Source organism: Mesorhizobium sp. M0960, from assembly GCF_040319055.1.
Classification (GTDB): domain Bacteria; phylum Pseudomonadota; class Alphaproteobacteria; order Rhizobiales; family Rhizobiaceae; genus Mesorhizobium.
Map to the genome: position 1 here is coordinate 1 of NZ_JAMYNN010000005.1, position 56,517 is coordinate 56,517.

53 protein-coding genes and 5 pseudogenes (1 of these 58 only partly in view) are annotated in these 56,517 nt (G+C 60.8%); 33 read left to right on the forward strand and 25 right to left on the reverse strand.

What is annotated here, in order from left to right:
* The 3 genes and pseudogenes from NKH63_RS12380 to NKH63_RS12390 form a co-directional block, all read right to left on the reverse strand.
* A pseudogene (locus tag NKH63_RS12380) lies at window positions 1-266 on the reverse strand (integrase); the annotation flags it as partial.
* Window positions 263-649 carry a type II toxin-antitoxin system VapC family toxin gene (locus NKH63_RS12385; RefSeq protein WP_352917924.1) on the reverse strand — a complete coding sequence of 129 codons (387 nt, stop codon included), beginning with the start codon at window positions 647-649 and terminating at the stop codon, window positions 263-265. The pseudogene NKH63_RS12380 and the gene NKH63_RS12385, both read right to left, overlap by 4 nt.
* The gene (locus NKH63_RS12390; RefSeq protein ID WP_031195575.1) at window positions 649-906 is read right to left on the reverse strand and encodes a type II toxin-antitoxin system VapB family antitoxin; all 258 of its coding nucleotides are present in this window, start codon (window positions 904-906) and stop codon (window positions 649-651) included. Before NKH63_RS12390 ends, NKH63_RS12385 begins: the two co-directional genes overlap by 1 nt.
* Before the next feature lie 169 nt (window positions 907-1,075).
* On the opposite strand from NKH63_RS12390, the gene NKH63_RS12395 reads away from it, so the two are divergent.
* Window positions 1,076-2,029, forward strand: a complete 954-nt coding sequence (locus NKH63_RS12395) for a DUF1403 family protein (protein ID WP_352911304.1) — start codon at window positions 1,076-1,078, stop codon at window positions 2,027-2,029.
* 2 nt (window positions 2,030-2,031) lie between these two features.
* Complete coding sequence (gene scpB / locus NKH63_RS12400) at window positions 2,032-2,751, forward strand: SMC-Scp complex subunit ScpB (protein WP_352917925.1); 720 nt, start codon at window positions 2,032-2,034, stop codon at window positions 2,749-2,751.
* A 67-nt stretch (window positions 2,752-2,818) separates the two neighbouring features.
* Here scpB and NKH63_RS12405 read toward each other — a convergent pair.
* Window positions 2,819-3,016, reverse strand: a pseudogene (locus tag NKH63_RS12405) (hypothetical protein); the annotation flags it as partial.
* Here NKH63_RS12405 and NKH63_RS12410 point away from each other — a divergent pair.
* Window positions 2,984-3,103, forward strand: a complete 120-nt coding sequence (locus tag NKH63_RS12410) for a topoisomerase DNA-binding C4 zinc finger domain-containing protein (RefSeq protein ID WP_352917951.1) — start codon at window positions 2,984-2,986, stop codon at window positions 3,101-3,103. The pseudogene NKH63_RS12405 and the gene NKH63_RS12410 sit on opposite strands and share 33 nt — an antisense overlap.
* An 18-nt stretch (window positions 3,104-3,121) precedes the next feature.
* On the opposite strand, the gene NKH63_RS12415 is transcribed toward NKH63_RS12410, so the two are convergent.
* The 5 genes and pseudogenes from NKH63_RS12415 to NKH63_RS12440 form a co-directional block, all read right to left on the reverse strand.
* Window positions 3,122-4,861 carry a phospholipase D-like domain-containing protein gene (locus NKH63_RS12415; RefSeq protein ID WP_352917926.1) on the reverse strand — a complete coding sequence of 580 codons (1,740 nt, stop codon included), beginning with the start codon at window positions 4,859-4,861 and terminating at the stop codon, window positions 3,122-3,124.
* Window positions 4,858-8,147 (reverse strand): annotated as a pseudogene (locus NKH63_RS31335) (DEAD/DEAH box helicase). Before NKH63_RS31335 ends, NKH63_RS12415 begins: the two are co-directional and overlap by 4 nt.
* 219 nt (window positions 8,148-8,366) lie before the next feature.
* Window positions 8,367-9,287 carry a hypothetical protein gene (locus tag NKH63_RS12430; RefSeq protein ID WP_352911310.1) on the reverse strand — a complete coding sequence of 307 codons (921 nt, stop codon included), beginning with the start codon at window positions 9,285-9,287 and terminating at the stop codon, window positions 8,367-8,369.
* A gap of 423 nt (window positions 9,288-9,710) precedes the next feature.
* Entirely contained in the window at window positions 9,711-13,004 is a 3,294-nt protein-coding gene (locus tag NKH63_RS12435) for an NERD domain-containing protein (RefSeq protein ID WP_352917928.1), read from the reverse strand.
* Window positions 13,005-13,077: 73 nt separating this feature from the next.
* Window positions 13,078-14,133, reverse strand: a complete 1,056-nt coding sequence (locus NKH63_RS12440; protein ID WP_352911316.1) for a hypothetical protein — start codon at window positions 14,131-14,133, stop codon at window positions 13,078-13,080.
* A gap of 265 nt (window positions 14,134-14,398) precedes the next feature.
* On the opposite strand from NKH63_RS12440, the gene NKH63_RS12445 reads away from it, so the two are divergent.
* Window positions 14,399-15,568 (forward strand): hypothetical protein, encoded by a 1,170-nt coding sequence (locus tag NKH63_RS12445; RefSeq protein WP_352911319.1) that lies wholly within the window; start codon window positions 14,399-14,401, stop codon window positions 15,566-15,568.
* Between the two features lie 49 nt (window positions 15,569-15,617).
* A complete protein-coding gene (locus NKH63_RS12450) occupies window positions 15,618-16,112 on the forward strand; it encodes a hypothetical protein (RefSeq protein ID WP_352911322.1) in 495 nt (164 codons plus the stop codon).
* A 152-nt stretch (window positions 16,113-16,264) separates the two neighbouring features.
* Here NKH63_RS12450 and NKH63_RS12455 read toward each other — a convergent pair whose 3' ends face one another.
* Complete coding sequence (locus NKH63_RS12455) at window positions 16,265-17,542, reverse strand: type II toxin-antitoxin system HipA family toxin (RefSeq protein ID WP_352911325.1); 1,278 nt, start codon at window positions 17,540-17,542, stop codon at window positions 16,265-16,267.
* The gene (locus tag NKH63_RS12460) at window positions 17,542-17,793 is read right to left on the reverse strand and encodes a helix-turn-helix domain-containing protein (RefSeq protein WP_352911328.1); all 252 of its coding nucleotides are present in this window, start codon (window positions 17,791-17,793) and stop codon (window positions 17,542-17,544) included. Before NKH63_RS12460 ends, NKH63_RS12455 begins: the two co-directional genes overlap by 1 nt.
* A 128-nt stretch (window positions 17,794-17,921) precedes the next feature.
* Between NKH63_RS12460 and NKH63_RS12465 the strand changes: the two genes are divergently transcribed.
* From NKH63_RS12465 to NKH63_RS12475, 3 genes are all read left to right on the forward strand, one after another.
* A complete protein-coding gene (locus NKH63_RS12465; protein ID WP_352917929.1) occupies window positions 17,922-18,203 on the forward strand; it encodes a hypothetical protein in 282 nt (93 codons plus the stop codon).
* Between the two features lie 10 nt (window positions 18,204-18,213).
* Window positions 18,214-18,663, forward strand: a complete 450-nt coding sequence (locus NKH63_RS12470) for a DUF2971 domain-containing protein (protein WP_352911332.1) — start codon at window positions 18,214-18,216, stop codon at window positions 18,661-18,663.
* Between the two features lie 84 nt (window positions 18,664-18,747).
* Window positions 18,748-19,608, forward strand: coding sequence for a hypothetical protein (locus NKH63_RS12475; RefSeq protein ID WP_352917930.1), 861 nt, complete (start codon window positions 18,748-18,750; stop codon window positions 19,606-19,608).
* Here the strand turns inward: NKH63_RS12475 and NKH63_RS12480 are convergent.
* Entirely contained in the window at window positions 19,584-20,858 is a 1,275-nt protein-coding gene (locus NKH63_RS12480; RefSeq protein ID WP_352917931.1) for a DUF4238 domain-containing protein, read from the reverse strand. The two genes, NKH63_RS12475 and NKH63_RS12480, sit on opposite strands and share 25 nt — an antisense overlap.
* Window positions 20,859-21,171: 313 nt before the next feature.
* Between NKH63_RS12480 and NKH63_RS12485 the strand changes: the two are divergent.
* Together NKH63_RS12485 and NKH63_RS12490 are read left to right on the forward strand one after the other, a co-directional pair.
* Window positions 21,172-21,273, forward strand: a pseudogene (locus tag NKH63_RS12485) (damage-inducible protein); the annotation flags it as partial.
* Window positions 21,263-21,490, forward strand: coding sequence for a peptidoglycan-binding protein (locus NKH63_RS12490; protein WP_352911341.1), 228 nt, complete (start codon window positions 21,263-21,265; stop codon window positions 21,488-21,490). The pseudogene NKH63_RS12485 and the gene NKH63_RS12490, both read left to right, overlap by 11 nt.
* On the opposite strand, the gene NKH63_RS12495 is transcribed toward NKH63_RS12490, so the two are convergent.
* Window positions 21,444-23,078: a PIN domain-containing protein gene (locus NKH63_RS12495; RefSeq protein WP_352917932.1), complete on the reverse strand. Its 1,635-nt coding sequence runs from the start codon at window positions 23,076-23,078 to the stop codon at window positions 21,444-21,446. The genes NKH63_RS12490 and NKH63_RS12495 overlap by 47 nt on opposite strands.
* Window positions 23,079-23,280: 202 nt before the next feature.
* On the opposite strand from NKH63_RS12495, the gene NKH63_RS12500 reads away from it, so the two are divergent.
* Window positions 23,281-23,697: a hypothetical protein gene (locus NKH63_RS12500; protein WP_352917955.1), complete on the forward strand. Its 417-nt coding sequence runs from the start codon at window positions 23,281-23,283 to the stop codon at window positions 23,695-23,697.
* Here the strand turns inward: NKH63_RS12500 and NKH63_RS12505 are convergent.
* Window positions 23,643-23,894, reverse strand: a complete 252-nt coding sequence (locus tag NKH63_RS12505; protein WP_352911349.1) for a DUF6074 family protein — start codon at window positions 23,892-23,894, stop codon at window positions 23,643-23,645. The two genes, NKH63_RS12500 and NKH63_RS12505, sit on opposite strands and share 55 nt — an antisense overlap.
* Window positions 23,895-23,969: 75 nt before the next feature.
* Between NKH63_RS12505 and NKH63_RS12510 the strand changes: the two are divergent.
* The 8 genes and pseudogenes from NKH63_RS12510 to NKH63_RS12550 all read left to right on the forward strand — a co-directional run.
* A pseudogene (locus NKH63_RS12510) lies at window positions 23,970-24,167 on the forward strand (transposase); the annotation flags it as partial.
* Between the two features lie 643 nt (window positions 24,168-24,810).
* A complete protein-coding gene (locus NKH63_RS12515; RefSeq protein ID WP_352911352.1) occupies window positions 24,811-25,077 on the forward strand; it encodes a hypothetical protein in 267 nt (88 codons plus the stop codon).
* Window positions 25,078-25,317: 240 nt separating this feature from the next.
* Window positions 25,318-25,512, forward strand: coding sequence for a hypothetical protein (locus tag NKH63_RS12520; protein ID WP_352917933.1), 195 nt, complete (start codon window positions 25,318-25,320; stop codon window positions 25,510-25,512).
* A 140-nt stretch (window positions 25,513-25,652) separates the two neighbouring features.
* Window positions 25,653-25,880 carry a hypothetical protein gene (locus NKH63_RS12525; RefSeq protein ID WP_352457911.1) on the forward strand — a complete coding sequence of 76 codons (228 nt, stop codon included), beginning with the start codon at window positions 25,653-25,655 and terminating at the stop codon, window positions 25,878-25,880.
* A 274-nt stretch (window positions 25,881-26,154) separates the two neighbouring features.
* Entirely contained in the window at window positions 26,155-26,373 is a 219-nt protein-coding gene (locus NKH63_RS12530; protein ID WP_352911358.1) for a hypothetical protein, read from the forward strand.
* A gap of 184 nt (window positions 26,374-26,557) precedes the next feature.
* Window positions 26,558-26,800, forward strand: a complete 243-nt coding sequence (locus NKH63_RS12535; protein WP_352911361.1) for a DUF982 domain-containing protein — start codon at window positions 26,558-26,560, stop codon at window positions 26,798-26,800.
* A 483-nt stretch (window positions 26,801-27,283) separates the two neighbouring features.
* On the forward strand, window positions 27,284-27,529 hold the full coding sequence (locus NKH63_RS12545) for a DUF982 domain-containing protein (RefSeq protein WP_352911367.1): 246 nt from the start codon (window positions 27,284-27,286) through the stop codon (window positions 27,527-27,529).
* A gap of 736 nt (window positions 27,530-28,265) precedes the next feature.
* A complete protein-coding gene (locus NKH63_RS12550; RefSeq protein ID WP_352917953.1) occupies window positions 28,266-29,927 on the forward strand; it encodes a DNA polymerase/3'-5' exonuclease PolX in 1,662 nt (553 codons plus the stop codon).
* Between the two features lie 21 nt (window positions 29,928-29,948).
* Here NKH63_RS12550 and NKH63_RS12555 read toward each other — a convergent pair whose 3' ends face one another.
* The 3 genes from NKH63_RS12555 to NKH63_RS12565 form a co-directional block, all read right to left on the reverse strand.
* Window positions 29,949-30,587: a hypothetical protein gene (locus NKH63_RS12555; RefSeq protein WP_352917935.1), complete on the reverse strand. Its 639-nt coding sequence runs from the start codon at window positions 30,585-30,587 to the stop codon at window positions 29,949-29,951.
* 524 nt (window positions 30,588-31,111) lie between these two features.
* Window positions 31,112-31,357: a hypothetical protein gene (locus NKH63_RS12560; protein ID WP_352479079.1), complete on the reverse strand. Its 246-nt coding sequence runs from the start codon at window positions 31,355-31,357 to the stop codon at window positions 31,112-31,114.
* An 83-nt stretch (window positions 31,358-31,440) separates the two neighbouring features.
* Window positions 31,441-31,695 carry a helix-turn-helix domain-containing protein gene (locus NKH63_RS12565; RefSeq protein ID WP_352917936.1) on the reverse strand — a complete coding sequence of 85 codons (255 nt, stop codon included), beginning with the start codon at window positions 31,693-31,695 and terminating at the stop codon, window positions 31,441-31,443.
* Window positions 31,696-32,378: 683 nt separating this feature from the next.
* On the opposite strand from NKH63_RS12565, the gene NKH63_RS12570 reads away from it, so the two are divergent.
* On the forward strand, window positions 32,379-32,564 hold the full coding sequence (locus NKH63_RS12570) for a hypothetical protein (RefSeq protein WP_352594724.1): 186 nt from the start codon (window positions 32,379-32,381) through the stop codon (window positions 32,562-32,564).
* A 43-nt stretch (window positions 32,565-32,607) separates the two neighbouring features.
* Here NKH63_RS12570 and NKH63_RS12575 read toward each other — a convergent pair whose 3' ends face one another.
* The 3 genes from NKH63_RS12575 to NKH63_RS12585 form a co-directional block, all read right to left on the reverse strand.
* Window positions 32,608-32,820 carry a hypothetical protein gene (locus NKH63_RS12575; RefSeq protein WP_352594726.1) on the reverse strand — a complete coding sequence of 71 codons (213 nt, stop codon included), beginning with the start codon at window positions 32,818-32,820 and terminating at the stop codon, window positions 32,608-32,610.
* Between the two features lie 598 nt (window positions 32,821-33,418).
* Complete coding sequence (locus NKH63_RS12580) at window positions 33,419-33,772, reverse strand: hypothetical protein (protein WP_352594728.1); 354 nt, start codon at window positions 33,770-33,772, stop codon at window positions 33,419-33,421.
* 952 nt (window positions 33,773-34,724) lie between these two features.
* Window positions 34,725-34,943: a KTSC domain-containing protein gene (locus NKH63_RS12585; RefSeq protein WP_352910898.1), complete on the reverse strand. Its 219-nt coding sequence runs from the start codon at window positions 34,941-34,943 to the stop codon at window positions 34,725-34,727.
* Between the two features lie 271 nt (window positions 34,944-35,214).
* On the opposite strand from NKH63_RS12585, the gene NKH63_RS12590 reads away from it, so the two are divergent.
* From NKH63_RS12590 to NKH63_RS12655, 13 genes are all read left to right on the forward strand, one after another.
* Entirely contained in the window at window positions 35,215-35,448 is a 234-nt protein-coding gene (locus NKH63_RS12590) for a hypothetical protein (protein WP_352467844.1), read from the forward strand.
* 972 nt (window positions 35,449-36,420) lie between these two features.
* Window positions 36,421-38,448 carry a conjugal transfer protein TraG gene (locus NKH63_RS12600; RefSeq protein ID WP_352610158.1) on the forward strand — a complete coding sequence of 676 codons (2,028 nt, stop codon included), beginning with the start codon at window positions 36,421-36,423 and terminating at the stop codon, window positions 38,446-38,448.
* A 120-nt stretch (window positions 38,449-38,568) separates the two neighbouring features.
* On the forward strand, window positions 38,569-38,982 hold the full coding sequence (locus tag NKH63_RS12605) for a CopG family transcriptional regulator (RefSeq protein WP_352910894.1): 414 nt from the start codon (window positions 38,569-38,571) through the stop codon (window positions 38,980-38,982).
* Window positions 38,979-39,947, forward strand: a complete 969-nt coding sequence (gene trbB, locus NKH63_RS12610; protein ID WP_352720257.1) for a P-type conjugative transfer ATPase TrbB — start codon at window positions 38,979-38,981, stop codon at window positions 39,945-39,947. Before NKH63_RS12605 ends, trbB begins: the two co-directional genes overlap by 4 nt.
* 10 nt (window positions 39,948-39,957) lie before the next feature.
* Window positions 39,958-40,266: a TrbC/VirB2 family type IV secretion system protein gene (locus NKH63_RS12615; protein WP_352528997.1), complete on the forward strand. Its 309-nt coding sequence runs from the start codon at window positions 39,958-39,960 to the stop codon at window positions 40,264-40,266.
* Window positions 40,266-40,538, forward strand: a complete 273-nt coding sequence (locus NKH63_RS12620) for a VirB3 family type IV secretion system protein (RefSeq protein ID WP_352746273.1) — start codon at window positions 40,266-40,268, stop codon at window positions 40,536-40,538. The genes NKH63_RS12615 and NKH63_RS12620 overlap by 1 nt, the downstream gene beginning before the upstream one ends.
* Window positions 40,532-42,982, forward strand: coding sequence for a conjugal transfer protein TrbE (gene trbE, locus NKH63_RS12625; RefSeq protein ID WP_352917937.1), 2,451 nt, complete (start codon window positions 40,532-40,534; stop codon window positions 42,980-42,982). The genes NKH63_RS12620 and trbE overlap by 7 nt, the downstream gene beginning before the upstream one ends.
* Window positions 42,979-43,704, forward strand: coding sequence for a P-type conjugative transfer protein TrbJ (gene trbJ, locus NKH63_RS12630; protein ID WP_023718720.1), 726 nt, complete (start codon window positions 42,979-42,981; stop codon window positions 43,702-43,704). Before trbE ends, trbJ begins: the two co-directional genes overlap by 4 nt.
* A gap of 36 nt (window positions 43,705-43,740) precedes the next feature.
* Entirely contained in the window at window positions 43,741-45,063 is a 1,323-nt protein-coding gene (trbL, locus tag NKH63_RS12635; protein WP_352910887.1) for a P-type conjugative transfer protein TrbL, read from the forward strand.
* Entirely contained in the window at window positions 45,064-45,795 is a 732-nt protein-coding gene (trbF, locus tag NKH63_RS12640) for a conjugal transfer protein TrbF (protein ID WP_352910885.1), read from the forward strand. It abuts the gene before it with no gap.
* Window positions 45,785-46,813: a P-type conjugative transfer protein TrbG gene (gene trbG, locus NKH63_RS12645; RefSeq protein WP_352528987.1), complete on the forward strand. Its 1,029-nt coding sequence runs from the start codon at window positions 45,785-45,787 to the stop codon at window positions 46,811-46,813. The genes trbF and trbG overlap by 11 nt, the downstream gene beginning before the upstream one ends.
* A gap of 10 nt (window positions 46,814-46,823) precedes the next feature.
* Window positions 46,824-48,041: a TraB/TrbI/VirB10 family type IV secretion system protein gene (locus NKH63_RS12650; protein ID WP_352718533.1), complete on the forward strand. Its 1,218-nt coding sequence runs from the start codon at window positions 46,824-46,826 to the stop codon at window positions 48,039-48,041.
* An 11-nt stretch (window positions 48,042-48,052) separates the two neighbouring features.
* A complete protein-coding gene (locus NKH63_RS12655; protein WP_352517831.1) occupies window positions 48,053-48,325 on the forward strand; it encodes a DUF2274 domain-containing protein in 273 nt (90 codons plus the stop codon).
* A gap of 245 nt (window positions 48,326-48,570) precedes the next feature.
* On the opposite strand, the gene NKH63_RS12660 is transcribed toward NKH63_RS12655, so the two are convergent.
* The 5 genes from NKH63_RS12660 to NKH63_RS12680 all read right to left on the reverse strand — a co-directional run.
* The gene (locus tag NKH63_RS12660) at window positions 48,571-49,458 is read right to left on the reverse strand and encodes a hypothetical protein (protein ID WP_352810630.1); all 888 of its coding nucleotides are present in this window, start codon (window positions 49,456-49,458) and stop codon (window positions 48,571-48,573) included.
* A 9-nt stretch (window positions 49,459-49,467) separates the two neighbouring features.
* Window positions 49,468-51,711, reverse strand: a complete 2,244-nt coding sequence (locus NKH63_RS12665; protein WP_352885399.1) for a S8 family peptidase — start codon at window positions 51,709-51,711, stop codon at window positions 49,468-49,470.
* A 223-nt stretch (window positions 51,712-51,934) separates the two neighbouring features.
* Window positions 51,935-52,936 (reverse strand): AAA family ATPase, encoded by a 1,002-nt coding sequence (locus tag NKH63_RS12670; protein ID WP_352885400.1) that lies wholly within the window; start codon window positions 52,934-52,936, stop codon window positions 51,935-51,937.
* 734 nt (window positions 52,937-53,670) lie between these two features.
* A complete protein-coding gene (locus NKH63_RS12675) occupies window positions 53,671-55,149 on the reverse strand; it encodes a protein adenylyltransferase SelO (RefSeq protein ID WP_352914166.1) in 1,479 nt (492 codons plus the stop codon).
* A 482-nt stretch (window positions 55,150-55,631) separates the two neighbouring features.
* Window positions 55,632-56,517, reverse strand: partial view of a PAN domain-containing protein gene (locus NKH63_RS12680; RefSeq protein ID WP_023680065.1) — the 3' portion only. 317 nt of this gene lie beyond the right edge of the window; the window shows 886 of its 1,203 coding nt (coding positions 318-1,203); the start codon falls outside the window, past its right edge — the gene reads right to left on this strand; its stop codon occupies window positions 55,632-55,634.

Here is a 56,517-nt window from a genome sequence, read left to right on the forward strand (position 1 = left end):
CTTGGCGCCGGCACCAGCTCGAAAAATGCTTCCAGTCGGCTGCGTAGGCGCGGCGCGTGTTGGCCGAACTCGCCGCCTCGATATAGTCGCGCGCGCGGCCGGCGAGCGCCTCAATGCGCAGGCAGGCTGGGATTGGCGATGGCTGGAAGGGGAGGGGGCGAGCCGTAGTCGGCATCGTCCATCTCCATGACGACGTCGACGATGTCGGGCATGTCGTCATCGCCGGAAGCAGCCGATGATCTTGGAGCGTCGTCAGTCAAGCTCATGCCGCTTCGATATCCGTTTGGGAGAAGTCGTTGCCGACGAAAAGCAGCGGTTCGTCCGCACGCTTTGCCAAAGCATAGGACAGGCAATCGGCAAAATTCAGCGCCGCCGGGTGGTGGCCTTTGCCGTAGGTCAGCCAACCCTGGGTCGCCAGATCAACCAATTCGGAGTCGACAGGAATGATGTCGGCCTCGATTTTGCGCAGCCAAAGATCGATCTCGGCCAATACGTGTTCGCCGCGCCTGCTGACCAGCACCATGCGTGCCTCGAGCACGCAGGTTGCCGGGACCAGACGGATTGGGTCCAAGATCAGCGCTCGTTCCAGCCTTGCTGCCTCAGGCTCGCTCCGAAGGATCGCTACAACGGCTGAGGTATCGATCACCATCAGTTCGGGATTCCATGCTCGTCATACCCGATGATCTCCTCGTCGCTGCGACTATCCAGTTCAGGCAATCGTGCCACTCTTTCTCGGATGGCGCGCAATTCTGCCAGCAGACGCTCCTGAGCGGTCTCTCCAAAGCCCAAGCGATGCAAGCGCTCGCTCAGGGCCTGATGAATGGCTGCCGTCTTGCTGATGCCCTGGCGGCGTGCGAGTTCGTCGGCGAGAGCCACGGTGGCCGGATTTTTGATGTTCAGGGACACGAAAGACTCCAAAATTCTACCTTTCTGGCGTATTCTACCATGGCTCCGAAGGCTCGTAAACAACGAACGATAATGCAATATTATCGTTCGTTTTGTCGCCACGACAGGCTGTGCGTTTTAACGCGAAATTGATGGCGAAAAGCGCACGGCCACTTTACCCTCCAAAATCATGATTCGCCTTGATCCCGCGACTGCCAGCCGCGCCGCGCCGCCGACCGTGCCGGCCTGGGCACTCACGCCCGCCCGCGACGTCAGCGACACAGACGCCGCCTTCCGGGCCGGCGCCGCCTTGGGCGCGCTCGACACGCTCGCCCGCGCGCAAGCCAGCTGGGCCGGGGCCTGGCGGCAGCGGCTGGCGCTTCGCTGTGCCGCCGCCGGCATGCGGCTCGCCGGCCGCTCAGAAGACGAGGCCGCCCTGCGTGACGCCTGGTACCTGCGCCCGGCCGGCGCCGATCCCGGCCCCGCCGGCGCCATCTATAGCGCCTGGCGGCAGCTTTCCGCGCAGCCGCCCATCGCCAGCGCCGATCGGCTGGCCAAAACCCTCGACCAGCTTGGTCTTCACTGGAACGGTCCCGCGCTCGCCAACCTCTGCACGGAGATCGAAAACCTGGCGGGGTTGCAGCGGCCGGCGCCGTTCGCCGCCGCGGCGATCGCCGCCCACGTCGTCGCCATGCGGCCCGATGCCGAGCTCTTCGCCTGGTGGCTCGCCGACCTGGTGCTGGCGCAAAACCTGCGCTGGCCGCGGTCGCTGCCGCTGCTGATCGCCCAGGCCTTTGGTCCGGCTTTTCGCCCCGACGCCGGCGGCAAGCGCATTCGGCCGGGGGACAAAGATTTTGAGCGCGCGGTTTGCGTCGCGCTCGTTGCGGCCGCCGCGGACGCCTGCCGGTTGGCCGCCGAGTTGTCGCGGCGCGCGGAGCGGCTCATCGCCGTCGCACCGAAGCTCAGGGCAAAGGGGGCGAGCGAGGTGATCCAAAAACTGCTCGACGACGACGCCGTTTCGGGCTCGCTGACGACCAAGAACCTGTCCCGCTTTGCGGCGCGGCGCCTGTTCGACCGGCTGCAACAATTGGATGCCGTCCGCGAGCTCTCCGGCCGTACCACCTTTCGGCTGTTTGGGTTGTAGCGATGAGCGAAGCGTCTGCCCGCCGGAAGCCAAACGGTCAGCCGGATTTGCTGGATACCGAGCTGGAGCATCTTCCGGCAGAACTGCGCTGGCGCGAGTGGATGGGCCGCGTCGAAGCGGTGATCTTTGCGGCAAATGAACCGGTGACACGTAGTGTGCTCGCGCGGGTGGTGGGAAAAAACTGCAATATCGAGCTGATCATCGACGACATCCGCGCCGAGCTCGCCGGCCGCCCCTATGAGCTGGTCGCGATCGCCGGCGGCTGGCAGCACCGGACCAAGAAGATTTTTGGCGACGCCATCCGCGCCGCCTTCGGCACGGCAGCGGGCGAGGGGGCAAAAGAACTGTCGCAATCCGACGCGCTGGTTTTGATGTGCATCGCCTATTTCCAGCCGATCACGCGTGGCGAGCTTTCTTCCTTCTTCGGCAAGGAGGTGTCGCGCGACCTGATCGGCATTCTGCGCGCGCAGGATCTGATCGCCTCGGGGCCGCGCTCGCCGCAGCCGGGGGCGCCCTACACCTACGTAACGACCAAAAATTTTCTGTCGCAGTTCGGGCTCGACACGCTGCGCCACCTGCCGGATTTCGAGGCGCTCGAGGACGCCGGGCTGCTGTCGAAGGAAAAGCTACTGGCGGGAGACATTTCGGTGGGGCTTGTTGGGGAGAGGGGCGGCGAAGAGGAAGAAGCCTACGGCGATAGTGTTGAGGACCAGGTATTTTGATCGGGCGTTGCCGAGTCATGCCCTCAGCTGAACGATTGGCCGGAAAGACCACCAGGTTGGTGCCGCCTGCGTGGCGCAGCGACGGAAACAGGATGCCCCGAAGTTCGGCCGTGATAGCCAAATCCGCAAGCTTCCACGATGGGGAACGCCCGGGGAACCATCCCGATACATCCGAGAGCTCTCCGAGATCGCCGGTGACAACCTCCGCTTCGAGACTGTCGCCGGCGACCTTCTGCGCCAGTGTCCGGCGTGTCGGGCCGGTCACTTGGTCGAGCGGACCGGAATCGCCAATCGCCGTTTTCTGGGCTGCAGCCAGTTCCCCAACTGCGAAGATACGGCACGCCTGAAATAACGGATCGCCGCGGCCATCTCATTCGAGTTCGCGCTCGAAGTTGTCGAGCAACGACGTCGCCAGGCTTGGCCCCTCCAGATAGAGACCGATTTCATCGAGCGGGTTGTCCTCGAGTCCAGACTGGGACCCCCAGTTCAGACTGCTGACGACGACATGGTCGGTGTCCCAGGCCAGAAACTTCGCATGCAGCTGCGGTTCCGGCACGCCTGTGAGGTCGACTATGCCATGGAGCCGTTCCCGATGCTTTGTCACGTGGCTGCGCTTCACCGGGCCGGTCCGGCGCGAATAGTAGATGCGAACGCCGCTAAGTCGCCGGCCAGCGACCTCGGCGGGATCGAACAGCGCCGGCACCATGTTCGCGCCGACCTTGTTGGTACAACAGACGAAGCGCTGTCGCGCATCGTGGGCCGCAGCGCGCAGCAGGCGCTCGTGGTCAGCGGCATACAGGATCGTCAGCGTCGCTGCAGGCGCTTGCGCCTCTTCAGAGGTGGACAGCATGTTTCGCTGGCGGCGCAGCTCGGATGCCATGAACTGTAGTGTCTCCACGGATCGGCTGGCACTTGAGAGCCTGGAGACAATCTCGCGGAGCAGATCCAGACCTTCTGCGGCCGCGTTGGGCTCTCTGAGCTCGGCGGAGACTTCAACGGCCGAGAACGGAGAGTGGAGCCAATTGCACGATCCCATCAGCATCACCGCGCCGTCGTGGCCGTCGTCGGCAACGAGGAACTTGGCATGACTCTCGACAGGATCCCTCTGCACCAGGAGATATCCTCTGGTTTGCCGTGCAGCGGATAGGCGCAGATAGAGTTCCTGCATGGCTGCGGCATGCTTGGCGCGATCGAGCGACGTGCCGAAGAATAGATGGCATCTCACGCCGCGCTTGCACGCATCCTCGAGAGCTCGCACAATGCGTTCCCGACGATCCATGCCCTTTTCATCGGACTGAGAAGCCACGAACGTGGACAGGACGAATACGTTGGATTTGGCGGCACCGACAATCTGCTCGAAGCGTTGCAAGTGCTGCTCGGCCCCGACGACGAGGTCGCTGGCACTGAACCGGGTCTCTATGGATACGGAACGCTCGGGCGGCGGTGTCGTGGTCTTTGGTAAGACGCCGGTCTTGACCGTTGCTTTGAGGGCCTCGACGAGTTGGTCGCTCGCGCCTTGCGGAAAGACGCCAGCTCCGATCTCATCGAGATCGAGCACAAGGAATTTCGCCTCCAGGAACGAGCTGTTGGCCTGCACGCCGCGCAGCCATTCACCAGACCTCAGCATGCCGACCATGAACTCGTTGACGCGTTGCATCATCGAATAGTGGGTCTCTGGTGGCTCCCCTTCCGGAAACCGGATGATTGCGCCTTTGGCGGGAAGCTTGGTGACGGGGATCGTGTCGACGTCCCTCGTCCTGAAGACGGACAGTCCGACCTTCTCGTAGACGACACTGATGCCGATCTCACGATCGACCGAGCGTTCAGGAAGGGCGCGCCCGGTGCGGATGAAGTCATGACCAATACTGCTGGTGACGAGGACGGGGTGCGGCGAGAGTCGGACTTCGACAAGTCCGAACTGCATGAGCCGGGCCACAGTGGAGCCGACCACCTGTCGGGGAATCTTGAGCGCCTCTGACACGTGATTGATCGTGCCCGGGCTTCGGTCGAGTGATAGCAGGATCATTTCCTCAACCGGGCTCCAGCCCCAGGTCCGCTGGACGATGCCGGGTGCGCGATAGTGCCACGCCGGGATGTAGATGTTGTTCATGGAATCGGCCTCCCCTGCTCATCCACGGGGATGATGGAGGCGCCTTTCCCAACCGACGGAAAGTCGGCTTCGGACAAGCGGGTTACTTCGTCGAGCATGGTCCGCAGAAAGCCGAGTTCGTCATTGACCGCGTCGGGGTCGATCCCCTCAACCGCATTGCGGATGAACTGCCGGCTGGTGGCGAGAACGAGCTTGTGCTTGGCGCGGCTGAGCAACACGTTCAGGCGTTGCGGATTCTTGATGAAGCCAAGGGCTCTGGTGCCCACAAGGACGTTGTTGCGCACGAGGCTCGCCACGACGACATCGGCCTCGCCGCCCTGGAAACTGTCGCTGGTGTAGACGAACTTTCCATCACCTCGAGGGCTGATAAAGCCAAACAGGGTGCCCGAGGATGTGTCGATGTGAGGCTTGAGCAGTCGTTCGAGGTGATTGACCTGCGCCAGGTACGGAGACAGCACCACGAGCGTTGGCACCGGCTTGCCCTCGCGGATGATGGGGCGCAGCTTCTTCATGGCGGCTAGAACGGCCGTCGCCTCGACCTCGTTTCGATACGAGCGTTTCGCCGGTTGCTCGAAGGCCCGCCGCTTGACGACGCTCAACGAGGGCAGGTCCAAAATGACGATGGGAGAAGCCGGAAATCCGTCGACGCACTCGACGGCCGGTTGGCGAGCCTTCACCCGATCTGAGGACACCAGCGATCGCTTGTAGAAGGTGTTGGAAACGAGCTCGCAGATAACCGGGTGCATACGGCTCTGCTCACGCAGCGTGTTGGCGATCGTGCTCGGGCGCCCGGTGTCCCGAAACCTCATCTCTTCACGCGCGGCAATCGACTTGAAGGGTTCTTCAAGTCGTGACGCTATAGCGAGAACGTCGCTGAGCAGAAACTGATCTGCCTTCAACGCCTCGAGCGCCAACTCCACCTCGCTCGGCAGATCGGAGATCGCGGCGAGCTTCTCCTTGGCATCACGCAGGAGCTCACCGGCCCGGCTCGCGTCGTAGAATTTCTGGCGATCCGCCGCATCGAAGGGCGAGAGCTGATTGTGATCGCCGATGATCACCCGACGGTTTCCCAAGAGCAGAGCACCGATCAATTCGGCACCGTTGGCCCGCGCCGCCTCCTCGATGAAGACCCAGTCAAACTGCTCGCCGTCGGCGATCATCTCCTCAAGAATATGCGACGACGTGGTTGCAAGCGTCACATCCGAGGAGCGCAGCATCAGATTATCGGTGTCGCGGAGAGCGCGGTCGGCGCTCGATTGCTCGGACGTATCGACGGGTTTGAGGGCCTGGATGATCTGGTTGAGCTGGTTCGTCATGATCGCGGCGCTGGCCGGATCCGGCTTCGACACGGAGCGCAGCAGGAACTGCGATCTCCGCCTCAGCGTGCTCTCTTTCTCGCTGGAGCGCGACCGCTCGACGCGAACGACGATGGTTGAGGACGCGGGCAGAAATTTGCGGAGTTCGTCCTCCATGTGGACGAGCGTCTCGTGGTTCTGGGATGATACGAGGATTCGAGCGTCGGGCGTTTCATGCAGAATGCTCGTCACCAGGTGCGAGATCAAAAAGGTCTTGCCCACCCCAGGCGGCCCGACAACGACATTGATGGATCTGCCTTCGACGATGGACTGCCATGCCTCGACCTTGGATTCTTCCATGTCGACGTCGGCTGGCGGCGAGCCGGGTGCCGCGATGTCGCGCAGCACGTCATCCATTCGAACCTGCGCGGGATCGTCCAAAGCCCTCAGAAGCTCGACGTTGGACCTGGCGGCGACGATGTTCTGCAGCCGTCGTCGGATGGCACGTTCGGTGCCGGTGTCCTTGCGGGGGCGCAGGAAAAGCCGTTGCCGGGCCTGGATCGCGAGGTTGGTGCCGAATGCGAACGCTATCTTCCCGTTGATCAGGCCGCTGCCTTCATAGGTGAGTTCCGGCACGCGCTCCCGGCCCATCGCCAGACGCGCCGTTTGTGAAAGCGTCCAGTTTGCCTTTCCGTCGTCATACTTCAGCTCGCGCCTGAGGGCCTCAGCAGCCGGGCGCAGCCCTATTGTTTCACGCTGCGCATCCCGCCCTGCGTCATCGGCGGGCATCAGCCAGACGACGTTGGTCTCGGCATTGGCTGTTGGAAGCACATGGACCGGATAGAGGCGAAACTGTTCCCTTAGCAGGGTAAAGGCCTCGAGGAGGATGAGAGCAAACCATATTGGAACGTCGCTCGTCCCGTCGGCGGCCGGATGGGTTCAAGGAGGTCCCGCCAGCGCTTGGCGCCTGGCCCGAGGTTTTGGACCCGCTCTTCCGAGCTCGCTCGATTTCGGGAGAGATGCAATTGATGGACGATGTCGACAGCGCCGTGCATCCATTCGTTTGGGCGACGCTGATGTGCCGCTACGATCATCCCGACAGAGTCGCTCATGACACGAACATGATAGACCGCGAGGTCTGTCATGACGCGAACGGTGTCCTGGTCGGCCGGGACAAGGCGGACGCCGGCCGACAACAGATTGTCGGCAACAAACTGCATGATCGCAGCGCCATCCGCTGCGGGTATCGTGCCCGAAGAGAGGGCCGGCAAATCGCTCTGAACCACGTCCCGGGAAGGATAAAGAACGAGTTCGCCCTCCGAGCTGGAGCCAACCCTGTGGAGCTCGGTGACGACATTTCTCAATTCGTCGAGGACGACCGCACCGTCGAACAGTTGAAACTGCGGGGGACTGGCCAGCCGTTCCAGCATTCGACGCTCGACGGAAAGAAGCGCGGGCGGGTTGTCACCATCGAGGCCGAGCAGCGTGCCGGCGACCGCAGCCAAGTCCATCCAGTCTTGTCGGAAGGAGATGACAGCAGACGCGCGAAGCAGATGCCCGGGCTCTTTGAGATCGCCGTCCGCAATGTGGACGCATGCCTCGACGCCACCGAGCCGATAGTCGGCACTATCGTCTCGCTGCGAGAATATCGAATGCAAGCTGACGCCGCCGTGCACGATGCCGGCGTCGTGACACAGCGCAAGCGCCTCTGCCACGCGGACCATATTCCGCCAGAAGACCCCACGACTTGCGCTCGTAAGGTAGCGCCCTTCCCTCGTCCTCCGGCGCTGTGATGCTCCGGAAATCGGACTTCCGGGGTCTACCATAACGATAGCCAGCTCATACTGGTCTTCTGCAGTTTCGAGAACCTCGACCAGGACGTCTCTCGCGCGACGGGAGGAAAGCACACGCCGGATGCGCCTCAGGCCACGCCCGACAATTACCCGGAGATCATCGTCGAGCGCAGTGCCCGTCTTCTTGAACAAGCGCAACAGATATGGCTCGCCGTCTGCCACGCCCACAGCAGGGCGCAGGTGAGAGTCCCACCCGCCCGTCAACCGGGAAAACGAGTCTTCTGCGAATGTGAAACGTGCATCTAACGGCGGATTAGTCTTCTTTTTGACTGCAGCCATATAGTCCCAGCCCATCAATACTTACCGCTTAGCAGATTCGAGTGCGCCTTGCCGTGCGAAATGGCAACAAACTGGGGATCACGCCAAAACACGATCGTTGAGGTCGGCGTAGGGTGGCAGCGCCTCCGCATCGCGTCGAGCGGCATAGAGGCGGGCAACACCGTCCTGCAAGGACTCGACGTGGGGCTCGAACAGGTGAGGCATGATGTCGGTCAGCATCGGCAACTCGAAAATGCGATGGCGCTGAAGGTAGCCGACGGCACTGTTGCGAGCGGGACCGGAGGCCCATATGGCGGTTCCAGGACTGCCGAAGTGGTTTTCTTCCGCGATGTCCTTAATCCATAGCCAGGGAGCAAGGCGCTCCGTTCCATCGTCCGATATGCGCCACATCGGTAGGTAGTCGCGCGAGAACAGGACTTCCGATTCGTCCGTCAGCTGCCAGACCCCGTAGGGCAACCAAATCCGCGAGGGCACGAAGTCCGGGAGCGGGGAGCGCGGAGTGGCCACCTCGAAGTCGGCCCGCGTACCAAATCCGGTGTCGAAGAGCAGATAGGTGGGACGGCCGGGATAGCGAAGATAGGCCGGGGCGCCTGAGCCATAGGCCTTGTCTCTCACGACGGTTCCGGGTTTGCCGCGGCCCGGTGTCCCGAAAACACGTCGCCTCCAGATCGATGCGCGCAGGACCATGTGCTCATCGATCGACCACGGCGTCGCTCGGAGCAGGCGCGCTCTCGAAACGGCATATTGGACATGGCCGTCCGGAAGGCCAAGGGCATCAGCCAACTCGAGAATCGTGAGAAGCGCGGCCTGGAGACCTGGACCATCTGGAGCAGCGAGACCGTTCGGGTGACTCGTGATCGAAAGCTCGTGCCAGTCTCGATAGCCCAGAGCCTGCGCCAGTGCCTCGTGCACCGCTGCCAGTTTCAGCTCGGTCGAACCTCGAGCGAGATGTTTTGCGGCCTGTTTCGGCCGAATGAGATCGGGAAAATGGATTCGCATGGAACCGCTCCGGCGGTGCTGCAATGGCGCGTCCACTTGGCCCGTGCACCTTGGAGAGAGGTTCATACGGGGTGATCGTTCATTCCTGCCCGCAGGCTTCGCCAATGTGGACGGCATGGCCGGATCAGCCATGCTCCAGCATATGCGATTCGAATCTATCCGCAAGCTACGCCGGTGGCGCGGGCAGCCAATCGCCCAAGCCCTTCGTCGGCAGGATCGGCGCGCTGAGGTCCAGGATTACGCCATGCAACCGGACGAGTCCGTCGATCCGCGTTCTATTGTCTTCGGAGAGCTGGCTAGGAACTCGACCAGATCTAGGCCAGCCCATCTTGGCGAGGGTAAGCGCGCCGCCCCAATCGATGAGGCAGGTACTGCGCATTGCCACGGCCTTTGTGGATGCAGCGGTGAATCCGCGAATCTGGGCTATCGGTTGATGGCCGTTGCGGATGTCTCGATTGCACGGATGACCTCTATGGCCTTTTGCGAAAACGGGTGATCTGCAGTTACACGCCGGAGCCTACCGAGATCGTTGCGGTCGCCGTGCTTCGCAATCACGCCAAAGGCGAAATGCAGGTCCCGATCACGAAAGCCGACCCGATGATACGATGTCGGGGGGACGCCCTCATCAACCAACTTCCGGCTGACCGCGAGCAGGTCGGCCGGAAACACATCGACCAGGTTGAGGGCGGGATAGTTGGGCGGTCGCTCCGCCACGTGACTTGCCGCCAGCGACTCGTTGATCTCTGCAAGGCAACCGATGACGCGTTGCGGACGGAGTGCGTGCAATTGCTCCCACGCCGCGCGAGCCTGTTCCCGGTCGGCGTCGCGCCCGGACTCGGCAGCATAGACCAGCGTTCTGATGAGTACCATGCACTGTTGCGCATCGTTCTCGGCCTCCACAACCGGGAGCGGCCCAGCGTGTCGTGCGAGGAAGCGAACCGCCAGCACGAACGCAGCCATCTCGTCCTGGCTCATCGGGTTGGTCTGGGACGGAAGTCGCGCCAGGTTCGAGAACAACGGAGCGTCTGATGCCTCTTCGTATTCCGCGATCCTTTGCGCCAAGTATCTCACGCTCATGGAATCGCCGATCCCATCAGCCTGAAAGGCCCGCCGATACAGCAGACGCTGAGTCTCCTCCGGCAACGCGTAGACTTCCTCGGCATAAATCCAATCAAACGGGTGATCGAACATCCGCGTGTAGACGCTGAGAGCCTGCTCGCGGATGTCGTCGCTGTCCGCTTCCCCGATCACCGCCACGACCTCCTCACGAATTGCAGCTCGCTGCCCTTCGCCCTCGTCGTCAAGCGCTCCCAGTATCTTGAGGGCATCGATCACGCTCGAATTCAACGCCCAGTTCCAGGCGTGAATCTCGAGGGAGTTGATCGCCTCGATAAGGCCAGCCCTCGCCGTCTCCTCGGCGTCCCGCACGAACCCGACGATGTGCAGCAGTTCCAGCCGGACATGATAGGGCTCGTATCTCCACCGCGTGCGCAATACCTCGGTCAGCTCAAGCGTGAATCGCGTGACATCCTCTTTGCCAAACAGCTCATGGCGTTGCTTGAGAACGAACAGGAGCTCGCCCGAGGTCAAGCCGACAAGAGACCGCATCGCGATCCTCGGTGGCCGATTGCCGATGATATGCGTGAACCTCGTTGCGTCAGCCTGCGTCGCGGCGAGCGTGAAGTTGTGTCGCGGCCCGAAGCCATAATAGGCCAGTGCGAAAGCTTCACTGCGCAAGGCGACGTTGCCCTCACGAGCCGCCTCGGCAAGCTGTGATCGTTCCTCCAGCAGTTTTGCATCCATCGCTCGGCACAAAACCAGGTATTCCTCGATGCCCGTGCCCTTGGCCGCGCGAACGCCCAAGGCCTGATAGCGGGCTCGACTCGTCGGCGGAGACTCGATGTGCCCTTCCCATTCGAGGCGCTTGAAAGCCTCACCATTCGTCAGGACCAGCTTGGACTGCGCGATCTCGGCGAGAAGACTAGCGTGGCTGGCCTCGAGAATAGCCCAGGCGGTCGCTGTCGCCACGCTACCAAGTTCACCGTCGGCGGCATCGGCAATGATGTCTGCGTCCGTGATTTCGTCCAGCACCGCACGGCCAGCCGGCTCCGTGCCGAGAGCGGCGATGATGTCGCGGGCCAGTGGACGAAAGAGCGGCGTGCCCAACTGGACGCCAAGTTTCGAGGGATCCGTCTGCGCCAGCCTGACCAGTTCTTGAGCGGCGTACGTGCTCTGAAAGATTTCGTGACTGAAGGACACGCTGCCGCCTCGAGTTTCCAGAACGCCGGCCCGCAGAATTGCCTCGCAATCGTCGAACGTCAGGTGCTGTGCCAGCATGAACTCATCGAAGGCAGTTTCCGATAGGGAATAGGCCATTTCGTCGGTGAGGCGCGCCGCGAGCCGTCGAAGGCCCAGCGAACCCGAACGCGCATGTGGACCCAGTCGCGTGCGGATGAATTGGTCGACGAGTTCAAGGCGCGTAACGTTTGACCGCAGCTCGTTGCCGATTTCACCTACGATGCGCGCCTCAAACCCGCTCCGCACGCCGCGCAGCACGTCCTTTGCCGCCGAGGTCAAGACTCCATGTCCCTGTTCGGCGATGCGTGCCTTCAAGGTCTCTGACGGCTTCCCGACGCTGACGCTGCTCAGGCCAGCCAGACCTTCTGGACGGGACTCCTGGCTCGTCACAACCACCCGCGCCTCATACCGCCTTGCGAGAGCCCTGAGTCCACGCAGCGCTTGTCGCGCATTGTCGGCCGATAGCTCGTTCAAGCCGTCAAAGATCAGGACGACCGGTATCCCCAATTGCGTGGCCCGGCGCAGGAATCGCGGATCGTAGGAATCAACAAGCAGCGAAATCTCGCGCTGAACCGCCTCGGCCCACGAGCCCGAAAACAGCTTCGCCGAAACGAAGAGGCAGATGGCGCCCGTCGCTGTCAGTTGGAGGCCCAGCCACTTTGCCATCAGGCTCTTGCCGCACCCGGATGGTCCCCACAAGAAGCTGCCAGCCTGCTCATTGGTGGATGCGATGAGAGCCTCTGCCTGCTCGTCATCTTCCGGGATCCATAGATCGGCATCGGGCTGGTATTCCGCAGCGAACGCCCGCCGATATCGTTCCGCCCACTCGCTAAACGCCCAGGAACTTTCGGCAGCCAGCGCGACGTCCACGGACGTAGCGGTCAATTTCAAGGATCGCGCAAAGTCCTGCCAAGCCGCGAGTGACCACGGGCTGCCTCCCGTCGCTCCTAACGCAGCTAGGACTTCGTCAGTAGACCCGATCCGAACCTTGAAGTCGCCCGAAGTGACGGTCGACCCCGCAGGGAGCTCGCCGGTCATCGCGACGAACCCATCCGGGTAGAAATCGCCGATGGGCGCCGCCTGAGCCATGGCATCACGCAGACGGTTCTTGGCGTCGAGCGCCTGCTGATAGGGGTTGCGGAACGATGCCCACTCCCCGGACGGCGACAGCCGCTCCCACGCGCCATTGATCTCGCCTCGAACCGGAAGCTTGGTGGCTTTTGCTTCGACGAGGGCGACGGCATTCTCCGTCGCCACGACGAAGTCGATCTGTCGACCTTTGAGCTGAAAATTGCACAGGACGACGGCCGCCGTCGCACCTCGCGCCAGATGGTCAACGAGGGCGCGCAGGAAGACACGTTCCGAGTCGTGTTCCAGCGGTCCCCCGCAGAAGATCGTCAGTTGGCGTGTCTGGTTCATGATGTGGATTCTACAGCTTCACTGCTGAAAAGCACTCCTCGATGCAGGTCATCATGACCGCACCGACCGAATGCTATCGGCTGTCCATGGCGACGTCTTCGAGGTGCTGGTGCCACCCGTGCATGTCCTCGATGGGTTCGGCCATGATTTCTTCCAACTGGTCAATCTCCTTCCTGATCTGGTCAAACATCTCCAGTGCGGTCAGGGCCGTCCGTTTGGCGCCAATCGAGTTGGCTCGTTTTCTCCAGCTCTCGAACGGCAACTGCGGGTATCTGGGCTTCCAGCTAGGCAGCAGGCGCGCATTGAGATCGACTAACACTTTCGTCCCTCGCGCCATTCCGAGCGCGTCCACATCGAGTGGCTTGGGCGGGAGGCCCTTCGCCTTCAGCGCCTTGTCGCCATCGCGGCGAAAACGAACGATTGCGGCGATCGTGTCAGCTTCTAGCTGGATCGTCCGCAGCGTATCGACAGGGTCGTCTATTCCTGAGCGTCCCTTGGCGATTATGCCGAAAGCCGCCTCCGCCTGGTCGACGCGAAACAACAAATGCGCGCTCAACGCTCGCTCGACCGGCATTGGCGGTTGCGGACAAGCCGCGACCAGCCGATCGCGTAGTCCGGTCATATCGACCCTGGCTCTGCGGTACTTCGTCGTTACCAACTCAGGCAAAAGTCGACGTGCCGCATCGCTGACGACTTCAGGTTCCCAGCGCAGATGACGCTGCGCACTCAGGAGCGGCTCGAGCAGCCCAGCAGCCAGGCGGAAATAGAGGTGCGCAAGCTGCCCGATGATCGGATCGTCGCGGAGCCCGACATGATAGAGTTGGTTCCGGTACTCGTGCAGGATTGCCATCGCCCGGACCTGATCGGGCGGGATGTGACCGAGCTCTTTTAGAAATTGGGTCTTCCTGTCGAAGGCGCGGCCACGTGCGTCGCTGCGCTGTTCCGGCGTGAGCCTGCGGGAATTCCTGTGCCTATCCTCGAACAATAGGTCAGCGCATTTTTGATGGCACATCAGCTCAAGGCCATTGTCGACGAGGATGAGTGCGATCCGCCCATTGAGGGGGTGATCAATCGCCAGTTCAGCAAGTGCGCGGTCCAGTTGTTCTGCAATGGGAACGATTGATCGCACGGATCTTCTCCTAATGCGCGCAGCAGCCGTGACATTACAGCTCGCCGCACCTTACATTATTTGACCCACCGCATTCGGACAGCTTCCGATAGTCAAAGGAGTTCGCGTCCTGAACAACCCGCTCCCCTTTGAGCTAGTGTCCGCGGTCGACGCTCTGTGGCGCCACGAAGGTCCGGTGGCTGGCAATCTATATGCGTCCCCCGCCTTTGTGAGGCTTGGGGAAACCTGCCAGGGGCTGTATCAATCAGCGGGATCGAAGGACGCCGTGAACGTCGCCCTCAGCCAAGCCCTCTACGGTCTCGGATTTCGCTGGAGCGACGACGAACCCGCCCGCTTTGCTGTCTCCCCGGCTACCGCAGCGGCCCGCCTTGACCAAGCCTTCAGGCAGACGGAAGCGCATCTGGTACATCTCTGTCCGCTTGATCTCGGCGACGATGTCCCCGAACTGCGTTTTGGACCCAATGCCATTCGAAACTTCACAGCAGAGGAGCTGGACGATCTCCTCGACCCCGATGGGTTGTCGCAAAAACGGCCCGGCTGGCGTTTCGACAGCCAGCGCTTCAGCCGGTTTGCCTGGCTCGTCGTCGAAGAAACCGTGGTCCTCCCCGGAAAATCTGGCGGCCGCGTTCTCCCCGGACTGTTCGCCGATCTGCGACAGGATTTCGGGCGGATCGAACCGCACAAAAGGCACTTCCCCGCTCCGGTCGAAGCTGCGCTCTTCGCGCTACTGACCGCCCCCTGGGAGGAGGTCACCAGCTATTCCGACTTGGATTGGCGCCCCTTTCGCGTGCCATGGGTCCATACGCTGTCAGACGACCTGTTTGCGCGCCGATCGACGCCGCCCGATGCCGACACATTGTCGTGGGAGCCGGACTTCTACGAAGATGAGGACGGCGCCATGGTGGAGATTGAACGGCCTACGCGGTTGCCCCTGACCGACGCTGCGATACCCCAAACAGCCTATCTGGATGATGCAGCCTGGACTGAACTCCTGGAGGCTCGACGTTCCCCGCTATTTCATCGCCCGATCGACCACTTCGCGATCCAGGCCTTCGCGAGCGATGGGATCGACGAGTTTCTTGCGCATGTCACGGTGATCGAGGCCGCATTGGGACAGCCGATCGACCATGACCCGAGGAAGCGCCCGAAAATTAACAGACAACGGCGCCAGGGCGCGACGGCCCGGGTCGCATGGCGCCTGGCGGCGCTCCTGGACGATGCCTCTGCCGGCGAGCGATACCTCGCGCTCTTCAAGGAGAGAAGCGACTTCCTCCATGGCCAGGCGATGCAGGACATACCAAGCCAAGTGCGACTGGACGCTCGACGGCTTGCGCGTGGATGCGTGTGTGCCTTAATCGGCGCGGCAACCTCACCGTCGCCTCCAGAAAACCAGGATGCCTTTCTGCAGTGCGGTTCGTCGCAGGCTTCGGGCTAGAACGGCGCATGACGGCTTCGACACGCGCATATTCGATTGGAGGTTCGGTGTGACAGAAGATGTCGATTTGGCCAATGTTGGCGCAGCATCCGAAAGGTTCTTTCGGCTCTACCAGACGCATTGCGTCTCACCGAGCCGCGACACACTGTTTTCGCTCCTGGAGGCGGCACACAGTCTCAATGACCGACTGAAGGTTGGAGCTGCTGCCGATTTCTTCGACGTCCAGGAATTTGCGGCGCTCAAGTGCCTCCGCAACTACTTCCACCATCAACAGGAACTGCGGCACGTCGTCAGACTCATTCCGATCGGCGGCTATCCGATAACGACAGATCTGATGACGTTGTGCCTCGTCCCACGCGACAACGTCGTCGCGGCGATAGAGACGACAAAGCGGTATCAGGAGGAGACTCGGCAGGCCTGCCAACAGATGTTCCATTGGTATGGTCCGGTCGTGAACATCAACCCCGCTCTGTTCAACTTTGTCGTCGCTGCCTATGAGCGCCTGAGGGATCGAGGCGTGCCCCCTGGCGGGGGAAGCCGTTGAGGATTTCGAGGCCAGCTATGACTATGAAGAAGAGAACAACCTTCCACATTTTGTCGATGGAAGGCTAGCTACATCGGCCGGCAGCATCGACGCGCTCCTGACGGACATTATGAAATCCACGCCGAGCAGCGGCGCTGCTGGAAATCTTTGAGCTATGCGCTCCAGGCGCGCACTGCGGTGCAGCGCTGAACGATGTCCTCGACTGCAGGCGCCAGCAGCTTGCTGTCGGCCTCGGTCCCTTTCACTTCCGCGAGCAACTTCTCGGCTGCCGGGATCAGGCGCTCGGCCATATCGAGCAATTGCCGAAGTACGTAGCGGGGGCGGAAGTCGGTATCCTTGGCGAAGGCTTCCCAGTTTTCCGGCGTCAGCGTGAGCGGATCACGATTGCCACCGACGAACATCGCCAGCCGCGGACGCTGCTCCTTGTAGAAGGACCGGAAAGCAGCGGCGTTGTTGACATCATAGAGCTGACTGAGCTCGATGCGATCGAGCCGATAGACCAGTGAGTAGTTCTTGGCGTGGGCGTCCGGGTTGCCAACCAGGAACTGGAAGATCGCGCGATCAAGAAGTTGCGTGCGAGCCGTGACGACGTCGCTGACCTTCTTCATCAGCTCGAAGCATTCCTGCCAGCCCGGCCCGCCATCCTTTTCGTACTTCTGCCGCGGAAAGCGCCCGAGCGCCTGGCAGAAATCCTCCTGATGCAAACGGCGGAAAACCTCTTGCCCGTTCACGCCGACACGGTCGTATCGCCGGATGACCATGTAGGGCGTGTCCTTGACCACGCGGATGGTCGAGAACGGCACCGGAATGCCGACGGCCGCAGCCAGGCGCAGGCAGAAATGCTCGACGCGGATCGAGTCCGGCAGACCGTCGATGTCGACCTTTAGAATGTGAGTGCTAGGGGTGTGCCCTCTCGGCAGCGCGATCCTGCGATCGACGACGCCGACCCCAGCCTTGTGATGGACCCCGGCAAGTGACAGCCGCAGCTCTCCGTCGGCATCGATGAACAGCGGCCGCCGCGGCAAGGCCTCGATGTATTCGGCAAGCCGATCATCGTCCAGCACGTCCCACTTCGTCTCGACATTCTCGTCGGCGATCACCTCATCCTCAAGCGGCATAACGGTGACCGCGCCCGGGCAATCACGGCCGAGCTGGTAGAGCAGCGCGTAATCATCGGTGGCATCGACCTGCAGATAGCGCGCCAGAGCCTCGCGCGTCTGTTGGGAATCCGGCAGCAGCCCATCGAAGAACGGGCCGGCGTGGTCATGGTCGTAGGGATCTGGCGAGAGAGGGAGCGCTAAAGAAAGCGGATGATGCGGCAATTGCGTGCGCTCGAGCCAGCCCTGCTCGTAGCGAAAGGACAAGGCGCCATCCCTGGCAACATCGAGGACACCAACAGGAAGACCGTAGAGTCGGATGGATGCGGGCATCAGAATTCGGATCCTGCGTCTGACGGGTCGCTGGCCGAGATTGTCGCCGGCGAGAACGCGATCGTCACGCCCAGCAACACCAGCACCTTGAGTACGATCGACATTGGCGGATCGACGCGGCCACGCTCGAAATCACTGATCCATTTTTGCGAGGTCGCCGTAAGATCCGCGAGCTGGCTTTGGGTAAGCCCACGCCGCTTGCGCTCCTCCCGCAGAAAGTGACGAACGTCGTCGACACCCCGAATGTGCATGTTTGACATCCTATGACCGTTCAGTGATAAGACGGTTCGTAGGGGAAAAATATCACCGACTGGTGAAGTTTCAAGGCAAGGCACAGAAAAATAACCGTTCGGTAATAAACGTCGGGCGTTGCGAGAACATGGGCGGCATCGTGCGGACGGTTGGCGACATTGCTGTCGAGGGCAACGAGACGCTCTGGAACTACTTTCGTTTCGAGCGCTTCCTTTCAACGCTCGCGGAGAGCCGGCTCTATTTCGCATCGGCAAACCAGTTCATCGATCCGTTCGAAGGCGCCGTCGCCGTCCAGTTGAACGTGCCGCCGCCTGATCCGCGCTACGCCGAAATGGAGAGTGTGGAGCGCGCCTTCTTCCAACTCAAACGGTTGACCAAGATAAGCTGCCTGGCACCGTGCCGCCTATGAGAGCGATGCGATGTGGAAGCTCTACGCCGGAGAGCACAAGGGCATCGCCATCTGCACGACGCCCGATCGCATGAGCGCCGCCTTCAAACCCTTTCGGCTCAAACCTGAATATGGCGTCGAGGATCTGTGGGGTGGTCCGGTTCAATATGTCGACCTGACCCAGGTTCGGATGCGCGGCGTCGCCATGCTCGACCGGTTCTTCTTCAAGCACAGGGCCTTTGAATGGGAGCGGGAATATCGGCTTGCAATCTCCGTTAGGATGGCCGAGGAATTTGGCGTCCGGGTTCCCGAACACGGCATCCTCGTCGACGTCGATCTTCCCACTCTGATCGAACGCATCGTGCTCGGCTCAACCACAACCGAAGCCGAGCGCGCCACCGTCGCTCAACATGTGGCAGCCGCCGGGCTAAGCGATCGCCTTGAGCTTTCCACCCTTCTCGGCCAACCCCGCTATATCTGAGACCCAGCAAGCAGGCACCAGAGCAAGGCGAGGCCCACCAGAATGATATCGTACTCGGACACCGCACTCACGATCTCGGAACCGTTGCAGACCAACGCGATCGTCTGGATCCACTCGCTACCGGAACGTGAGATGGGTCCCACCCGGCGCATCCTCGAAGATCTTGAGGGCCTCGCCTCCGCCGGCGGTTTCCCCGTCTTCGCGTATGCTGTTCGAGATCGCGCCGAACTGAGCGATCTCTTCAGGCAGTTGATGACGGAGGCCGAGCAGGGATTGAGGCCGGTGCTCCATGCCGATGCTCACGGAACAGTCGCCGAGGGGCTCCTGCTTGCGCCCAGCGGAGAACGCGTCGGCTGGGGCGAGATTATTGAAGATCTCCGGACCCTCAATGTTGCGACGGCCAACAATCTCACCTGCATCTTTGCTCTGTGCTTCGGCCTGCATCTCTACAAGCAGGTGAGCCTGAGGCAGCCCGTGCCGTCCTATCTTTTCTGCGCGCCGCCCGCGGAAATCAGCGTCGGCTTCCTCGAGGCACAAACACTGGCTTTCTATCGGGAGATGAACCGCACCTCGAACGTCACGGCCGCATTTGAGGCAACGCTGGGCGGGGTCATGGAGTCGTTTCACTGCCAGGGTTTGTTCCTGCAATCGCTGTTGCGGTACATCCGAACCTACTGCATTGGGGGCATGCGACAGGATCGCCTGGAGCGCATGGTCACGGCCGTCCTGCAACGCGACGGCATCGTAAACCCGTCCAGCGCGCAACTGAAACAGGTCCGGCGCAGGATACGCGAATCCGTGCAACCAGGTCAGAAGCTGATCGATGTGTTCGCGCCGTCGTTCCTGATCGGCCGCGCCCCGGCCTTCAGCTACGCCGACCTCGACCGGATTCTCAAGCGCTCTGTCGCCACCGGGCGATCTCAACGGCGCTCGGCGTCGAGCTGAACGCTGAGCGATCTCAGGCTGGGATCGCGATGGACAACGCGAAACCAGCCGGACGATGGTTCGCCAAAGCGCTCGACCATCACTTGGCCCATCCCACACCTCATCTGCCGATCGACATAGAGTTCGACCCGCAACATTCCCTTGTCGGCAGCGACTTGGGCAAGCAGATCGACCTGCCTGGTTCGTGCCGTCAGGCCTTCACCCGCCTCGTCGATCTCTTCAATCGCCACCACGCAGTGATCGAGGGGACCGAAGACGACGAGGTGGGTCCCCGCGGGCATGCCCGATCGCGCCGGGGGCGCGTGCCCCATCTTTCCCAGTTCGGTATGCGCCTCGACGCTCCGCAGGTCCTCGTCCTGCTGCAGAATCTCGCGTGCGAAGTCGAACGCGTCGGTATCGGCATAAAGGTAGCCGGCGCTTTGCGAGACCTGGAGACCATTGAGGTAGCGTACCATGTCGCCATCGATGGCGATCGCCTCACCGGACCGCAGACCATCCCGATAGCGGATCATTCTTGCCTTGCGTTCAGGCTCAAGATCCGCGCTCGCCGCCAGTTCGTAACGCTGGGCAATCGTCGCGCAATGCAACGCAAGCGTCAGGCCAGGTGAAACCGGCAGCATCACCATGACACCCGGCGAAGTGAGCCCGACATCTCCGTAGGGGAAGGCGTTGATGCGGCTGACCGGATGGTCCGAGATGATGAAGCGATGCTCGCCGTCGCTCCCATAGAGGGCGGGATGAAGACGAAGCAGCGCGACGGTGTGACCTTCCCGTTCAAGGAACGCCTTGACGGCACCAAGCCTCACTGCCGTGTCAGAGGGCATGGCCATGTGCGGATCGGCATCCGGGTCATAGCCGACCTGGCGCGTCATCTCCCGCAATTGGCCCGCCAGATGCTTTGGTCCCGTTCGGCTTAAATGAGTCCGTAGCATCTGGGTCGCGAAGAAATCGGCCAGTGCAATACGATCGTCCGCCGTCATCCACGCCAGCGAGCGTCGCGAGAGGATTTCGGCGACGAGGCGGGCGGAGCGGGCATCGACCTCCTGAAAGAGGTCCTCGAAGTTCCATCTCGTGTCCCCCAGGATCACCGTATTGAAGTCGTTCTCGGAGCCAGCGTTGGCAATCGACGTCAGAAAGGACCGGTCGGACCGCTTGGCGAAAACGTAGATGGAGCGCCGTTCTGGATCGGCGGCAAAGTGCCGAAGTTGGGCCTGAGGAACGAAGTGATGCTTTTTCGATGGTCGACTCATCGTTTCCTGCCGTGATGCGGCCCCTCAGCACAGTTGATGGTGCGGAAGCAGTCCGAAGCGCATCATAGCAGCAAACTTCGTTTGCATCCGATGACCGGCAATGGCTCACCGCGTCGCGATTGACGGGCAGCCGCATTCCCATCGAGTAGAACAAATAAGGAACATATCAGCCCGAAATCCATTGGGAAGACTGTTTGAGAGTGATTTATCCATGGGTCAGCCGGCCGCCAGCCCTGCCATCGCTGCGCTTCGCGAGCGAATCGCACGCCTCGAAGGCGGGCCGGCGCGCCATCGCGCGGTGCTTCCGTTCGGCGTTCCCGGTATCGACTTGCCGGTCCCCGGCATCGGCCGTGCTCGCTGGCAGCTCGAACTCATCCGGGTGAGAGCGGGAGAAAGCGCCGATTTTGAAGTGGAACCAAGAGGTCCAATTCGCCTTGCTTGCGTTCGGCTACTACAGCGGCGAGATAGACGGCGAAATGAATCCCGACCTGAGGGCCGGACTGCAGAATATGCAGGCGGACTACTCTCTGAAGGTAACCGGGACGATTACGCCCGAGACGCTAACTGCGCTCAGGATCGAGCACGCTAGTTGCAGATCTCGACCATGGCGCTCGCCACATCCGATACGCTAAACGAATCCAAAGTCCGACTGACAATCAGCCTTGCTTGTTCGGGCTTTGCCAGGTTCTCGGCATGCACCGTGCATTCGACAATGCCGCGGGCTTCTCCTGTCTTTGTGAACAACACCTCAAATTCGAAAACCTGTTCGCTAGCCTGGTGACGCCAAAGGTCGCACGTCAAGGCACCCTTCTTCACGATGCCGGTCGTCGGCCAGTCCTCATAGTAGAAGGATTCCGGGTCATGCGGATCTGGAATGTAGGTTCGTAAGGGCCGATACGAAACTGTCTCGGGTGATGCCTGACCGAAAAACGCGTCGGGACTGAAGGTGCGAAACACATCATGCTGCAGCAGACGGGCTGCTGCACTCACCGCGGAAGTATCCAAGCGCCCAAGCATTTTGGACATCTCTGCGATGTGTCGGGGGTTGTCGCCTAGTGCTCCAGAAGCCATCAGTTTCGAGATGTCGAGTCCCTGCGTCACCTTCGGTTTCGGTTCGGCAGGTGGCGATATACGCGTAACCTGCTTTTGAAATGACGGAGGTTTGGGTGGTAGCGGAAACTGTGTGGTGGGGGGTGTCGGCGGCAATCGCAAAGGCGCACCAGTCGCGGAATCCTCGTCGTCGTCTGTCCGGATACGCCGGAGTGCCAGCGAACCTTTCGCCTCGAACTCGAGGCGAACCTGCGATGCAGGGCGGGTGCCGTTGTTCGATATCGGCCAGCGCACCATAACGGGCGGCTCGATCTCGTCGCGGCCGTGATGGAGCTGCGACAGGATCGCGTGGCACCGTTCAATCCATTGCGGGTAAAGCACGTCGCGATATTTGCTAATATCGTCTTCGGCAGGGGAAGAGTACTCGATCTTCGTCACCTCGCCCGAAGCATCGGTCGTGCTCGACGGAGAGGGCGGCGTGAAGTCTGTTACGAGCGCATGCTTAAGTTTGAGTGCCGCGAGAAATCCCCCAATTTCCATTTGCGTGAGCGGGGTCGCGACCTTTCTAGTCGCGGCTATCGTGTTCGAACCGTCCGCGCTTTCGCAGGTGCCGATCGAAATCCTCGGCTCCTGCGCCCGATAGGCTTCTATTTCCCTTTTGAGCTCTTTGATCCTTTTGGCATCGTCCGTTGCCAGCGGAGGGCGTCGCCAGCTTTCGTCGATCATAAAGTACGGGATAGCTAGGCCATCAGCGGTCATGGCTGGTCCGGCATCTTCGGTGAACAATATTACGCGGTGTTCTGGGGACCGCGCGTTCAGCGTGGACACGATGCCGATGAGTCTCTCGTCGGTTTTCGTGTAATCGAGATGTTCCTCCAGCGCGGGATCCGGTTTCACGCTGGGCATGCGGCGCAACACGACCTTTGGCGAGGATGTCCGGATTTCGGATTCCAGTACCGAAAACTTCAGCATTTGGCGGACGCGCCGAAATATTTCGAGCGCGCGATCGCGCGTGCGGCTATTGGCATTCTTGTGCTTGTCGATCTCATCCAGGACGGGCTTCGCCAAGAGGATGACAATCGGATCGTAGCCGAGCTCTTGCCACGGCAGCTGGTCGAGTGGCTTGCACTCGAAGAAAAGGTTGGTGTCCGCAACCAGATGGATTTCCATTCCCGCCCCCTCGTCTGCCGGCTCGGATATTTGCTCTCCTTCAGGCAAATTCAAGCACTTTTGCCAATGGCCAACCAAAGCTTGGTATGTTGCCGTACGAAGAGCGGACGCGTCCTTCGCTTCCGTCACTCACGCCTGGCGCATGGGTTGCGTGTCAATTTGAAAGTTTGACCGGCTGCTATCCTCCCCGTTCCAGCCAATCATGACGCCGAAACCACATAAGCCGCCACTGGATGTTCGCTTTTTGTGCCTCAAAAGTCGCATAAATGGCAGACTGGAACTCAACGGCGGCTCATTGGTTTTGCGGGTTCAGCTCGTGGAAAAGGTCCGTCGGCCTTCCATGAATGCGGGTTTCCGCATCGCCTACCTCGATTTGGTCGATGAACGCCGGACAGGCGAGGCGGAACCGTATCTCGCCCGAGAGCACATTCGCGCGCATGATTTCGACGAACGCGGCTATCTTTTCATCCGCAGTGAGAAACCTGCGTTTGACGGATGCAGTGGTGCTACGCTTGTGGAGCCCCGGGGCGTCTCTATGCGGCAATCCCTCATCGTGAGCCGATGCTATTGTGCAAGTTTCGCAGCACTGCGGGTGGCGATATCGCCCAAGACAGCATGAAGAAGCGTTCCAACTTCCTGTTCGGCGACCCCGGGTGCAATTCCTGATTCGGACAGTTGAACGAGAATTGCCTTGGCGGTGTTGCGCCAGAAGGCGTTCGCGTCTTCCCCGTTCTTGGATTCCAGGACCCGGGCGATCCCTTCGACCAACTTCCGCCGCCGATGCAGCGGAAACGCGCTTATCTTTGAATCACACATCGATCACCTCACCCCTTCAGTCGCGCGAATAAGCATTGGCGGGTGAGAAAATTTGGTTAACAGCGCTTTTGGACAATGGTCAGCAATGGAATAAAGCGTCTACCCAACAAGCCAAGAGGTGTACCGCGTGTTGATGATCGGCGCGTGCTGAACGGCATCTTCTGGGTGCTGCGCTCCGGTGCTCCATGGCGCGACCTGCCTCAGCGCTATGGCCCGCGCACCACCTGTTGCAACCGCTTCGTCCGATGGGGAAAAGCAGGTGTGTGGCTGCGCAGTAACGAGTCTACGGCCTAAGGTTTGCGGAGCCTCACGCCGGCGCGGCTGCCGTTCTCCGGGATGAACTCGACGCCGGCGGCCTAGAGGGCGACGCGCAAGGCAGCAACGGTTCGCTCTTGTGTGGGGCCCTGTCGGGCCGCGACATCTACTTAATGTCTACTCTAGACAGTAGCCGCGACCATAACTTTTGATAACAGGTCAGGGTCGCGGGATGCCGAGCCGCTTGAAATACCGAGTTACGTCCGGGTGCTCGCGATCGTCCTGCCTCAACCGTGCAAGCGCGTCATCATCGCCGGCGAGCGCCATAGCCAAACCGGGAGCGCTTATTCTCCACGGAGCACCGGGCATTGTCTGGTTGTGAAGACGGTGCTTGATCACCAGCCGCCTGAGTGTGTCTTCGCTTACGTTGTAGTCGTGCCTGAACAGATCAATGGCCTCTGGACCGTGATCGCCTCTGCCCGTGGGATGTAGAGCGGCCGAAGCCGTTCGCCTGTTTCTGGCGCTGTTTTGACAGGAAGCGCATTGGTCATTCGGCTCATCGCGCTTTTCTGCGGCCCGCCGTTTCGCCCGACATCAGGGAACGATATCTCCCCCCATGTATTAGAAACCCATGGACACTATGGAACCCCACGGCCACGGGATGGCGGCCGATCTTTTGACATCGGAAGTTGCCAATGCCAGGCAGCGCATCCACCGGACCGAGCTCGCGCTTCAACGCACTGAAGAAATGCTGGCCGAAAATCTCGCGCTGTGCAGCAGGATACGAACTGCGGTCGAGTCCGCAGACCGCTTGGTGAAGATCGATCCCCCCAGCTTTGAAGGACGTCGCGCGGTTGAACTGGGCCGGCGTTTCATTCGCCTTGCGGCACCCTGCCGCAAGAGCCTGCCCGTTGGCATCACAGCGTGAGCAAACATTGGACAGAAGCATTTCAACGTTCACGATGTGCAACGCCGACGCTAGATAGACACGAATTTCAGTTCAAAGAGCGAGGTTAATGCTGCGGCAAACGAAGGGGGCACGGGGGGGTCTTCGCGCGAGCCAGTTATCCGATCTCCCGCTCAGAAATTTCTACCAAATATTCCGACCTCCTGATGGAACCCATTCGTTGCGGGCGAGTTGCGGCTGATTGGGACGGACTTCCCGAACATGACAACCAGCAACAAAGCAGACCATCAGTCTGTCTCCGAAGCGTTTCGGAAACTGATCCGTTCCGAAGGCTATCGTTATCACGTACAAACGTTCTTAAATCTGGGGGTCGAACCAGAACTGCCGCCAACCCTTCAGTCATTACTTGCGGCTATTGATCGGGCCAAACAGGGGCCGACGGAAGAAGGTCCCTAGCCGGCTGGCTGAGCGTCAGGCTCGCTTCGTGGCTTGTTCCCCTGATTCCCACTCAGAAGCTATCAAACATTCTTCTTGATTTTTCCCGACAGAGGATCATGAATGTTCCCTTGGCTTCTCGCTGAGGTGGGAGGCCTTGTATGAACGTTTGGACGAACTGCCGACCCGACAAGGTGACTGCCAAACACCTTGTTCACGAGCTGATCCTACAAGCCCGTCGCGGCCAAATCATCTCCGTCAAAGAGACTATCGCAGCGGTGCGCCGAGACGGGCCACATCTGGCGGAAACTGACTGCGAGCTGGTGGAGTTTATTGTCAATGTTGCCCCAGCCTTTGGCCTGTTCGTCGGGTTCGATCTTCGCGAATAGCCTCATGGCAACCCGTTGGTTCTCGCCTGCGGTGTACGTCAGGACAGACCGACCTAGGATTGTGGGAGAAAGGCGGCTCGAGGCGCGTCAATAGGATCGAGGAGGAGCATGAGGGTCTTCGCGAGCCGGTGTCCGATCCCCACCACAGAAATTCTACAAACATTCCTGACTGTCGCGGCCCAGCGCCGTACCAATTTGTACAATTCGTACATGGCCTTGATGCCGCTCAGGTAGGGAGTAGAGTACCCTTCGGCGTGTTCCTGGGGAGGGCTGGATGAGCGTCGCGCGAAGGGTCGGTCCGTTTCTAGAACAAGCAATTACTGTACTCCTCAACAGGGCGGACCGTCGCGATACGGTCTCGATCAAAGCGGCACTACGCGAAGCTCGCGAGACTGCGCCTAATTTGGTGGCCTCCGACGAAGAACTAACCGAGGCAATCGTCGAGGCAGCAACTGCCATGGGCCTCTGCGTGGCTTTCGACGCCCGGGAGTAGCTGTCAGCCAACTTCAGTCACTGTGGCATCGCAACGGAAGCGCGCAGTCCTGCGTCATTTTCAATAGTCAGAGGTAATCCGCAATCACCGTCGCAAGCTGCTAAATCTGCCTGTAGAACGGAAGCTCCCGGCTGAGCAAAGGTATTTGCTGGAGAAACTTGATCGGGCCGACAAAGAGTGACGTATGGCTCTCCACTGGTTCAACCCTCCGGTCCCGGTCAAGACCGAGCGTCCCGGGATCATCCACAATGTCAACAACGCCGAGACAGCCGGCGAGGAGCTGATGAAGTGGACCAAGCGTGGCCCTTGGTGGGACCTCGCGGTGCGTGTTTGCATGGCCGTGATTTTCGACGAGATGGAACCTGAGGAGGCTCGCAAGGCGTTCCTGGCTGCTGCAAAAGAGGAGGGGACATTACTCCCGCAATGAGAACTAGCTAAATTGGATGCGGTATAAGGTTCTAGGTGTCTATTACCAACACCGCCTTCGCGAAAGGAGCCCGCCGCCGGTGAGGGAGAGGCGACGGACCCCCCTACACGGCTGCAGATCACGAAGAATCCCGCTGCCACCTCTAAACCCGCGAGGGCCTACATCGTTCCGTTAGCTGCGGCTAAAGCGGGGTTGGTCGGCGGGCTCTTGCCGCTCTAAGTTCCCCCTTATGGGTCCTCTCTGGTTCTCTCCCCCGGTCTACGTGAAGACGAAACGTCCGGGCATTCGCAATGGGGTCAGCCACCTCAAGGGAGCCGCCGAGGAACTCATGGCGTGGGACACAAAGGGCCCCGAGGTGGACCAAGGCGGTCCAATCCTGCGTCGACGCGTTCGAGGGCAGGATGTCCCCCATGAGGTCCGTGAAGCCTTTGAGGCGGCTGCCAGGGAGGCCAACGTGTATCTCTCCCCTGAGTAGGAGGTATCATGGCGCCCATCTGGTTCGTCCCTCCGGTGTTCGTGAAGACTGAAACCGGTGTCAGGCATGGCTGCAACAATGCGAAGGAAGCCCTTGAGCAGCTCAACATGTGGACCCGGCGAGGGCCTCTCTGGCACAAGGCGGTGATCCTCTGCATGTCAGCCTTGGAGGGCGATTCGATTGACCCGCACATAATACGAAAGGCCTTTGAGGCTGCCGCTAAGGAGGCCAACGTGTATCTCTCCCCTGAGTAGGAGGTGTCGTGGTAACCGATTGGTTCTCCCCTCCGGTGTACGTCAAGACCGACCGACCTGGGGTCACCTACGAGTGCAACAACGTCGAGGGTGCCGCCGAGGAACTCATGAAGTGGACCAAGATGGGACCTAAGTGGAGGAAGGCTGTGCAACTGTGCGCCGACAGGAGGTCCGTCAGGCTTTCGAGGCTGCTGCCAAGGAGGAAGGGGTGCTCCGTGAGTAGCAGGCCGGTGCCCATGGCTATGTTGGGACGGACCGCTAGGCTGTCCGAATGCTGACCAAGTCCGCGCTGCTCGAAATAGACCCGGATACGAGAGCATTCACTCTGGCCGGCGCATTTATGGGCCATTTTGCACTTCTTGAAACTGGCATCGGAGCTTGCTCTGGGCGAGGTACTTGGCGTCTATGGGGCACGTCGAGGTAAGGGGACCGGAACCGGAATGTCAGGCATCTAAAGCCGATGGCAGAAACCGGATACGGATGTCGAAAAGGCCGACCGCCTCGTGTTCGACCTCGACCCGGTGAAGGCCTCGATTTTGAGGCCGTCCGCGCCGCTGCCTTTCAGTTCCGCGCTATCCTTGAATCGCTGGGGCGGGGTCGCGCTGACCAATCCTTGCCCGATCTGTAGCGGCCGACGCGGGAAGAAGGCAGTAAAGCCGGGATTTAAAGGGCAACGCGGCGCTCATGGCCTTGCCTGATTGGAACCTGCGGAGATCGGCCTCGTTTGGCTGAAGCAATGGCAAAAATCGATCCGAGGACCGTCGCCAGTCTTTTGAAGGAATACGCACAACGGGCGTCTTTGCGCGGCGATAATCCCTATCGCACAAAGGCATACTTGCGCGCGGCAGAAAGTCTGACGGCGCTGTCGCAGCCGCTTGATCGGATCATCGCCGCCGGCGCCCTCACCAAGATCCCGGGGATCGGTGATGCGATCGCAGACATCGTGACCAAGCTTTACCAAACCGGCACGCACCCGAGCCTTGAAAAGCTGCGCGAGGATGTTCCAGCGGGCGTGATGGAGCTGTTTGCCATACCCGGGCTTCGTCCCGATAAGATACTGAAGCTTCATCAGGCGCTCGGCGTGAACTCGCTGGCGGAGCTCGAGGCCGCTGCAAGAGAAGACCGCATCCGCCCAGTCAAAGGCCTCGGCGCCGCGCTTCAGACAAAGCTGCTGCAGAACCTGGCCATCGTGCGAAGCGGCGAAACGCAACTTCACCTGCACAAGGCCGCCGCTCTTCTCCACCATGCGGTCATATCGGTAAAGCAACAGCATCCAGAGTTTTCGCGCGTGGAAATTGCAGGTGACTTCCGACGCGGTTGCGAGCTTGTTTCCGACTTCGCCCTGGTAGCGCAGGCCAGAAAGTCGACTGGAATCGAGGATACGACCCTCAGGCTTGTTGTCACGGACAGGAAGCACTTTGGCGCGAGCCTGCTCGAAGCAACCGGTTCGGCAGACCACCTTAAGCAACTGAAGACGTTCGCGGCCGTCAAGGGATTCACCCTAAACGCGGACGGGCTTCATCGCGGGAGAAAGCTGATCGCGTCAGTGACAGAAGAAGAAATCTACCAAGCTCTAGACCTGCAGTTTATCGAGCCTGAATTGCGCGAAGGCAGGGACGAGATTGAGCGAGCGGCAAAGCAGAAGCTGCCCGACCTCATTCGGGATGAAGATCTGCATGGCATCCTGCATTCTCACACGACCGCATCCGATGGCACCGAAACGCTTGAGGCAATGGCTGAAGCCACGCGCAACCGCGGTTTCGAATACTATGGTGTCGCCGATCATTCGCAGTCCGCTCACTATGCAGGCGGCCTTTCGTTGCAGGAGATTGCTGAACAGCACCGCGAAGCTGACCGGCTGAACAAGGCGTACAATGGAAAATTTCGCATACTGAAGGGCATCGAGGCGGACATCCTGGCGGATGGCTCGCTCGATTACCCGAATGATATCTTGGAGCAGTTCGATTTCGTCGTCGCGAGCGTGCACAGCCGCTTCAAGTTGCCCAAGAAGGAACAGACGGAGCGTATCATTGAGGCGATCGGAAATCCTCGGACGACAATCATCGGGCACATGACCGGACGCCAGCTGTTGCGCCGGCCCGGTTATGATCTCGACGTCGACAAAGTCCTCAAAGCGTGTGCGAAACACGGCGTCGCTGTCGAAATCAACGCACATCCGTGGCGACTCGACCTCGACTGGCGCTGGCATCAAAAGGCACTCGATCAGGGCTGCATCTTCAGCATCAATCCGGACGCTCATTCGATCCGCGAGCTCGACCACATGCATTGGGGTGTCGAGATGGCGCGCAAGGGCGGTGTCCCTGCGAAGCGGGTCCTGAACGCGATGCGTTTGGCGGCCCTCCTTGCGCATCTCGCACGGCGCAGGCAAACGTCCTAACCTGCTTGTGCGCCCGGCCTATCAGTGCAGGAGTCCGTCCTTCTCAAAATCTTCCCAGCCGCGCAAACTGGAGTGCGCGTTCTCATCGTGGCAATAGCCACCTGAAGCTGCAGTTCCGCGACCGCTTCTTTGAGCACGTTTCATAGCGGCCTTCCCCGCGGCTCGCCGCCTATTCTCTGCAGCTGTCGCTGCGTCCTGTTCACGCCAGACCGTAACCAAGTCGCGGTCAAGCACATCCTCCACGTGCTGCGGGTCGAACACGTGAAAGGTGATGTTCCTTGCCCGCCCGCGGAGTTTCACCGTTTTCGTCCCGGCGCTCTGCAAGCGACCATCTTTCAGCCAGCGGTGCCGTTCGGCCGTCGAGATCGTCAGAATGTCCTCGATTTCACGGGGGATTACGGGCAGGTCTTCGATATTCTGCAGTGCTTTGGATACGATCCCGAATACCACCTGCACATCGTTCTCGGCGCCCTCAGACAGGCGCACGGTAAGCACGCGGGACTCGATATGGAGCAGTTTCCTGAACTCCGTTGGAAGGCGGGCGCGTATTTCGAGAAAAATACCCCTCGCTCTGACGGACGATCCAAGCGTTGCAGCCGGGGTTAAAGGCCACTCTCCAATCAGCTTCGCTGTTGCACTGCTTTTTCGGCGCGTGAACATGCCCCTTTATATAGGTCACCGATTGTCGGCAGCGATGAGCCGATCGCAAAGCCAACATGAGTTCTAATCCGCCAGCGGTCTGAACCGCGATGCCCTAAAGGCGCAACCACGATTGTTAGCGGGGGCGCTTGCAACCCCGGCTAGCAGGAAGCGGCCGAGTTGATCTCGAAGTGCGATATCAGGCGCGTTGCCGCCTGGCGGCTGTACGTGGGCCACAACCTGACCGCCCGTGATTGGGAGCCACATGGCTAAAGCGGCTGTTCCGCTATTGAGCCTCGACATGCGTTTTCGGGACCCACCCCGTCGGATTCAATCGCGAATCCCGCATCGATCGCGCTTCGCGCAATGAGATCGCCAAGTTGCCAGTCCGTGAGTTCGCAAAAGGGAAGCATTCTCCTCACGGTGTGGCTAACCTCGGATATCGAAATGCTCGGGCTGCCGATGTTGTCGATCAGGTGGCGGACAATCGCTTGGCGAACGTCCGATAAGGTAGGCGTCTGCGCGAGCGCAGGCATCACCCGGCCCTATGAATGGAGCCGTGGTTCTGCGGCCACGGCTGTTTTTAAGTCGAACGCGACTGGCACACCGTGAATAATGGATGCTGCCGCCAAGAGCTCCTCCAGCTCGCGGTCGGTGGCCCTGCATGCGGGCATGAGTGTTCGGATGGCGCGGATTGCCTGTGCTATCGAAAGGAAGTGGGCCTTGCCTCTGGAGAGAACATAGGCTTCGGCGGCTCTTTCAACCGTGACTGTGTCAAAAGTGGTGGTCATCGAGAATTCCTCCCTGAACCCTGACCCACACGATTTACGGCACGAATTCGGTAGCTTGCAAGGGTTTGTCTGATTTAGGACAGTTAGGCGGAGGCTAGGCCGAAGTGACTTTGCTCCTCCTCCCCGTAAGCACCATGCGTGAGTCGTATCATTCCAACGCGGTCGATAATCGTGATCTCGCCGCGCTTGGCGTGAACCAGCCCCCGATATTCAAGCATTTGGAGGGCCGTGGTAACGCCGGGGCGCTGGGCACCAAGCATTGTCGCCAGGAATTCATGCGTCAGGTAGATCTTATTTCCTTCGACGCGGTCTTGGACCATCAGCAACCAGCGGGCCAAGCGCTCCTCGATTTTGGAGTGGCCGTTGACCAGTGCCGTCCGGGACGACTGGATGAGGAACGCGTGGGCATAGCGAAGCAGCGACTCTCATCGTGGCGACCACCGACGCGATGCCCATCTCTGGAAAATAGACACGCTCGATCGGATGATATGCGACCTCCAGCTGGTCCTTGATGCCCAGTTCGACGTGATGCAGTGACGGCCTCAAAAGCGCGAAATCCTCCGAGGAGAGGGTTTTCAATACATGGTTGCGAAGAAGGGATTGGGGCATGGCTCTCTCTCCCATGCGGGCAAGAGCACGTACCTCTTACTGTCGGCTGCGTCCGACGCGCTGGCGGCCGATGTGGGAAGCATAGGCTTCAAATGTGCGGTTGGCAAAGAGTCCGTGCCTGGCGAAAGGCTCGGGGAATGTCGGCTTGAGTCCCGTAGGTGGTGGGCGCTTCTTATGACTTATGAGGCCGGTCACGAATGTCCGGAACCGGCCTAAGCAGATCGGCAGGTTTCGAGCATCGAGTTGGCAAAAGCAGTCGTTCAGCTCACGTGATGAGTTTCGGGCGCCGTCGCCTTGCGCTTACCGACATTGTGCTTCACCCGTTCCGGCCCTCTTCTTAAGCGCAGTAACTTTGAAACAAATCCTGCCGGCAGGCGTTCCAGCATGGCGGGCGGCGTTGCCGGAGGACCCAATGCCCGACGAATACAATGACATCGTCATCCCCCAAGACCACGATGCATCGCCACTTCGGGAGGAGGAGTATTTTGTCCTCTGCCCGGGGTGCGGCCAAGCGTTCGACATCAGGTGTATGGCAGAGGCGCTTCATCACAACGAGCTAGGCCACGAGCCATACGACCTCGACCGTAGTCGGCAGTGATCGACGACCGTCGATGAGCGTTTGGAGATGTCCCTTCAGGCCTCTATACGAGCCGGGTCGAGACGAGCACCGAGGGTAAGCTCTCGCTCATCTGGCCGGTCACGTTGCCGACCGATCGGCCTGACGAATCCCTGTCGCGAGGGCGGATCTTCGCCGGCACGCTATGTCTTGACGATACCTTGCGGGCTTTCAGCAACGACTTGATGCCGTTGTGGTCGTCGTCGATGCGGCCGCGGCCGACCGAAAGCTTCGACAACGTATGCACCGCATGCGACAGTTGTTGTTCATCCAGGGCGACGGCGCCTACTCCACCGCAACCATGTCGCCCAGTTCTGTCACGACGCTCCGAAGCAGACCTGCTCCCGGCATCGGGTGCCGGGACCAACATGTGATCTCCATAATGCGTAAGAGCCGGAGGCCCATCGCCGAAGACAAGGCGCTCATTGCAGAGAAAGGTTAACGATCGATCGGATGCCCGCGTGCCTTCACGCGCAATGTTGCTGGGCGCCTCCTTCGACAGCGCGCACATGCGATACGTCCTGGCCGCGCGCGCCGCCTGTTGCCGAGAGCGACGATCGCGAATGCGCGAACGGCTGGACGGCAGGTGAAGCGGGGTCGCGATAGGCGCACATCGGACTTGCTTCACCGGTAGTCCGAAGACGCCAGCGACACTATCTGACCGAAAGCAAACAGAAGCTAGGCGTGCCCCACTGAAAGCACAAGCAAGCGCAAACGTTCCTGGACTGATGCTCGGCTGGCGGCAACTTGCTCGCCAGCCGAGTTTATCTTAGCCGGTGGTCGGGGGAGACCAGCCAGCCACACGCTGGTGATTCCAACCCGAGCCGATGTGCCAATCAGCAACCTTCGTCGGTCTTTTTCACCTGGCCTGGCGCGGCGGTTTTGGCTGTCGTGTCCTGCTGACCTGGCGCCGCCTGCTGAGCGCTGCCAGTCTGCTGGCCGGGCGCGCAGTCTCTGGCCGAGTTCGCATTTGTGGTGCCGCTGGTCGTGGTCGTGTCGGTGCCTTGATCGCCGGACATGTTGGTGCCGCTGCTCGTCGTGCCGGTGCCCTGATCCGTCGTGCTGGGCATGGTTGTCGTGGTCGAGGTGCCGCTCGTCGAGGTTCCGCTCGAAGTTCCGCTGGTCGTCTGGGCAAAGGAAAGCCCGGCCGACACCGCCAGTACGGCCGAAGCCAAAAGGATGCGTTTCATGTTCTTTCTCGCGGTGTGCGCTGGCAAATCCAACAGGCAGATAGAAAGAGTGTTCCCCCAAGAAGCTCAACTTTTGTCACTCTGGTCGTAGGCCAGCCTTAAAGTGGCGGACGTATATTAGAATCCTCTTGAAGAAGACGCTGCCCGCACCAGAATCCGTGGCATGGCTCGGGGAATAGACATTGGTGACCAGGTGGCCATTACGGCCAGGGTTCGAAGGCGGATAACAGAGGACCGCGTAAGCGTGTCGATCCCAGGCTACGACTTCCCACATTCCATCATCGACCACACCAAGGTGAACCGAGGGCCAGCAAATCGACCTGAAAGGCGAGGTCACGCGCATCGACGAGGACACCGTGACGATCGACCTCGGGCCGCTGGTCACGGTCGACCGTGACAAGGTCCGGTAGAAATATCGGCCGCCAAACCGACGAAAGGCACTTGTCGTTGCCCCGGATTAGAACCGACAACATCGCGACGGGCTATGAGGGCAGGCCGCATGACGGGCCGGTAGAGGACGAGTCGAAGCACTTGGTCTACTGCCCAGTCTGCGGCCAAACGTTCGACGCGCGCGATCTTGGACAGGTCTTCCACCACGCTGAGTCCCAGCACGAGCCGCTTCCGGTCGAGCAATAGTCCAGCTAGTTGAGCTCCGGCGGCAGACCGACGTTGAGACCCTTCAGCGCGCCACCGCGTACGTTGGATGAGAAAAGGGTGCTGCGTGCACCGCGCCTTCCCCGCGCGCCGATGTTCCACCTGGACCGCAAAAAAGTCCCGCCGCACTGCCAGAACGGCGGGACCGATCAAACGCTTTGCACCAGGCGGGGGGATGCCGGGGGGTTGGGCTTGCCAGGTGAGCGCGGACCGTAACCAACCCTAAGCGCCACAGCGGCAACGCGTCCACCAACCGCCGGTTGGAGCGATAGGACGATTGAGCGGTCGGCAGGTCAGGTCATCCCGGGTCGCTATCGCTCGCAACCAGACGATAGCGGAAATTGTTGCGGATGTGGTCGTTGAAGTAGCGGCCCTTGGCGAACGCGGCCCGGAACGCGGCAAAGGTTTCCGGCGGTACCCCCTCAAACTCGTACCGCTTGTCGCTGGCCACAAACCAGACAGAGAGGATTCTTCTGTCAGGATCGTATTCCGTTTTGCGTATCGAAGTAGATGGCATGAGCACCACAGCCCGAGGCCCGCGCCTTGCGGGGAGCGCGGGCCGATCGGAATACCGATCTGCAGCAATACCTGGAGGGGGAGGATTCGCTGCGTGCACCGAACTTTCGCGGCGATCCCGTGTTCCATCGAGATACACAAAAAGCTGGCTGCACCTTTCGGCATCACGCGGACGTTGGATTTCTGAGAAAGCGCGAGCGTCAATACTAACTTCTGGTGATGGAATTTTCCCGTGAGATAGGCACGCTCCACGGCGAAAGGAGTGCCCCGCCATGACCGTCCTCGCCTACAACCTTGCCAATGACATCAAAGGATTATGGAGGGTCGTCTTCGTGCCGGACGAACTGCATTTGTATGTGGAATTCAGCCAGCCAGACGCCGACACAAACCCGGCTGATTGGATGAGCGTTGATGATTTCCTTGCATGGCGGCCGAAAGGCGCACTCCACGAGCGAGCGCGCGACAGCTTGGTTTCGCTCATTTGCAAGGCGCTGACAGGGCGGTGAGACACGGGAAACCCGCACCGAGATCGAGTGCGAGCGCCGCGAGTGGGCCTAGGGCCCCACAAGCCAGTGCGACCCCGCCGCCGGCAAACCGCGGCGGGCGAGTGCCTCGGGGACACGATGGTAGATTACTAATGCGTTCGCGCGTGTGGCCTTAAGTCGCAAACTATTGGCTTCAGAAGCAGGGCGTAGGGCTTCATTGATGGTGCTACCAACACCATATGGTGACCCATAGCCCTCCAAAACGAGAGAAGCTCGTCCCGACGGGTCGCACTGCGGCCGTCAGCTGGTAATTGCTACGAACTAGGAAACCATCATGCCTGAAAATACCAGACCAACTTCGAGAGACGTCCCCCTCATTCAGCTAGGCCTCTATCAGTGCCGCTTCCCGGTGAGCGAAGACGCTTCTGTACCTGGCGGTTATCGTTTTTGTGCTGGGCCAACTTCGCCGGATCGCGTCTACTGCGATCACCACCACAACATTGTGACCGCCGTGGACCCTCGTCGAGCCCGTTCGGGTCTTCACCTCGCTCAACCACGCGCCGCGTAAGCCTGACTGGCGGCGGCCTCCCGGCCAGGCGCTATGGGCTCCAAGGCCTTGGCTACGACGTTGCCATCGGCTCGGTCTGGCCCATCCTGCCTTATGCCGTCTTCGCCGATGTATCCCCCGTCGCCCAATTGAGAACGACGACTTCTCGCCGAGCCTTTCAGCTCGCTCTCGCACAAACGCGTCGGCTCCAAAGGTTTGTCTGTCAGCACATCTTCAATGTGCCCGCGCCTGAAGCCCCAACATCTTCTGCGACCAAACCGCGTACCTGGCACCGCCGATCGGTTGCTGCGGCGGATTTTCGCTGTTCGCAGCTGAACAATGCCTATCAACCTTGTCATCGCACCTAGTCGCACGTAGCGGCCGTTCGAATTCTCATCGCTCGGCGCGATGTTTGGTCCGTCTGGCCAGAAGAGCGGAGCAAGCCATTGACACCCACGAAGTTGCTGATTGGGCAGATCGCTGTCGTATTCGCAATTGTCATTCTTGGCGTGTGGACTGCAACCCAATGGTGCGCCCACATGCTCTTCTATCAGCCGCCACTCGGCGCGCCATGGTTTGTGACAGTCGGCTGGCCGATCTACCAGCCGTGGAAACTGTTCGAATGGTGGTTCCAATTTGACGCCTATGCGCCTGAAGTCTTCGACAAGGCTGGCATACTTGCCGGAGCCAGCGGGTTCCTGGGCTGTGCCGCCGCGATAGCTGGGTCCCTCTGGCGCGCACGGCAGCGGGGGTTGGTCACCACCTATGGGTCCTCACGATGGGCCATGAAGCTGGAGATCGAGAAGGCGGGGCTGTTTCAGCCGGCCGGCGTTTTCCTTGGCGGACTGAATTATCGCTATCTGCGCCATGACGGACCAGAACACGTCATGGCCTTTGCGCCGACACGTTCGGGCAAGGGCGTCGGACTCGTTGTTCCAACCCTTCTTTCCTGGACCGGCTCGGCCGTCATTCACGACATCAAAGGCGAGAACTGGCAGCTGACCTCTGGCTGGAGGTCGAAGTTCTCGCACTGTCTCTTGTTCAATCCGACCGATCCGAGATCGGCGCGGTACAACCCGCTGCTGGAAGTGCGCAAAGGTCCAGATGAGGTCCGCGACGTTCAGAACATCGCCGACATTCTCGTCGATCCGGAAGGCGCGCTGGAGCGGCGGAACCATTGGGAGAAGACCAGTCATTCACTCCTAGTTGGCGCCATCTTGCACGTGCTCTACGCCGAAGAGGAAAAGACACTCGCCCGTGTCGCCACCTTCCTGTCGGACCCGCAACGCTCATTCGCTGCGACACTGCAGCGGATGATGACCACAAACCACCTCGGCACGGTGGACAAGCCTCAGGTCCATCCGGTCGTGGCCTCGGCGGCTCGTGAGGTGCTGAACAAGTCAGAGAACGAGCGCTCAGGCGTTCTCTCGACCGCCATGTCGTTTCTCGGGCTCTATCGTGATCCAACGGTGGCCGCGGCAACATCGGCCTGCGACTGGCGCATTGCCGACCTTGTGGATGCCGAGCGACCGATGTCGCTGTATCTGGTCGTGCCGCCGTCGGATATCTCGCGCACTAAGCCCCTGGTGCGATTGGTGCTCAATCAAATCGGCCGGCGGCTGACCGAGCGCCTGGAGGGCGATCCAAAGAAGAGCCGCAAGCATCAGCTCCTGATGATGCTGGATGAATTTCCGGCGCTCGGTCGGCTCGACTTCTTCGAGACTGCGCTCGCCTTCATGGCAGGCTACGGCATCCGCGCTTATCTGATAGCGCAATCGTTGAACCAAATCTCCAAGGCCTATGGCGAGAACAACGCCATTCTCGACAATTGCCATGTGCGGATTGCCTTTTCCTCAAATGACGAGCGCACGGCCAAACGCATCTCGGACGCGCTCGGTACCGCGACGGAACTCAGATCGATGCGCAACTATGCCGGCCATCGGTTGGCGCCCTGGTTGTCCCACGTCATGGTAAGCCGCCAAGAGACCGCTCGCCCCCTGCTGACGCCGGGTGAGGTGATGCAGTTGCCGCAGGCTGACGAACTAATCCTGGTTTCGGGATTGCCGCCGATTCGCGCCAAGAAGTTGCGTTATTACCAGGATCCGAATTTCACGGAGCGAGTGCTGCCTTCGCCGGTGCTGCGCGACGGTGCCTACGCGGATCGGCCCACGTCGCGCCCGGACGATTGGAGTGGACAGGTGCGCGGCGTGGATCGGCGTCTTGCTGGCGATGACGACAGTGCCGGCGCGGCAATCGAAGACGGAGGTGTCCAGCAGCAGCGCCATCCGGGCCTGCGCGAAGAACGGACCCTCGTCGTCCAGGAGCCTGATCAGGGCGATCTGTTCACGCCCGCAGACGATGACTGCGAGACGCTCGCCGACAAGCGCGTCATGGATCGGATTTCCACCGCCGCACGTGCGTACGGCCTCAACGAGGGAATGGGCGACGACAAGGACATCGTGCCCGGCTTCTGAACGGCGCGCCATACGCGGGCGCATCTCAGCGTAGATAACGGCCGTAAGCGATTTCGAGGATCTCGACGATGCTCGTTCCCGTCGCCGGTGCATCAGCGCCGGTCAGAGGGAACGAGCAGCATGAAGCCCCACCGCATTCGTCACCAGTTTTTGCTTGAACCCGAGTTGAGCGAGAAGCTGGAGAACCTCAGCCGCAATTCATCGACCACCAAATCGGCCATTGTGGCGCACGCGGTCGAGACCTTTATCGAGCAGCGTGGGGAGAATGAACTCGACCAGCGCTACGGCAAGAGGCTCGACCGTCTTTCCCGCGACCTCGGACATGTCAGGCGCGATGTCGAGATGATCCTGGAGAGCCTGGCGCTCTTCATCCGCTTTTCGATCACGCTTCATGCTCACACGCCGGTGCCGGACAGGGCCACGCAAGCGATTGCCCAGGAGCGCTTCGACAAATTCGTTGAACAGGTCGGCCGCCAGATCGCTTCCGGGAAACGGTCACTTGGCACCGACGATCGCAGGGGAGGGGAAGGATGAGTTCTCATCCGGAAGCCGACCATCGCCGCCGCGCCATGCTGCGCACCGCCATGGGTCCGGCGATCACCGAAGCCCTTGCCGATCCGACCGTCATTGAGGTGATGGTCAATCCCGACGGTGCGCTGCGGCTCGACCGGTTGGGTGAAGGCCGGGTCGACACCGGCGTGCACATGCATCCTTCTGAGGCCGAACGCATCATCCGCCTGGTCGCCTCCCACGTGCGCGCCGAGGCGCATGCTGACAATCCGATTGTCAGCGCCGAATTGCCATCGGGCGAGCGCTTCGAGGGTCTGCTGCCGCCTGTCGTGCTGGGGCCATGCTTCGCCATCCGAAAGCCTGCGGCGAAACTCTACACGTTGGCCGACTATGTCGCCGACCGGGTCATGCTGCCGCTGCAGGCCGATGCGCTGAAGAAGGCGGTCCGCGAGCGGCGCAACATCCTGGTCGCCGGCGGCACGTCGTCGGGCAAGACAACACTTGCCAATGCGCTGCTGGCACAAGCCGCCGATTGCGACGAGCGGGTGATCCTGATCGAGGACACACGCGAACTGCAATGCGCGGCGAAGGATTGCGTTGCCTTGAGGACGAGGCGGGGGGCGGTCACGCTCGCCGATCTCGTGCGCTCGACCCTGCGGCTCAGACCCGACCGCATCATCGTGGGCGAAGTCAGGGGCGCGGAAGCCCTGGACATGCTGAAGGCATGGAACACCGGGCATCCCGGCGGCATCGCGACGGTTCACGCCAATTCGGCGCGCTCCGCTCTCTACCGTATCGAGCAGCTCGCCCAGGAAGCCGTCGTCACCGTTCCCCGCCGCCTCATCGCTGATGCGGTAGATCTGATCGTCTTCATCGCTGGGCGCGGATCCTCGCGCCGCATTGACGCGATCGCTGAGGTCACCGGTCTCGACAGCAGCGGTGATTACGCCGTCACCCCGCTCACGCTTCCGCAACTCCAGCAGTTTTGAAAGGTCACTCATGCGCAAGAAGCTTCGCTTCCTTTCGTCCACCGCGCTCGCGTTTCTTCTCACCGTCCCGGCCCACGCAGCGGGCTCCGGCATGCCTTGGGAACAGCCGCTGCAGCAGATCCTTGAGTCGGTGCAGGGACCGGTCGCCAAGATCGTCGCGGTGATCATCATCATCACCACCGGCCTGACCCTTGCTTTCGGTGACACGGCAGGCGGTTTTCGCCGGCTGATCCAGATTGTCTTCGGCCTGTCGATCGCCTTCGCGGCATCGAGCTTCTTTCTCTCCTTCTTCTCCTTCGGCGGCGGGGCACTCGTTTGATGGCCACCGGAGAGCAGCATATCGAGGGTTTCGAAGTCCCCGTTCACAGGGCATTGACTGAGCCGATCCTGCTGGGCGGCGCGCCGCGAGCGGTGGCGATCCTCAACGGCACGGTGGCCGCGGCAATAGGCCTTGGCCTGCAGCAGTGGATCGCCGGACTGGCGCTCTGGATGGCCGGCCACACGCTCGCGGTCTTTGCCGCTCGCCGCGATCCGGACTTCGCCAGCGTGCTTGTCCGTCATCTTCGCCTGAAGGGGTGGCTTGCATGCTGAACCTTTCGGAGTATCGCGGCAAAGCCGATCGGCTTGCCGATCATCTGCCCTGGGCCGCTTTGGTCGCGCCCGGCATCGTGCTAAATAAAGACGGTAGCTTCCAGCGAACCTTCCGGTTCCGTGGCCCCGACCTTGAAAGTGCGACCGAAGCCGAGTTGGTCGGCATCTGCGCACGAGCCAACAATGCGCTACGAAGGTTGGGCTCCGGATGGGGGTTGTTTTTCGAGGCCGAGCGCGTTGAAGCGCTGGGCTATCCGAGCTCGGCTTTTCCCGATGCTGCCTCATGGCTGGTCGATGAGGAACGGCGCGCGGCCTTCGAGGGCAAGGTCGCGCACTTCGAGAGTGGCTATCATCTGACCTTGGTCTTCATGCCGGCGCCAGATGGCCAGGCGCGGGCGGAAAGCGCACTGGTCGACTCGCATCACTCGGGAGGGGCTAGAGACTGGCGCCAGGAGCTGGCGTGGTTTCGCGACGGGACCGACCGCGTCCTGGATTTGCTGTCCGGCTTCATGCCGGAAGTGCGCGCCCTCGATGATGCCGAGACGCTAACCTATCTGCACGGCACAATCTCGACCTACCGCCATCCGGTCGCCATGCCGGAAACGCCAATGTATCTCGACGGTGTTCTGGTTGACGCGCCGCTTACCGGCGGCCTGGAGCCGATGCTGGGTGAGCAGCATCTGTGCACCCTCACCATCCTTGGTTTCCCGAACGTCACCCGGCCAGGGATCCTCGACGCGCTCAACCATCAGGATTTCGCCTACCGCTGGATGACGCGCTTCATCCCGCTCGACAAGACGGAAGCCACAAAGACACTGACCCGGTTGCGCCGTCAGTGGTTTGCCAAGCGCAAATCGGTCGCAGCCATCCTGCGCGAGGTCGTGACCAACGAACCCGTCCCTCTCGTCGATAGTGACGCCGACAACAAGGCGCTCGATGCGGATGCCGCCCTTCAGGCATTGGGCGGCGATCACGTCGGCTTCGGCTATCTCACCACAACGGTGACGGTATGGGACCAGGACCGGCAGGCCGCCGCGGAAAAGCTCCGAGCGGTTGAGCGCATAGTCAATGGGCTCGGCTTCACCACGATCCGTGAAAGCATCAATGCGGTCGAGGCGTGGCTCGGCTCGTTGCCCGGTCATGTCTACGCTAACGTTCGCCAGCCGCTCGTTCACACGCTGAATCTTGCCCATGTCATGCCGCTGTCGTCGGCGTGGGCCGGTCCGGTGGATAACGAGCATCTCGCCAACGTGACTGGGACCGAATCCCCGCCGCTTCTGTTCGCAGAGACCAACGGGTCGACACCGTTTCGGCTTTCCACCCACGTCGGCGATGTCGGCCACATGCTGGTCGTTGGGCCGACCGGTGCCGGCAAGTCGGTTCTGCTCGCGCTAGTCGCTCTGCAGTTTCGACGCTATGCCGGGGCGCAGGTCTATGTCTTCGACAAGGGCAATTCGGCTCGTGCGGCAACACTGGCCATGGGCGGAGAACACCACGCGCTGGGCTCGGATGGTGCGCTTGCCTTCCAGCCACTGAGCAATATCGGCGACCAGGCTACTCGCAGCTGGGCGGCGGAATGGATCGCCGGCCTCGTTGCCCATGAGAATGTCAGCGTTACGCCCGAGGTAAAGGAGGCGATCTGGTCGGCACTCATCAGCCTTGCCACTGCGCCGGTGCAGGAACGCACGCTGACTGGCCTGTCGGTTCTGCTTCAGTCCAATGGGCTCAAGGCCGCGTTGATGCCCTACACGCTCGACGGTCCCTTCGGCCGGCTGCTCGATGCCGATGAAGATCGGCTGGCTTTGTCGGATGTGCAGTGTTTCGAGACCGAAGAGCTGATGCACCAGGAAGGCGCCGTGCTGCCGGTGCTCACCTATCTCTTCCATCGCCTCGAGGAGCGGCTCGACGGCCGGCCAACACTGCTCATGCTCGACGAGGCCTGGGTCTATCTCGACAACCCGCTCTTTGCCGCCCGCATCCGCGAATGGCTGAAGGTGCTGCGAAAGAAGAACGTCTCCGTCATTTTCGCCACGCAGTCACTTGCAGACATCGCTGGCTCTTCCATCGCGCCGGCGATCATCGAGAGCTGCCCACAGCGCATTTTTCTCCCCAATGACCGTGCCGTGGAACCGCAGGCGCGGGCAGCCTATGAGCACTTCGGCCTGAACGAGCGGCAGATCGAATTGGTCGCCCGTGCCACACCGAAGCGCCAGTATTATCTGCAGTCGCGCCGCGGCAACCGCCTCTTCGAGCTCGGGCTCGGCCCGATCGCTCTTGCGCTCTGCGGCGCCTCTGATCCGGCCACGCAAGCTTTGATCGACAGCGTCCTGTCAGAGCACGGGCAGGACAGCTTTGCTTCCCGGTTCCTGAGTGCGCGCGGCCTCGATTGGGCTGCCGAGCTTCTCCAGCAATTCCCTCAACCAGACAAGGAGCAATCGTCATGATGCGGCGCCGCCTTCTCACCAGCCTGATCACCGTTTCCCTAATCGCAAAACCGATGGCCGACTACGTCCAGCCGGCCCACGCCCTAATCGTGTTCGATCCGTCGAATTATGCGCAGAACGTGCTGACAGCGGCACGTTCCCTGGAGCAGATAAACAACCAGATCCAGTCGCTTCAGAACCAGGCGACGATGCTGCAGAACATGGCGCGCAACCTTCAGCGCCTGGATTTTTCTTCCGTCGGCCAGCTCACAGGTTCGCTCCAACGGATCGACGGCCTGATGACCCAGGCCAGCGGCCTGAGCTTCGATCTCGACAAGCTTCAGAACCAGTGGCGTGTGCAATATCCGGAAAGCTACGACGCCACAATCAAGGTCAGCGATGTGGCGAGCGCCGCGCGCGAGCGCTGGCAAAACGCCATGCAGGCGTTCCGCCAAACCATGAGCGCGCAGTCGCAGATCGTGGAGAACGTGCGGGCCGACGGCGACCTGCTTACCGATCTCGTCAACCGCAGTCAGGGCGCGGCAGGTGCCCTTGAGGCAAGCCAGGCCACCAATCAGCTGATCGCGCTTTCGACCAAGCAGCAGATTCAGATCCAGACGCTGCTCGCGACCCAGTTCCGGGCTGAAGCCGAAGATGCTGCCCGCAAGGCGCAGTCCGAGGAAGCCGCCCGCGAGACGACGAAGCGTTTCCTGGGCACCGGAACGGCCTATCCCGGCAACTGATCAGCAGTTCTTCGAGACAACGAGGAAGGCGGCGACATGAACGACCTCGGCGTCATTGATCGCTTCATGGAGACTTTTACCCGCTATATTGATAGCGGGTTCGGTCTGCTTTCGGGCGACGTCGCCTTTCTCACCACCATCCTGATCGGCATCGACATCACGCTGGCAGGCCTGGTCTGGGCGTTCGGCGGCGAGCCCAATGTTCTTGGCCGGCTTGTCCGAAAAGTGCTCTATGTCGGCGCCTTCGCCTTCATCCTGAACAATTTTAAGAACCTCGCCGACATCATCTACCATTCCTTTGCCGGGCTCGGCATCAACGCATCGGCCGGCAATCTGTCCGCCGACAGTCTCCTGCGGCCAGGCCGCATTGCCGCGGCCGGCTTCGAGGGCGCCTGGCCGCTGCTCAATCAAGCGAGCCAGCTAGTCGGCTTCCCCGAGATCTTTGGCAACGCGCTGACCATCTTCGTGCTGCTTCTCGCCTGGTTTCTGGTCCTCATCGCCTTCTTCATTCTTTCAATTCAGCTCTTCATCACTATCCTGGAGTTCAAACTCACCACATTGGCCGGTTTTGTTCTGGTGCCCTTCGCGCTCTGGAACCGCTCGGCGTTTCTGGCCGAGCGCGTGCTCGGCAATGTGATCTCGTCGGGCATTAAGGTGATGGTGCTTGCTGTCATCGTCGGCATCGGCTCCACGCTCTTCGGCGAGTTCGCTTCCGCGCTGCAAGGCAAGGAGCCGGACTTGGCCGCGGCCATGTCACAGGTACTGGGCGCGTTGGCGCTGCTTGGGCTCGGCATTTTCGGGCCGGGAATTGCCTCGGGTCTTGTCTCGGGCGCGCCGCAGCTTGGCGCGGGAGCCGCACTCGGAACCACCGCGGCGGCCGCCGGATCAACGCTCGTTGCCGGAGGTGCGGCGCTTGCCGGCGCGCGCATGGCAACCGGCGGCGGTCTCGCCGCCGTTCGAGCCGGCACGGCCATGGGATCGGCTGCTTCCACAGCTTGGCAGATGCGGCGTGCAACATCGCCCGAGTCCGGCCTCTCCGGCGTAGCGGCTGGACTGCAGGGCGTTGCCGGCGCAGCTGGCGGCGCCGCGATGCGGGGAATGCGATCTGCAACAGAACCATTCCGGCGCAGCGCCGATGCCGGCCGCAATCCCGCCTGGACCGCGACGGGCGGCACGCCGACCGCATCAATGACCGGAAACCCTGCCGCGTCAGGTGCCAATGCCGCGCCGGCGTGGGCGAGGCGCTTGCGTTCCCAACAGACCGCGCGCGCCCATCGCCACGCCGCCACGCAGGCCGTCCGCGATGGCGATCGGGGTGGAAGCGGGGCCAACCCCTCTCTCAACGATAAGGAAGACTAGATGCTCTTCAAGCGACCTGTTCAGCGTTACGGGAAGACGCCCCACCCCGTCACACCATACCAGAAGGCCGCCCAACTTTGGGACGAGCGCATCGGCACTGCGCGCGTGCAGGCAAGGAACTGGCGCCTGATGGCCTTTGGCTGCCTCGCTCTGGCCATCGGGCTCTCTGGTGGACTCTTGTGGCAGTCGATGCAGGGCCGCGTCGTGCCTTATGTTGTCGAGGTCGACCGCTTCGGTGAAACACGGGCTGTCGCGCCGGCAATCCAAACCTACGAGCCCGACGATGCCCAGATTGCCTGGCACCTCGGCCATTTCATCCAGAATGTCCGCTCCGTCTCCACCGATGCGGTGCTGGTGCGGCAGAATTGGCTCTCGGCCTACGACTTCGCCACCGACCGTGCAGCCCTCTTTCTCAATGAGTACGCTAAGGCCAATGACCCGTTCGGCAAGATCGGCACGCGCAGCATCTCGGTGCAGGTGACGAGCGTGGTTCGAGCGTCCGACAACTCCTTTCAAGTCAAATGGACCGAGCAGGTCTTTGAGCGCGGCAGCCTCGCCAGCACAACGCGTTGGACCGGGATTCTCACCATTGTGATCCGGCCGCCGAACAATACCGATCAGCTGCGCAAAAACCCGCTCGGCGTCTTCATCAACGCAATCGACTGGTCGCGCGAGCTCGACAGTGCCGCGCAAACTTCCGTTCCCCCAAAGGAGCCCGCCAATGATAAATAGACTCTCGTCTCTCCGCACTGCGCTGATCCTGTCGGCGTCGGCTGCGGTCATTTCCGCCTGTGCCTCGAAGCCGGTGCCGCCGCCGCAGATTTCCTATGACCATGCTGACTTCAAGCCGGCCGCGATTGAGAAGGCGCCGGGGAAGCCCGTCAAAGTCGTGGAAGTGCCGAAACCGCTGCCGCTGCCCGGCCAGTTGCAGCCCGAGCCGGGCAAGGCTGCTGAAGACAAGCGCTCGCCTGAAGAACGTGTCGCCGATGCCAACAAGGCGGCGACGCAGCAACCCACCAAATATGGCTATGTGAATGCGGTGCAGGTTTACCCCTTTGCCGAAGGCGCGCTCTACCAGCTCTATGCCGCACCGGAGCGCGTCAGCGATATCGCTCTGCAGTCAGGCGAGAAACTCCAATCCGTGTCGGCCGGCGATACAGTGCGCTGGGTAATTGGCGACACCGTCAGTGGCTCCGGCGATGACCAGCGCACCCATGTGCTGGTGAAGCCCTTCGCGCCAGGACTTGCCACCAATCTGGTGATCACCACGGACCGGCGAAGCTATCACCTGCAGCTTCAAAGCACGGATAAGACCGCCATGGCAGCCATCTCCTGGACTTACAGCGAGGACCAGATCATCGCGCTACGCCGGCGCAATGCGCAGGCCGACGCCGCTATGCCAGTGGCGTCGAATGTGGCTCTCGAAAATATTCGCTTCCGCTATTCGATTACGGGCGACATGCCGCCCTGGAGGCCGACGCGCGCCTTCGATGATGGCAGCAAGGTCTATATCGAGTTTCCGCGCCGCATCGATCAGGGCGAGGCTCCGCCGCTCTTCATCGTCGGTGCTGACGGGGACAACCAGCTCGTCAACTACCGCATACGGGGCAACTATTACATCGTCGATCGCCTCTTCGCCGCAGCCGAACTGCGCCTCGGCGCCAAGCAGCAGCAGGTGGTGCGCATCACGAGGACCGACGGCAGGCAAGCGCCGAGGCGGATATTGCTCTTTTCGCGTTCCAGCAGGTGAGGGACGGCCCATGACGGATACTTCCCGCTCCGATGCTCCACCGAAACTCGATCCAGAACAGCTGCAGCTGCGGGCCTCGCCTCGCCGCGCTGTGCGCTTCAAGCGCAGCATTATTGTCGCCATTGCTGCTGTTGGTTCCGGGACCGTTCTAGGCGTCACCATGATGGCGCTGCAGGGACCGGCGCTGCGCATCAAAGAGCAGGCTGAAGAGCTTTACAACACTGAGCGGAAGCCAACCGCGGAGGCAATTGAAAGGCTGCCTAAGGACTATTCCGGGATCAAGCCCAAGCCTCCGGTGCTTGGACCACCGCTGCCCGGCGACCTCGGCCGCCCCATCCTTGAGCACCAACGCCAGCTGGGCATCGCGCCGGGCCAGGAGGTTTCGGCGGAGGAGCAGCGCCTTGCACAGCAGGCGATCGAGGCGCGCGAATCGCAAGTCTTCTTCCGGATCGAAAATCGACCCCGGCAAGCAGATGCCGCCGGCAACGGGCAGGGCGGGCGTCCACCCTTTGAGGCAACGGCTCCACAATCCGATGCCGCACGCGATTCAGCTTCCGTTGCACCGGCCGAGGGCGACCAAAACAATCAACAGCGCAAGCTCGATTTTGTCAGCCAGCGGAACACAAGTGGAATCTACAATCTGCATGCACTGCAGACGCCGGCTTCGCCCTATCAGCTGATGGCCGGCAGCGTCATCGCAGCGAGCCTGATCACTGGCATCAATTCCGACTTGCCCGGCCTCGTCGTCGCACAGGTCACCGAGAATGTGCACGACACAGTCACCGGCAGCACCTTGCTCATTCCGCAAGGCTCTCGCCTGATTGGCACCTATGACAGCGTTGTTGCCTTTGGACAAAGGCGCGCGCTGCTGGTCTGGCAACGGATACTGCTGCCCGACGGCTCTTCGATCGAAATCGACAATCTGCCGGCGACGGACACCGCCGGCTATGCCGGGCTTGAGGACAAGGTGGATTTCCACACCTGGCAGCTGATCAAAGGCGTTGCGCTGGCCACGTTGCTAGGGGTCGGCACGGAGCTGAGCCTCGGGGAAGAGGAAAGCGACCTGGTCAAAGCAATCCGCGAATCCGCTCAGCAGAACGTCAGTCGAGCTGGCCAGCGCATCACCGAGAAGAACCTCAATATTCAGCCCACGATCACCGTCCGCCCTGGTTGGCCACTGCGCGTCATCGTGCACAAGGATCTTGTGCTACGGCCGTACCCGAATTGACTGGAGTCATCATGACCAATCTGAAACTCGGCAAACTTCCGGATCGGACACCTTCGAAGATCACCATAAGCGTAAGTGCAGACCTGAACCAAGCACTGAAGGACTATGCGGCGCTTTATCGTCAGACCTATGGCGAGTCCGAATCGGTAGCGGAACTGATCCCGTTCATGCTGGCGGAGTTCCTGGAAAGCGATCGAGCGTTTGCCAAGGCCAGAAAGGAAGGGCTCCCTGTCGTCGACATGTCAGAGAAATCGCGGCGGCAGGCAATTTCAGGGTCCGAATAAGTGACAGCGACCAGTGAATCCGAGGGGGCACCTTTCTAGGCGGGCAAATGCATTGAAGCAATTTGCCGGCGGCAAGCCGAAACATAGGGCACAATAGACGAGCTGATCTGCCCCGAACCAATGCCGGCTCTGCGCCCAATCTCGGTCATAGCAGGGTGGCTTTGCCGCCCCCGAAAGCGGACCTCTGTGTGCCCTTGGCTCCGCCCGACCACAGGGAGAACGTTCTGTTTGCCTTTGGAATCTCGTCAGCCGCCCGCGCGCGTGACCCCGAAGATCAGGTAGTTGAGCTCGATCGGACCCGATCCGTTCAGCTTGGGGACGATTGCATTGCTCTGGCGATTGAGGACGAATTCATCCCAGTTCCAGTCAACATCATTGGTCTGGACGACCACGTAGGAACCGAGGCCAAGTTTAGCCGAAGTCGCGGTGCTGGAGAAATCTAGGCCCAGGCTGAACTGCAGGACCTGCTTGTTCTCTCCCTGCTTCTCAATTGTCGAGACCACACCTTTGGCGAGTTGGACGAACGGCACAAGAGCGGGTTGAGCCGTCGTCAGGAGGCCGAGTCCTTCTTTGAAGGCGGAATTGTCGAGGGCTTCCACCAACATGTCCATTCCACCGCTCCGGATGTTTATGGTGCGGCCTTCAAAGCTGAGACCATCCTTGCCGACGTTCACCCCGACGAAGATCGGCAGGCTCATGAGCGGCGCCGCGCTCCTGTCGGTCGCCGAGGTCTTCAACGCGAACCTCATTTCTTCAGACTTGCTACCTGCCTGGTTCTTTCCCATGAATTCGCACAATATCTCGTGCCGGCCGGTGCCCGGGTAGTTATGGACGTAGAAGCGATCGAGAGTGATTTTCAGGCTTGCGTCCTGAAGCGCGTTATCCGGCTGCATCGAAGTGGCGTTGACGATCTGTACTTCGCCGCTGGAGGCAGTTCCCTCCGGGATGAATCCCACCACCGCTCCAGAATAAGCCCAGTGGTCATTCGTAAAGTACGGAATGCGCACGCCTTGGCTTCGCTGTCCCATCTCATAGAAGCGGGCCGCAGCCTCCGTATCGCCTATCAGCTCGAGATAGGCAGCAATTTCCGTCGGATGTTTCGAGCCGATGCTGTTAGACTTGCTGAATTCCATGAGACCTCCTTAGGCGCGAACGCGCGGCCTTGGCCGGATGGCATTCCGAACCGATGCATAGATGTCCTCCTGGACGGTGGGCGCGACTTCGAGCGTGACGGCCAGCGCGTACGGCACCGAACTCTGGTGGAAGTGGGCGTTGAGCGCTCTCGCCTGCACACCGATGAACAGGCCGTTGGAATCGACGAAGGCGGTGCTGTTGTTCCCTTCAAGGATGAAATGGGCGCACGTGCCTCTGCGCATGTCGTCGGGATGAGGCTGCATGATCGTCTTCACTCCGCGCCAGAACTTGCGCTGTCCCGCCTGATCCACCACGTCCAACGTCACTCCGCGATAGGCGATGGAGGTCGGATGCATCGGAGGCATCCAGGAGAGCGTCATCGTGATTCTGCGGATTTCCCGTGACCGGACCATGCTCGTCGGAATCGGTACGCGATACTCGTGAAGCTGTTCATGCCTGATCTCGTCATCGGCAAGTAGCGTGACCCTGTTGCTCGCGCCTTCGATCACTTGATCGTAGCTCGGCCTGCCATATCCCAGGAACTTCGTGATGATACCCCTGCGCCTCCGCCACTGGCCCAATCCCGGGGGTGGATATGCGGCCTCCAGCAAGGTCCCGGCGTCGCCCCACCTCGCGCCGTGCACCAGGAGGGTTCTCGTCGCAAGGGATGCCCGACTGAAATCCCGGAGCGCTGTCCCGTCTTCGGCCAGCACTTCTTCCAGCGCATCGATGATCCGCACGCCGGCTCTGGTAACGAGCGCGGCCGCGTTGCTGGTTCCTGTTGAACGCCTCGTCTTGGAGGAGGATCCGGTGAAGGGATCGGGTGCGGCGGCTTTCAGGCCTATGTGGCCAATCTCGCTGGGCCATATATGATGCCCGGCCGGCTGGTTAGAAGCGTTCGCAACCTGTCTTCCTCCCGCTTCCACGATGTCGGGTTTTAGCGCGCGGTTGATCCCCGGACCGATAGCGGAGCCTATGTTGGTGACGCCAACGGCAGAAAAAGGGTCCATCGCTTCAGACGGGCAGTCTCCTGCTCCGTCCGCGTGGACGGCGCCAACGCTGAGGGCGGTCATGGCTTCAGCCGGACTGAGAAGGCTGCGCATCCCCTTACTGGCTTCGACCGCGCGGAGGAGAGCGATCTGCCGTTCGAGCGGGGCGGCGGAGTTGAACGAGGCGTGGTCGGAATAGCCCGAAGGGAACTGTCCCGTGATGTTCCCGGCGCTGACTACGAAAAGGATCCCATACTTCTCGGAGAGCCAGTCAAGCAGCTTTGCCCATGGGGTGGGCCGCCGGACGAATGGCCCTTCGGCGTCACAAAGCGAATGGTTGATGATCAGGACATCGGGACCGGATGGTCCAAAAAGGCCATCGTCCTCTTTGAGCGCCACTACCGCCCGGTAGATGACGCCGAGGGGAAGCAGATCCTCGCGGGTGCGTTCGTCATTCAGGTGTTGCGGTGCGGCCAAGACAGGGACCACCTTAAGCCTCCGTGTCAGAGGGTCCTCGCCGTTCGCGAGGTCGCCGTGAAGCACGAGCGATGCGATCGCGGTCCCGTGGAAGCGACGCTCGACAGGGACCGAGTCGCCCGTGATGTCCACTTCGACGACGTCGACCCTGCCGGCCAGCAGGGCGTGGTTCTGCATAGGATAACCGTCGAGGATCGCCGCGACCGCGGGGCGGAGTTCTTGCACCGGCCCCTGTGCAGAATTTTGTTCGGACTCTATCGGTTCACTCAGCGGAGCCGCGGAATACAGAGACTGCGGCCGGATCGACATAACTTGGTCGGCATTGGCCAGGGCGCCTGTCCGGGAGCGGACATCCACGGCCTGCTGGGCTGGAACCTCGATCAGCGCGACCTGGTAGCGGATTGGCTCAATGGTGACGAAGTCGACAATCCTGCCGCCAATCGCGGCAAGGATTCCTTCCAGCGACTCCTTGGCATTCATGCGAACGCTTTCGTCCTCGTGGAACCAGAGGTCGAGTTCAAGCCGGACAGATCCCGCGGCGTCACGGGCCATGCGGCGGTCGATGAACAACTGCGTCGCCGGTTCAATGCGGTCCGTTGCGTTCCAGACGCGGATCTTCGACAGGTAACCGAATATCTTCCACCAATCCTTCTCGTCCTCCCTGGGTGCGAGCTTCGTCTCGAATCTCCGCCACATTGCCAGCAGTTGGCGCATGCCGTTCTCAGTTGGCATGGTGAGGTAAAGACGAGCCATCGCCGGATCGTCCGCCGGAAGGTCGTCCAGCACTGCGTTGTCGTCGCTAACTGTATCAGGCTCCGAGCCAGCGTAGTCTTCCGTCAGCCATTCGAATCCCAGCTGAGATGCGGCGGCGACGAACCTGTCTACGGGACCTATGGTCTCGAAAACCAGGGCGCGTTCCGGCGATGCGAAGACGGGATTCGTCGAAGCCTGGGCCGCAAGCGAATCCCTAATGAGGGCTATGCCCGGGGCAAGGCGCCTCGATTGCTCCTCAGATGAGCGTGCCCTCGGGAAGCGGGCCTTCCGGCGGCCTTTTATCCGCCTTAATACGTCGTCTCTTCGACGGATCCTTATTATCGGTCTGTCTGCTATGATCCGTCTCCCCCGGCGTTGACCGCTTCTGCCGTAGCTTCGCCAACCCTTCAGCCAGTGCTTGATCGGCCGCAAGCTTTCCTCGGGACAGAACGATCTTTCGCCTAACATCCAAGGTAAAGGCTTCGATATCCGAGAAATTCATTCCATTCAACGTGCTGACGAATTCTTTCTCAACTGATGCGATGGCGGCACCGAAGTCCTTGCGTAGTCTGTTAAACCATTGCGAAATTTCCTGCGACCCTGGCAGGGGTACGTCCACCCGGAGTTCGAACCGCCGCCACACAGCGCGGTCGAGAAGTTCGGGGTGGTTCGTGGCACATACGATCACGCAGTTCGTTGGGATCGAGTCCATCTGAAGGAGGAGCGAACTGACGACGCGCTTGATCTCGCCGGTCTCCTGAGTGTCACCCCGTTCCTTGCCGACGGTGTCGAATTCGTCGAAGAACACGACGCATCGCTGGCTGGCCACGAAATCGGTGAGCTTGCGGAGGCGAGTGGCCGTCTCACCAAGGAAGCTGCCGATCAGGCCGTCGTATCTCACGACATAGAACGGCATCCTCAGCTCATGGGCAAAGACTTCGGCCAGACTCGTCTTGCCCGTCCCGGGCGGGCCTACGAGCAGCACTTTGTGTCGCGGCTCGAGGCCATGCGACCTCAGCAACGCCATGTCGGCGTACTCGCTGATGAATTCCTGCACCTCTGTCGAGACCTCGGGAGACAGGATCAGGTCCTTGAGCCTGCGATCTGCCTTGAGCTCAACGAGCATTTCGCTCAGTTCCAGCGGGACATGATAACTTTGCGGGCGGGCCACGCTTCTTCGTTTCCTGCTGTCGGAGGCCATCGCGTCGACGATACGCTCGGCGATCCCGTTCTGCTGCTGGGCACGCGCCTCAGCCACCAGGGCCTGCAGGGAAAACTGCGAGGACGTACGGTCACCGGAATAGCCAGTGTCTTCTGTCCTACGTATCGCTCCGGTTCTTGTCATCTCCAATCTCGCTACTTCCACCAACGACTCGCGCCGCAGGCGTCCTCTCTCTCTCTCACAATGATAAGCCAAAAGGAGGCCGCCGCCAGAGGCTCCGATAAAAATGCCGCAGTCTACTGACTGTGCAATTTTAGGTTGTCTTCCTTAATGCCCAGTTTTCATAAGGGTACTTCCGGTAGCCAAATGCATAACCAGCCCCTCGTTCACACGCAACTTCCTGTGAAAACTCGGAGATCGAGGCCGAGAGCAACCGTCCGCCCCTTCGGTGGCCGCGTCTTCGGCCTACGAGGGCCTCCCAGCAGAACCCGCTTCTATCACTACCACCCCTTTGGGAAAAGGATTGGCGATGGCTGGCTCGATGAGATTGAACTTTCGTTTTCATTCCAACTAGGACAGCCGATTGAAATGGCGGCTATCCGCTGCCGTCGACCCAGAACCGGAAGGTCGGCAAACGGCCCCGCTGCCGACTGGTCCCCTTTCGCTTCCCTTCCGGCCGATAGTGCCCGAAGGAGAAGCACGATGGGACATTTCCAGCACGATCCTGCGATGCCGGAGCGCAAAGCTTGGAATGCTAGCCGGAACGTCGCTCGCGCGATCGAGCGCTCTTTTTCGTCATCCAACGCATCTCTTCGCAACGAACCTCAGGTTCAGGTCCCACAAAAGGTCTTATAGACGCGGCCATCGCGCGGTGGTGGCTCGGCATAGCTCGCGAAGCCTGGCTGGACTTCGTATGGCTTGCCGAGCACGGTCAGAAGGTCCTCGAACGGTCCGAACTCCTGTTTCTCCACGGCGGCCGCGATGACCGCCTCAACGCGGTGGTTGCGGGGGATAACGGCCGGATTGACGCGCTGCATGGAAGCCCGGCGCGCTGAACCTTCCTGCGGCTCTTGCCCGAGCCGTTTGCGCCAGCGCTCGGCCCAGTCGTCATATGGGGCAGGGTCTTCGAAGAGGCTGCGCACCGCGACGTCGCCTTCGGGTCCCATAGCGGCCTCGCTCAGGCGTCGGAAAGTCAGGGTGAAGTCCGCCTTGCCAGCGACCATCCGATCGAGAAGATCCTGCGTCAGCGCAAGATCGCCCTCCCGCTCCGACAAAAGTCCCAACTTGCTACGCAAGCCACTATTATACGCGTCGCTGAACCGTGCTGCGAAGGCAGAAAGCGCCTCTTGGGCCTGCTCCACGGATTTGTCCTGATCCTCAGCCAGGAGGGGCAGCAGACACTCCGCCAGCCGCGTCAGGTTCCACTGGGCGATCGCAGGCTGATTGGCATAAGCGTAGCGACCTAACTGGTCGATCGAGCTGAATACGGTCTTGGGATTGTAGATGTCCAGAAAAGCGCAGGGGCCATAGTCAATCGTCTCGCCGGCGATAGACATGTTGTCGGTGTTCATAACCCCGTGAATGAAGCCGACGAGCAGCCACTGCGCTACGAGGTTCGCTTGGCGCGCAATCACACTTTCCAGCAGTGCCAGGTAGGGGCGAGCAGCACCCGCGGCATCCGGGTAGTGCCGGGCGATCGCGTGATCAGCGAGAGCCCTCACCGCATCCACGTCCCCGCGCGCCGCGAAGAATTCGAAGGTTCCGATCCGCATGTGGCTGGATGCGACCCGTGTCAGCACTGCGCCTGGCAGGTAGGTTTCTCGTATCACCTCATCACCCGTCATGACCGCAGCAAGCGCCCGAGTGGTCGGAATGCCAAGAGCCGCCATGGCCTCGCTGACAATGTACTCGCGCAGAACGGGGCCAAGCGCCGCCCGCCCGTCGCCGCCGCGGGAAAACGGTGTTCGGCCGGAGCCCTTTAGCTGGATATCCCGGCGCACTCCTTCCTGATCGACGATCTCGCCTAGCAGGATTGCCCTTCCGTCGCCGAGCTGCGGCACGAACTGGCCGAACTGGTGTCCGGCATAGGCGGTAGCGATCGGCTCGGCACCTTCGGGAATCCGTTTGCCGGCAAGAATCTCAACACCCGCCTGCGTGGCGAGTTCTACCGGGTTGAGCCCGAGCTGGACGGCCAGCTCCTGGTTAAGCTTGAGGAGGTGCGGTGCGGAGACCGGGGTCGGGGAAACACGCGCATAAAACGAGCTCGGCAGCCGAGCATAGCTGTTGTCAAATGCAAAGCGTACCGTCATTCACACTCCTCAAACATCAACGGCAGTCGCGAGACGCTTCGTCGGTCGCAAAGATTGTTATCAATGACAATAGTGCCATCAGACTGCCGGTCCGTATGCTGATGTGGCGATGCTCGAACTTCATTTCCAGCTACGTCCAGAAATGGATGTGTCAGTGCCTTCGGGCAAGTAGCCTCTTCGAGCGGAACGGCTACGACGCTTCTCGCGCCAGCGAACGTCTGGTCTTCGCGAATCGGTAGCCTTAAGCCGCCTGACTGCTTTCGGCCCCATTTTTGACATTAAGTCAGACGGTCCCGCAATGCGCCGACGACAATTCTTTCTCTGAGATGCCTCAGTTGGCTCCACTTTGCATTCTGCTGGAGCTTCGTCGAAGAACATTCCTGCCGCTAACCCAAAGGTTATCGTGGAATTTTGCTAGCCACTCTCTTTGACAAGCAGCTTGGTTTCAATCGCTCCTTGAGGATAGGTTCTTCGCTTCAACTTTAGTTGGCGACGCTCTTGATGCCAGACGCGACCGCTGCGTTATCAGCGGATTGGGTTATGCTGTTGAAAAGGACACACGCACTTTCTTTTTTGCGGAAATTGAACCCTAAGCAGGATTTGTCGTTTGCACATTGCAGTATGCAGTCTGGATATCGGAGCGGAGAGGTCCAATAGGCGTTGCCAGAAATTTCCGTTTTTGTGGCGAACACCAAATTCGAGTAGCGCAAATTGCTCTCGACCACTTTTTTTGCGGCCATGATCGACTCTTCGCTTTTGACCAGTAGCGATGCGTCCCCTTTCATGAAACAAGCTCGAAATTTTGTGTTATAAGTAACCGCTAGACACCTGAAGTCGGTGTCGCAGGCGGTTTGACACTGCTCAGAACTCACGTTCCTAATTGGCATATCCGGCAGGTCGTTTCCGATCGCGTCCCACCCGGACACGACAACAAATCCACTATCTGGATCGACCTCTGTCGCAGGAGTTTCTGCGGGGACAGTTGCGGCCTGCTCTCGTGACGAGTCAGGAATGATGTCTGAAGACGCAAATGTGCGACCATCCAACCACGCGCATCTTGTTGCAAGATCGACGGCGGATGAATCATTAAGGCCGACCAACTGAAGCGTCTGAGCAGCAGCGCCAGGCCCGGCTGGTGGCGCTGTCGGGGCAGAACGAGCTGCCAATGATACATTTACGTCTACGCCGTTCACACTCCGCCGAGAGTAACACCACGCTCGGTCCCAGGTTTGGTCGTTCTCATCCTTGAAGTGGTGACCTGTGATTAACTCCCAAGTGGTGCCTTGGAACTCGACGTTCTTGGTGGCGAACTTGTTGAAGTCGACGGTCACCACGTCAGGCTTGGTAGGGACGTCAGCCTGAGGCGCC

What these genes read in the sequence shown, in the direction of transcription:
- NKH63_RS12620 (WP_352746273.1), top strand. Translation starts at nt 40,266, where the DNA reads ATGGCCACCGGAGAGCAGCATATCGAGGGTTTCGAAGTCCCCGTTCAC.
- NKH63_RS12500 (WP_352917955.1), top strand. Translation starts at nt 23,281, where the DNA reads ATGACGCCGAAACCACATAAGCCGCCACTGGATGTTCGCTTTTTGTGC.
- NKH63_RS12385 (WP_352917924.1), bottom strand. Translation starts at nt 649, where the DNA reads ATGGTGATCGATACCTCAGCCGTTGTAGCGATCCTTCGGAGCGAGCCT.
- NKH63_RS12515 (WP_352911352.1), top strand. Translation starts at nt 24,811, where the DNA reads ATGGCGGCCGATCTTTTGACATCGGAAGTTGCCAATGCCAGGCAGCGC.
- NKH63_RS12415 (WP_352917926.1), bottom strand. Translation starts at nt 4,861, where the DNA reads ATGAACAACATCTACATCCCGGCGTGGCACTATCGCGCACCCGGCATC.
- NKH63_RS12550 (WP_352917953.1), top strand. Translation starts at nt 28,266, where the DNA reads ATGGCAAAAATCGATCCGAGGACCGTCGCCAGTCTTTTGAAGGAATAC.
- NKH63_RS12585 (WP_352910898.1), bottom strand. Translation starts at nt 34,943, where the DNA reads ATGCCATCTACTTCGATACGCAAAACGGAATACGATCCTGACAGAAGA.
- NKH63_RS12615 (WP_352528997.1), top strand. Translation starts at nt 39,958, where the DNA reads ATGCGCAAGAAGCTTCGCTTCCTTTCGTCCACCGCGCTCGCGTTTCTT.
- NKH63_RS12660 (WP_352810630.1), bottom strand. Translation starts at nt 49,458, where the DNA reads ATGGAATTCAGCAAGTCTAACAGCATCGGCTCGAAACATCCGACGGAA.
- NKH63_RS12430 (WP_352911310.1), bottom strand. Translation starts at nt 9,287, where the DNA reads ATGCGAATCCATTTTCCCGATCTCATTCGGCCGAAACAGGCCGCAAAA.
- NKH63_RS12470 (WP_352911332.1), top strand. Translation starts at nt 18,214, where the DNA reads ATGTGGAAGCTCTACGCCGGAGAGCACAAGGGCATCGCCATCTGCACG.
- NKH63_RS12590 (WP_352467844.1), top strand. Translation starts at nt 35,215, where the DNA reads ATGACCGTCCTCGCCTACAACCTTGCCAATGACATCAAAGGATTATGG.
- NKH63_RS12530 (WP_352911358.1), top strand. Translation starts at nt 26,155, where the DNA reads ATGAGCGTCGCGCGAAGGGTCGGTCCGTTTCTAGAACAAGCAATTACT.
- NKH63_RS12545 (WP_352911367.1), top strand. Translation starts at nt 27,284, where the DNA reads ATGGCGCCCATCTGGTTCGTCCCTCCGGTGTTCGTGAAGACTGAAACC.
- NKH63_RS12495 (WP_352917932.1), bottom strand. Translation starts at nt 23,078, where the DNA reads ATGGAAATCCATCTGGTTGCGGACACCAACCTTTTCTTCGAGTGCAAG.
- NKH63_RS12525 (WP_352457911.1), top strand. Translation starts at nt 25,653, where the DNA reads ATGAACGTTTGGACGAACTGCCGACCCGACAAGGTGACTGCCAAACAC.
- trbF (WP_352910885.1), top strand. Translation starts at nt 45,064, where the DNA reads ATGCTCTTCAAGCGACCTGTTCAGCGTTACGGGAAGACGCCCCACCCC.
- NKH63_RS12435 (WP_352917928.1), bottom strand. Translation starts at nt 13,004, where the DNA reads ATGAACCAGACACGCCAACTGACGATCTTCTGCGGGGGACCGCTGGAA.
- NKH63_RS12570 (WP_352594724.1), top strand. Translation starts at nt 32,379, where the DNA reads ATGCCCGACGAATACAATGACATCGTCATCCCCCAAGACCACGATGCA.
- NKH63_RS12650 (WP_352718533.1), top strand. Translation starts at nt 46,824, where the DNA reads ATGACGGATACTTCCCGCTCCGATGCTCCACCGAAACTCGATCCAGAA.
- scpB (WP_352917925.1), top strand. Translation starts at nt 2,032, where the DNA reads ATGAGCGAAGCGTCTGCCCGCCGGAAGCCAAACGGTCAGCCGGATTTG.
- NKH63_RS12395 (WP_352911304.1), top strand. Translation starts at nt 1,076, where the DNA reads ATGATTCGCCTTGATCCCGCGACTGCCAGCCGCGCCGCGCCGCCGACC.
- NKH63_RS12455 (WP_352911325.1), bottom strand. Translation starts at nt 17,542, where the DNA reads ATGCCCGCATCCATCCGACTCTACGGTCTTCCTGTTGGTGTCCTCGAT.
- trbJ (WP_023718720.1), top strand. Translation starts at nt 42,979, where the DNA reads ATGATGCGGCGCCGCCTTCTCACCAGCCTGATCACCGTTTCCCTAATC.
- NKH63_RS12605 (WP_352910894.1), top strand. Translation starts at nt 38,569, where the DNA reads ATGAAGCCCCACCGCATTCGTCACCAGTTTTTGCTTGAACCCGAGTTG.
- NKH63_RS12535 (WP_352911361.1), top strand. Translation starts at nt 26,558, where the DNA reads ATGGCTCTCCACTGGTTCAACCCTCCGGTCCCGGTCAAGACCGAGCGT.
- trbE (WP_352917937.1), top strand. Translation starts at nt 40,532, where the DNA reads ATGCTGAACCTTTCGGAGTATCGCGGCAAAGCCGATCGGCTTGCCGAT.
- NKH63_RS12465 (WP_352917929.1), top strand. Translation starts at nt 17,922, where the DNA reads ATGGGCGGCATCGTGCGGACGGTTGGCGACATTGCTGTCGAGGGCAAC.
- NKH63_RS12520 (WP_352917933.1), top strand. Translation starts at nt 25,318, where the DNA reads ATGACAACCAGCAACAAAGCAGACCATCAGTCTGTCTCCGAAGCGTTT.
- trbB (WP_352720257.1), top strand. Translation starts at nt 38,979, where the DNA reads ATGAGTTCTCATCCGGAAGCCGACCATCGCCGCCGCGCCATGCTGCGC.
- NKH63_RS12675 (WP_352914166.1), bottom strand. Translation starts at nt 55,149, where the DNA reads ATGACGGTACGCTTTGCATTTGACAACAGCTATGCTCGGCTGCCGAGC.
- NKH63_RS12555 (WP_352917935.1), bottom strand. Translation starts at nt 30,587, where the DNA reads ATGTTCACGCGCCGAAAAAGCAGTGCAACAGCGAAGCTGATTGGAGAG.
- trbG (WP_352528987.1), top strand. Translation starts at nt 45,785, where the DNA reads ATGATAAATAGACTCTCGTCTCTCCGCACTGCGCTGATCCTGTCGGCG.
- NKH63_RS12480 (WP_352917931.1), bottom strand. Translation starts at nt 20,858, where the DNA reads ATGAGTCGACCATCGAAAAAGCATCACTTCGTTCCTCAGGCCCAACTT.
- NKH63_RS12560 (WP_352479079.1), bottom strand. Translation starts at nt 31,357, where the DNA reads ATGACCACCACTTTTGACACAGTCACGGTTGAAAGAGCCGCCGAAGCC.
- NKH63_RS12460 (WP_352911328.1), bottom strand. Translation starts at nt 17,793, where the DNA reads ATGCACATTCGGGGTGTCGACGACGTTCGTCACTTTCTGCGGGAGGAG.
- trbL (WP_352910887.1), top strand. Translation starts at nt 43,741, where the DNA reads ATGAACGACCTCGGCGTCATTGATCGCTTCATGGAGACTTTTACCCGC.
- NKH63_RS12580 (WP_352594728.1), bottom strand. Translation starts at nt 33,772, where the DNA reads ATGAAACGCATCCTTTTGGCTTCGGCCGTACTGGCGGTGTCGGCCGGG.
- NKH63_RS12505 (WP_352911349.1), bottom strand. Translation starts at nt 23,894, where the DNA reads ATGTGTGATTCAAAGATAAGCGCGTTTCCGCTGCATCGGCGGCGGAAG.
- NKH63_RS12655 (WP_352517831.1), top strand. Translation starts at nt 48,053, where the DNA reads ATGACCAATCTGAAACTCGGCAAACTTCCGGATCGGACACCTTCGAAG.